Raw genomic sequence first — 57,671 nt, 5'->3', positions numbered from 1 at the left:
GATCCTTAACGCTCGCACCCGGATTCTGGAACTCCAGCTTCACGTAGATCTCTGCACTATCCTCCGGCACGATACGATTCAAGCGAACAAGCGGTGTTCCACCAATCAGTTCAGTTACGTTATTAACGACTTTCGGCATAATCATGGCCTCCTTGGCAATAAATATATAGCTGTGATATTAAGCTTGAATGAATGCTCCAACGCTTCTGTGTGTAAAGGATCAATTCCCGAGTAATCAGGTTGGTTTTGAGATAATCATAACAAAGTTATCGTTTTGTTGTCAACTGAGAGGAAGAAGAAAGTACGATATTATTTTCAAAATGAGAAAAAGCACACCAAATCGATCATCGACCTCTTCAGTGCGCTTTGTACCCATCATCTTCATCTGTATTTAGCCAGGCTTGAGGCAAACAAACTCATAAACTCATGCTCAGTACGATACTACAACGAAGGCTGATCTTCAATCAGACGAGCCCCGTATTTGGCACGCAGACTCTCCTCCAATTGATCGAGTGGCCCAGCCTGCTGGAGTGCTAGCTCTTCACGGACAGCTTCACGAATCTTGTTCGGGTTCGTCTCACCATCGGTTCGGATACCCTTAACGTACACAATGGCGAATCCTTCATCCAATGTGATGGGTCCTGCAATATCACCAGGACTTAGTGACTTGACAGCAGACATGACCTGTTCCGATATGAAGGGATCGCCTTCATCTAGCCAACCCAGCTCCCCGCCGACATCCTTGCTGAATTCATCAACGGAATACGTTCCTGCCAGCTCCTCGAAGGACTGCCCTTGCTCTAACTTCGTCATCACTTGCTCGGCATCGGAAGCCTTGGACAGCTTGATCCACGACAGGTTCATCTGCTTGTGCGGTTGAAAATCAGCTGCATGTTCCTCTAGATACCGATCAATCTCCCGGTCATCCACCCGAATGTCCAGCGTAGCAATCTTCTCCAGGCTAAGCCGGTAAACAGCCTCAATCCTGAGATCATCACGCGAAAGACCGAACTGGTTCTGCATCTCACCATAATAAGCCTCTGGGGACTCGTACCCTTGCATCTGCCGACTCAGCTTGTCATCTATTTCATCCTGCGTAACCTGGATACCCCGCTGCTTGGCTTCCAAGGTGATGGCTTTTCGGTTCAGCATTTCCAGCAGCGTATTGGTACCGTACCGCTTCTTGAGCTCTTTAACCCATTCCTGTTCCGAAATGGATTCCCCACCGATTATAGCGGCTATGCGAGACATATCGTCCGTATTGTCCATTCCGGTCGTATCTGCATCATTCCGGGCAGGCTGGAACCCTCTATAGACCATACTACCCAGCACCACAACACTGATGGTTAAGACAACGACAGCCGCTAACAACCCTTTTTCCTGTCTTGTCATCCCATTTGATCTCTCTTCCCGTAATTTATGCCTTGGCTTGAATCAATAGCTGTTGCAGCTCGTCTTTATCGAACTGGAAGGCTTCATTACAAAAATGGCACACGACCTCTACCTGCTCATCGTCCTCGATCATTTGCTCCAGTTCACTTTGTCCCAGACTGATCAGCGTAGCCTCTACACGTTCTCGCGTACATTGGCATCGGAAATGAATGTCCATCTCGTCCAGCACCTGAACATCTGGCAGCATCCGATGTAACATTTCTTCCAGCTCCAATCCCTCGTCCAGCAGGGAAGTGACTGGCGGGAGTGCTCCTACAGCATGTTCAATGGCCGTAATCTCAGCATCGTTCAACCCAGGGAGCAATTGAATGATAAAACCACCAGCGACAATCACCGAATTATCCTCGTTCACCAGCACACCCAGCCCCACTGCCGATGGCGTCTGCTCAGATTTGGCAAAGTAATACGTAAAGTCCTCCCCCAGCTCTCCCGAAACAATCGGAATGCTTCCACGGTAAGGCTCCTTCAGCCCCAGATCCTTGGTAATGTTAATGAATCCAGTAGTACCGACTGCACCTGCAACATCAAGCTTACCCAGCCGATTGCTAGGAAGATGCACATGTGGTTCATTGACATAGCCCCGGACCTCACCCTTGGCATTGGCATCCGCCACGACCTGACCAATGGGTCCGTCTCCCTTCACCTGAACAGTTAGCTTCTCCTCACCCTTGAGCATAGCGCCCATCATGGCAGCGGCCGTGACCGTACGCCCTAATGCAGCAGTAGCTGTAGGAAAGGTATCGTGTCTTCTCCGCAACTCCTCTACCAGCTCAGTAGTCCGGATGGCAAAAGCACGCACCCGTCCTTCCATCGCCGTGCCCCGGATCAACCGATCTTGCTTCTTCTCCATACCTGTACAGCTCCTTCTCTATGCACAAATGAAATTCATTGTATATGTCTCTAGTTTGTACTCATTATAGACGAAAAACACCACCAAGGCCAAACCAGGAAACACTAGTCAGGCGTGGCGGCTCGGTGCTTGAGATGCTGTTAGCATCTCAAGCAGTTCTTAGTCCCGATTGCGTTCAAATATAATACGCAGCCCATCCAGCGTCAGCAACGGAGCAATCTCCTGAATGCTGGTCGTTTCCCCTGCAATCAGCTCGGCAAGGCCACCCGTGGCAATCACGGTTGGCTCAGCTTGCATCTCTTGACGGATACGAGCTACGATACCATCGACCTGACCTGCATAGCCGTAGATAATACCGGACTGCATCGCACTGACAGTATTGCGCCCAATCACCTTCTTGGGCTTCTCCAGCTCAATACGCGGTAGCTTCGAGGCACGCTGATACAACGCCTCCGTCGAAATTCCAATGCCAGGCACAATGACACCGCCCAGATAATTGCGCTGATCATCAATGCAATCGAAGGTAGTCGCTGTACCGAAATCCACGACAACCAGCGGTCCACCATACTGCTCCACAGCCGCTACAGCATTTACAATCCGATCCGCACCAATCTCACGCGGGTTCTCATAGCGGAGGTTAAGTCCGGTACGAATGCCAGGCCCTACGATAAGTGGGGTTTTACCAATATATTTTGTACACATCTGCTCCAGGACCTTGACCAATGGAGGAACGACAGATGAGATAATTACACCTTCAATATCCTGAAAGGATATGCCCTTCATACCAAATAAATTATGGATCAGGACTCCGTATTCATCCTCGGTAGACTGTCTGGATGTCAGAATTCGATAGTGATGTAGAAGCTCACGATTATGATAAATACCCAGCACGATATTTGTATTGCCTATATCTACTACAAGAATCAATGGGGTACCTTCTTTCTTTCATGTTAATATCCAATTGCAACCATGCTGAATCAGCTTAAGCCTATCATGCCATGATGTCAATATGATACCACAACTCATATTTGGTACATCCTTTCCAATGTACACAACGTAACCGTGCGTGTCAATTTTTAAATCACAAAGGATTTTGCGTATACGAGCAACCTCTCGACGAAGTCGTACGTAAAAGCCACTAAGATAGAATGATGAAATTGCGTGATTTATATTATGGAGGCATAAGCAAGGGAGGATATTATGGATTCACGAGAGAGACTGAATCAAGAGCTGGATATCATCAAGAGATGGGAACAGGAGCAAAAGGATACTGCGTGGTGGGACAAGCTGGGGAGACTGCCTTTTGCCCTGCTTGACCGGGTTCTGCCGAAGGGCTTGAAGGACAAGCTTGCCACAGCCTTGAATGAGGTTGGAAAGTTCGTACAGGATGGTGGGAAATATCTCGTACAGCCCTCGCAAATCGTCAAGCTGCTGCAGGAAGAGGCTGCCAAGGCAGGCTACCTGGATTCTTCAACCGATTCTTCAGAAGATCAACCAGCGGGGCATTCGACAGAGCATTCAACAGAGCATCCAGTGGATTCTTCAGCAGTTCTTTCAGCAGACTACTCTTTCGCAACCGAACAGAGAGGGAAGAAGGTCAACAGCTCTCAGGAAATAGTACAGCAGCTCCCACTTGATGTGCTCGACCAAGCAGCTCAGCATATCACGGAACGCAGAGTAAAGTTCGCCGCAGCTCAAGGGGCCACTACAGGGATTGGCGGGGCCGTGACCATGATCGCGGATATTCCACTTGTCTTGGGATTGTCTCTGAAGGTTCTGCAAGAAATGGCCCTGTGCTACGGCTTTGACCCTGATGAACCACAGGAGCGTGTCTTTATCGTGAAGTGCCTCCAGTACTCTTCTGCAGACATCGTTGGCAAGCAGGCCATTCTTGAAGAACTAGTGGACTATGACAACCCTGAGCGACAGGTACAAATTATCTCGCAGATTCAAGGGTGGAGAGAGGTTGTGCTGTCCTATCAAGAATCCTTTGGTTGGAAAAAGCTGTTCCAGCTTGTCCCCATTGCAGGTATGTGGTTCGGCTCGGTCAGCAATCGAAATACGATCCGTGATGTTGCAGAGGCTGGACAGATGCTCTATAAGAAGCGTTTGATACTTCAGCGCTTGGATGAAGCTAATTCCTGATGTCGCATGACGATGATTGCATGGTGCTGAATAAATGAATATAGCCCCTGATGCTCTCACTCCGTGCATAGGGACCAATAATAAAAAACAAGGCAGCCTCATTACTGAGACTGCCTTGTACTATTTATTTCAACTTAAGCATTCGTTGGTGGTGTTCCGCCTGAGTTGTTGGAGTTGCCATCTTCGTCATCAGACTTCTTCAGCAGATCTCCAGAACTTTGCGTTCCTTGATTCTCTTCGTCCTTGCCCTGAATACGGACACGAACATCTCCGATGTTATCAATCGTAGGCTCTCCTTGCTCTGAGCCTGGATCGCTACTGGAGGACGGATCAAGGGAACCTGTCTCGATCAGCTGCTTGATCTGATCGAGCTCCAATGTCTCCTGCTCAAGCAGCGTCTGTGCAATGAGATGGACTTCCTTGGAACGCTCGGTCAAGAGGTTCTTCGCCCGCTCATAAGACTCAGTGATGAAGCGGTTCATCTCCTGATCAATCTCATAAGCGATCTGATCACTGTAGTTCTGCTCATGACCGATGTCACGGCCCAGGAATACCTGACCCTGTGAGCTTCCGAACTGCATTGGTCCAAGTCTCTCACTCATACCGTATTCCACGATCATGCTTCTTACAATACCTGTTGCTTGCTGGAAGTCGCTATAAGCGCCTGTTCCGATCTCACCGATGAACAGCTCCTCCGCAACACGTCCGCCTAGGAGTCCCGTTACTTTATCGAGGAGCTCTTGCTTCGTAGTCAGCATGCGGTCTTCCTTCGGCAGCATAATGACATATCCGCCAGCACGCCCACGAGGAATAATTGTTACCTTATGCACCATATCGGCATGCTCCAGGAAGTATCCCAGAATCGTATGACCCGCTTCATGGTAGGCCACAATGCGTTTCTCACGATCACTAATGACACGACTGCGCTTCTCGGTACCGACAATGACACGGTCAATGGCTTCGTCCACTTCCAGCATGGAAATGTCCTTGCGGTTACGGCGAGCAGCGAGCAACGCAGCTTCGTTCAGGAGGTTCTCAAGGTCCGCTCCTGTAAATCCTGTCGTACGCTTCGCAATTACATTCAGCTTGACGTCCTTGGTCAGCGGCTTGTTGCGGGCATGTACCTTCAGTACCGCTTCACGGCCTTTGACGTCTGGGCGGTCTACAGTAATCTGACGGTCAAAACGTCCTGGACGAAGCAAGGCTGGGTCCAGAATATCTGGACGGTTCGTCGCCGCAATGATGATAATGCCTTCATTCGGACCGAATCCATCCATTTCGACGAGCAACTGGTTCAGCGTCTGCTCACGCTCGTCATGGCCACCGCCAAGACCCGCGCCACGCTGACGACCAACCGCGTCAATCTCATCAATGAAGATGATGCAGGAGGAGTTTTTCTTCGCATTTTCGAACAGGTCCCGAACACGGGATGCACCGACACCGACGAACATTTCAACGAAGTCGGAACCAGAGATACTGAAGAACGGTACTCCAGCTTCACCAGCTACTGCTCTCGCCAGCAAAGTCTTACCTGTTCCCGGAGGGCCCACAAGGAGTACCCCTTTAGGAATGCGAGCGCCCACAGCTGCGAACTTGCGAGGGTCCTTGAGGAATTCCACGACTTCGACAAGCTCCTGCTTCTCTTCGTCAGCTCCTGCTACATCCTCAAAGGTAATGCGTTTCTTCTCTTCGTTATACAGACGGGCTTTGCTCTTGCCAAAGTTCATCACTTTGCCGCCGCCACCCTGGGCCTGATTGAACAAGAAGAAGAACAAGATAAACATAATAATCAACGGAACAATGGAGGTCAGGAACGTGAGCCAAATGCTCTGCCCTTCCATCTTCTTCTGCTGATAATCAAATCCATTATTCTCGCTGTATGCGACAAACTCATTAATCGCTGCATCCGTTGGTGGAATGTACAGTGAGAAGTCTTCCGATTTCGCCTCACTCGGCTTCTGCTTGTAAGTACCTGTTACTAGAAATGAGAAACCTTCGTACTGAACGGTAACACTCTTGATGTTGTTAGCCTTCAGTTCGCTGCGAATTTCGTTATAACTAGGGAGATCGGCAGTTTCATTACCTCGAATTACAAATTGAGAAATGCCCACCACGACTAAGAAAAGTATCAAATAAAAACCAGAATTCCGGATGAACCGATTCATCCCCTACCTCCTCTCAAAACACTCAAGTTATTTTACCATAGCCTGTAAGATGTTCTCAACACACATACTAGTACAGTCCTAGGACTGTAGTACGGGATGTTAGGTGGTGTAAATCTCTGGCTTCAATACCCCTATGTATGGAAGGTTGCGGTAGTGCTCACCGTAGTCCAGACCATATCCGACCACAAAGGCATCAGGCAGTGTAAATCCTGTGAAATCAGCCTCCAGATTGACCGTGCGGCGAGCAGGCTTGTCAAAAAGGGTTACAACCGTAACCGAGCTTGCATTCCGGCTCTTCAGGAGTTCGATTAGATGACTGAGCGTCAGGCCACTGTCAATAATATCTTCGACAATCAGCACCTCACGTCCTTCGACGGATTGATCCAGATCCTTAATGATTTTGACTACACCCGACGACTTTGTCGAAGCTCCATAGCTGGATACAGCCATGAAATCAAGCTCAAGAGGGACTGTAATATTCTTAACCAAATCAGCCATGAAGATAAAAGCACCTTTCAGCACACAGATCACCAGCGGATTCTTTCCCTCATAGCGTTCGCTAAGAATGCCGCCTAGTTCCTTGATTTTTGCCTGAATTTCTTCCTCGCTGATCAACACTTCCTGAATATCGTTATACAACTGAGTGAACCTCCTAAATATATACTATGAACGCAGCAACCGGGCGATTACCGATTCACTTTCCGCTCTTGCGGGCGCTCCCTGTACGCCATGACATATATATAACCGAAGATGTGCTTTCTTGCACCGGGGCATGAATCGAGCGCCGGATACCTGGAAGCCACACAATTGTACCCGAACCGTCGCATACTACAGGAATGGAGGATCTTACGGAAGGAGGAATTTTGGCATCTATAAAAATATCTTTAACCTTTTTTCTTCCTTTTAACCCCATAACCTGTATGGAATCTCCCGGTCTTCGTGTACGAATCGTCAACGGAAATATGAGCTGCTCCGCATCAAATACAGCATCATCGGCATTATAAGGTACTTGTATACCCTTCTCCTGCTCACGCAAAAACCATGATAAACTGCTCTTCTGCGGTAATTCCAGGGTTCCCTCAGCTTGATTGAGCTGAATCTTGTAATTATATTCGGTACAGGAGCTTAATGGTTCGCTGTAAAAGCTGGCTGTATCGTATTCCCGGATACATACTGCCATACCTCCCAAATCCAGACTCCATGTCGTAGGCTTATCTTGAATAAAGCCCCGCCGCACGGCTTCAATTTTGTGAAAATCTGCATTTTCATGATCTGAAGGCAGGTAGTTTAATATTAATTTAATCACTCTCCGTTGTAAAGCGAGGGTTAAGCGCCGAAAGGCCGGAAGATCAATGGTCATTTTGTCTGGCTCCCGCCTCACCAGGTCCGAGAATACACGTTCAGCCTCTTCCCCCATATGGTCGTCCTCAGCACGCAGTACCTCTGCAAGCCGATTCAGGGACTCTGTCAGTTGAATATTATATTGCCCCAAATAAGGAAGTACATCCATACGGATTGCATTTCGTCTGTATTTGTTATGCTCATTGCTGCTGTCCACTACATACGGGATATGCTTCTGCTCACAGGCACTGACCAATTCCGTCTTGTACATACGAAGCAGTGGACGAATCAGTTGCACATTCTTCTCCATGCGCACAGGACGCATTCCAGCAAGCCCTGTCGTACCACTCCCTCGTAGTAGATGCAGCATCACGGTCTCAGCCTGATCGTCACCGTGATGAGCCAGCGCAATGCTTTTGGCCCCGTACTGCATGGCAGTCTCATGGAGGAAACGATATCGTAGCACACGCGCTGCCTCCTGTGGTCCCTTGCCTGAGCTCTTCATGTAAGCCGGCACCTCCAGCCTAGACATGACGAAAGGGATATTCAGCTGATTCGCAAGCTTGCGCACAACTTCAGCCTCTTCATCTGACTCCTCTGGCCGGAAGCCATGATGAGCATGTGCACAGATGAGACGCAGTGGCGTATGCAGCCTTGAGACCTCTTCCAATGCATGCAAAAGAGCCACAGAATCCGGTCCCCCGGACACTGCGACTACTATACTGTCTCCAGGTGCCCACATAGCATGCTCAGCCGAGGACCTAAGCACATGCTCCACAATGCTTTCCCACATTCGTCCTTCCATAGATCGTCCTCTTTTCTATACCTGATCTAACATCAACCAGAAATACGTTGGAATTCGTTATGTATACTCCCACTGGCTGCCTTCATTTCTGACATGACAACAGACGTTACGCTATGCTGTCGATTTCCGATTGTCCACTCTTACTAGCGCAACGCCAGCCAGATCGCTCCTGCCAGCAGGGAAAGTGATACCGTAAATGCATAGCCCAGCCACCGTGCCTTATATCTCTTCCTGGTCCCGGGGCTCTTGGCGTGAGCAGCCGCCAGTTGCGACCAGGTTCTCGCTGCCTGTCGAGTGTCCTGGTGCTCACCACGTACTGCAGATATGAGCCACGCTGCATAGGGTCTCAGCACCTGACTATGCGCAACAATGGAGGTGAGATCAGATATGCTCCTTAACTGTGGCAGTTTGCCTGCCGCTACCTTAAGAGCATCCGCCTCCATAATATGAATGCCCAGCAGAGCGAATGAGAACAAATCATATTGCGGGTCAGCATTGCGCCCTCCTGCGTTCCAGAAGCCTCGATCATACCACTCGGTAAATTGTTTCACACTGCGGCCTGCACGAGTAACGCCTCCATAATCAATGAGCTCTGCTTGTCCATATGGACTCACCAGAATATTCTGAGGCTTCAGATCACCAAAGATCCATCCCTCATTATGAAGTTCGGCCAATTGCTTCAAGACACCAGCCGCTGCCACCCCATACCATGTAACTCCTCGCTGGGCCACAAAACGATGAAGCGGCTCGCCCTTTACATATTTCATCACATAAAAGGGAACATCACCGTTCATCCTTGGATAATCATCTACTTCAAATAAATAGGAAGGAACGCCGTTCGAATGCAGTGCTCCGCCCTCCGACTGGAGCGTGGTTAGCACATTGATCTCGGATTGGATATCCATGGGATCCCTCCCGAGCTTCAGAGCATAGTGCCGATTCCCCCCGGCTTCCTTCACCAAATACACAGTTCCATTGGCTCCACGTCCCAGCATGCGCTGGACGACATAGCTGCTTCGCTTCCACCTGCCTGTGATGGTAGTCCCCGGCGCAAGACCGGGATCAGACGACGTAGTCACCAAGCATCCCTTCTCCTTTGCCGTAAGTTTCTTCCAAATGCTGTTGTCCCTCTAGTGTATCATATCGGAAATAATCAATCACTTCTAAAATGGCCGGTCCGGTCGGTGTCGCCCCCTTCATCTGCAACTTGCCAAATATCGTCTTGAGAGCGGCGGGGTCTGAGGTCCAATCCACGGTTCGGACTACATCCTGCCCCGATCGCTGTCCAGGAAAATGAAATACGGAAATTCGGCTACTTCCCATTCTAGCCTGCAGGCTCAAATTCAGATCACGAATCGCCTCCTCCACCGCTGCCAGCTTCGGCTTCATACTCGCGCTGGCATCAATCAGCAAAGCCACCTCCAGATTGCTCGTCTCGGTCAGCTGATCCACCACCTCTACTACTTTGGCACGCTCTGGTGGTGGCAGCTCTTCTATACTGCCAGGTCCATTTTCACCGAGAATATGTCTAAGCTCTTTATTCACAGCATGCTGAATGGTCTGAACCACCGTCTTGCGAGTCATCATCTGGATAGTCTGCGCAAGCTGCCTGGTGCCCACAATTCGACTGAACCCACCTCCTGCCTTGGCAATCTCCTCAATCTCTACACTTCCCAGCTCACCAATAGTTCCATAGTCAATGACTCCTGCAACGTTGACCGTAATTCCTTGCTGTAGTGCATGAGCCGCTGCCATAACTGGACTTGCTCCTACGTTGGAGCATCCGTCTGTAATCAACAAAATTTGTCTCATACGCTTCACCTCCGCTATGATCTAGCATGAATCTATCTATCATCTAGCATTCCCGAATGATCGATAGTTCAAACTTGGTAGCTTAGTGAAGTTTCGTGTAGGCTTCATGACGAAGCCAAGGACTGGCATGAGGACGCAAAGGTAGTACAGAACGCGCAAGCTCTTCTAGTGCCACTCTAGCTCACCGTGCGTGGTCGCTCCATTCGGCTCAGACCAGGCATATGCAGGGTTGCCCATTCCGGTCGGTAATGATCTACTTGACTGACGACGACCGTCATATCATCTATGATCTGATTTTGTTGATAGCGAATAACCCTCTCTAATAGCAGGTCTGCCATACGCTGCGGATCATCGTCCTCCAGCTCCATAATGAGCCGTTTCATCCACAGCTCTTTATTGACCGCATAGCCTGGAGCATCGTAGATCCCATCGGTCATCATAATCAGAGTATCTCCTGCCTGGAGTTGAACCGAGATGAGATCGACCTCAATATCCTGAATAATCCCGATCGGCAGATTGCTAGCCGAAATAGGGATGACCTCATTGCCCCTCTTGATAAAGCTCGGCGTAGAGCCAATCTTCATAAAGGTGGTCTTGGCGGTATACTGATCGATCAATGCCATATCGACGGTTGCATACATTTCCTCAGGAGATCGCAGCAGCAGGACGGAATTGACCGACTTGATCGCAAGACGCTCGTCCATTCCTGATTGCAGCAATTGCTCCAGTATATTTAAGGCTGCGCTGCTCTCCTGTCTGGCTCGCTCACCATTCCCCATTCCATCACTAAGTGACACCGCATACGTGCCATTCCCTAGCTCAGAAGCATTGAAGCTGTCCCCGGACAGAATATCCCCTCCCTTGGCCGCAGAAGCAATGCCCGTAGTAATCTCGAACGTCTTGGCCGAGCCAAAGGTTACCGTAGCCAGCCCCTGCCTGGCGTCGGTCATGGATTCCCCCAGCACAGCTATATGCTCATCCAGAATATCGGACAGCAACGGTGCGATCATCTTCCTACATTCATCAAAGCCCTGTGTATAGGCATGAACAATCTCAATCTCTACCTGCCCCGCATCCAGATTAATAATCTCAATACTGCAAATGGAGAGTCCCAGCTTGTCCAGCGCATCCCGTATTTGCTCCTCCTGGCGGTACATGGCCTGTGTCTCCCGCTGAATCTCGCGTGCCAGATCATCCATCACCTGCGATACGCCTGACAGTTGCTCCGCCACGAGCTGACGACTATCGAATACCTGGCGCTTCCACTGCATATTATGCTGATATAGACCGTATTGCTGCTTCATCACCTGCAGCACAGCTTCTGTCTTGGCGCAGCTTCGGCTCCACTTGGCAGGCATATCTGCAGGTTGTATATCCGGTTGATCCTCAATGGTACCCATCATCTCTGTCATGAATTGATAGGTCTGCATGAACTTTCGGTCCCAGCACTGCTCCCGCTTGAAGCAGGAGGCACAGGTGCTGTCGGCTACAGCGCTCATGAAGTGCTCCATCTCATCCTCTCGCTGGGTTTGATCTGCCGCGGTAATCTGATGGAAGCTCCGTGCCAGCTGGCGGAACACCTCGGAGAAGCGACTGACGCGCTCCGCCGTCAGATCGCGGATTCGCTTGGCATATTCATGCTGCGAGCGGGCGTGATCCTGGGTACCGGGGACATATTTAGCGATGGCAGAGAATAGACTCTTTGGCGTCAGGAGGAAGCATAGGATGGCAATACCACTCTCCCATGTTGATGTAATGACATCACTAGTGCCGTCCAGGTAGACAGTCAATATAGAGGAGCCAAGTAAGAGTCCGACCGCCACCCCAATCTTGCGACCTTCACGGAGCATCCCTGCAAGCAGCCCCGATAATGCCAGTAGACTCATCTGGACGATCGCTGATATGTTGGCCAGACTCAGGATCAGACCCATTATGACCCCGACAGACGCTCCCAAGGGCGCTCCACCAACCAAGGCAAATACTAATATAAGATATCTGGACAGCACATGGTCCAGGGATACGGAGTATACGCTCCAGCCGACGGCTCCCGTCATGACGGAAGCTAGCAGAATAATCAGACATAGAATCTCTTCATTCTTCAGCTGTGCAACCTTCTTGCGATAGGTGAAGAGTGGAATCGCCTGAATGAACACCAATGTCAGCATGAAGCTGAGGATGGCGTCCGTCGTCATCATCATGAAGGCATACCATGACATGGACGGACCGATAACGACGTGGAACAGATTCACCATGAAGACAGATACGAAGACCATGATCGGAATATAGGACAGATCCGGCTTGCCGTAAGCGCTGATCCCTTTATTGAGGAGGAAGAAGATAAGCAGCTGGAGCGCCACTACCCACACGGCTGGATAAGGAGCGAACAGACTACCAAGTAGCAGAGACATGCCCACTGGTATCATCAAGTCACGCCGCATAAAGAGAATAACCCCGAAGTAAGCTGCTGCAAAAGGGGATAGCTCATCCAGAATTGTAGCCCTTCCGAGCAAGAAGCCCATAGCCGAGAGTAAGAGTGTCCATTTCTGCGCATCCAGTGCCTGTATGATCTTGAAGGAGTAGAGCCAATCTACCAAGCGGCTGGTTAGTTCAGTTCCGCTTTTTTTATTTTTGGCTTTGCTTGTTCTCAATCCTGGAAATTGAAGCACATTCCACTTGTTCATCATTTTCAGGCACCCCATTCAACAATTTGATGGTTCCTATCTTAACCGGGACAAGCTGTGAAAGTTTGTCAGAAACTCTCCATGATGCCAAAGAAATTTCCGACAAAAAAAAGACGCATGCGAAACAAGGAGAAAAGCCCGCTGATCCCCTACGCTTGCGTTCTCTTCCTTCCCCTGCCGATCATGATAAAGCAAGTGAATGGCGCTTTCTGCGACGTCGGCACAGGCGAGTCGACTGGATTTTGCCCAGACTTATCTGGATTACCGTTGTATGATGTCGGACATTTCTATAGACACGACAAAAAAACCGCAGTAGCCGATGGGCTCTGCGGTTCTTCTATATTGATCGGTTTGTGTGCTGTGATGAACGCCATACTTAACGCGGTTATACGCGCTTCGCTCCGCGTCCTCCACGTTTTCCTTCGGTGTTCTTTTTGAGCGAGGAAATACGTTCTTCACTATCCTTCAGGAAGCGTGACATTTTATCCTCAAATGAAGGTTTACCCGCTGCAGGCTTGAACGACCGTCCCCCACGATCACGGTTAAATCCGCCACCGCCACCGCTACGTCCTTGCCCTTGACCACCACCGCCAAAACGTTCTCCTGGACCGCGGTCCGGTCTTGGGGCTCGTGGTGGTGGAGATTCGGAAGCCGGTTTATCTACAGCCTGCTTGATGGAAAGTCCGATTTTCCCGTCCTTGTCAACATTAATGACCTTCACCGTCACGACATCATTAATCTTCAGGTGGTCGTTGACATCCTTAACATAGTTATCGGCGATTTCCGAGATGTGAACGAGACCCGTGACACCTCCAGACAAATCCACAAATGCTCCAAAATGCGTGATGCCTGTCACTTTGCCCTCTAACTTGGTGCCCACTTCAATTGCCATAGAATAAAATGATCCTCCCTTAAATATATGCAACCGATTTTTTCAAAATCACGCTGTGGTGATTTGATTATACAAAATGGCTTAACTTAGGTCAACTAAGCAATGCCTATAATGGCGCCTATTTCTGTTCATTTAGAATGGGTGTTTCCTCAGGCTTGTACAGTCCATATCTGCTTCTTGCAAGCTCGCCGATGAATTCAGGGTCCTGAAGTCGATTCACCTCATATTTCAGTTGATTCTCAGCAGCCTGTGCAGCCTGTTGTGCAGCAAGCTTCTGCTGCAGTGCACTATTCTGCTCCTGCATACTGAACGACTGAGAGAAAAAGGTGAATATCGTCCAACCAGCAAACAATACTACCGCCGTCAACCAGATCATGATTCGTCTGCGTGCACCAGTGTGCGACTTGGATGTTGATGAAGATGAAGTTGTGCCGACAGACGAATGTCTCATGGATTGTACCTCCTTCTGCGCAATAATAATATAATCATGTTCTTGTCCACCATCGCTGTAGCCAGTTCCATACCCGAAACAGCCAACGTGGCTTGGGGAATTTGGTCTGAATCAGTACGACCAGCGGACGAATGATCCACCACCCTAGCTTAATGAAAGGCCGAAGCAGCACAATCATAGCTCGACCGATCAGGATAACCAGTCGCCACAGTCCGATAACTAGCGCTCGCATCAGGCGGTATATCCCCAACAGTGGTTGTATAATCAATACATTAAATATTCTGCACAGTATATAAATAAACCTGTTGATGATCTCTATTAACATTACCACAAATCGTTGAGTCGTAACACTTAACAGCCAAAAATAGAAGCAAACTCCTAAAACTAGTCCTAAAAATACATAAAACCTCAATTGTCCCCTGTTACTCTCATACAGCATGTAGAAAATAAACAGCGCAGACAGTATCCAATACAGCAGATCCAGGATATGCACCGTCCACCTGGCGAAGCGGAAGCGACCAGACAGCACCCGGTAGCTGTCGAACACCGCTCCCATAGCTGCTCCAGATAGGGTCATCCAGATCAAGGTAATCCACTGTGTGTAAGGACTCATTTAAATAGCTTGCCGATCAGGCTTTTGTTGCTTTTAGGTCGAGAACCGGGATCCAGATAGACAATGGAGTTAATCGTGCCCTCGATCGACAAAAGCCCTTCCTCCAGGCTGAGGTTTTTGATATGTAAATTTTGCCCGCGAATAGTTAAGTGGCCAAGCTCGGTCTGGAGCAAAAATTCCTCGCTGTCAAAGCTCTCTACGTTGCTGACTCCCGTCAGGTCCAGTAGCTTGCGGTTCTGCATGTGCAGATCATGCTTTTTCGGCTTGCTGTGTTCCACCATGGCATGTACCCCTCCTTCTGTTGATAGCTTATGGAAGGGGAACTGCAAATAGAACCAATATTATATGTCGGTTATAATCTTGATGTTTTAAAGGGACTGGTAGAACCTAATTCAGCGAACAGCTTTTGCGTCAATGCGAAAAAGAAGCATTCCTCTTTGTGCAATGAACTTGCAACGAAGGAATGCTTCTCCTTACCAATCGATTCCGTTATCCTTGGCAATCGGTTCTTCTTTAATTAGCGTGTACATCCCTGCCGCCTCATCCTTGCGTGTCGTATCCGCAAGTCGTTCCACTCGCACCGTGACCAGCTTCTGTCCAAATTGGACCGTAAGCTCATCACCTACCTTGACGGAGCTGCTTGGCTTGGCTTCGCGACCATTCACCATCACTCGTCCCTGTTCAGAGACGTCCTTGGCAACGGTACGGCGCTTGATGAGCCGGGATACTTTCAGGAATTTATCAAGACGCATTAATTCACTGCTTCTTTAAGCTTGTTACCAGCTTTGAATGCAGGAACCGTGGATTCAGGAATTTCGATGGTGTTACCTGTTTGTGGGTTACGGCCTGTACGACCAGCACGTTTGCGAGTCTCGAATGTGCCAAAGCCAATCAATTGAACTTTGTCACCGCTTGCGAGCGCGTCTGTAATTTCTCCAAGAAAACCGTTCAGTACGGTTTCAACATCACGTTTAGTCAGTCCGCTTTTGCTGGAAATGTTGTTGATCAGATCTGTCTTGTTCATAGATTAAGAGCCTCCTAGAATTAAAAAGAAATAGATTCAGCCTGGTAGCAGGTTGTACGTCTTCCCTGTCGGGACGATTTCCAAACCAAGCCTGCTTGGAACCTTGTAAACTGAACAATCGGCAGCCTGGGATACGTCCAGGAGCACTGAATGTTTAGAATTACTAAGATCAAGTATTCTTGATGTCTTACCGAATTCCTGCAACACGATATTACTTTTTTTTACGAGACGGGTCAACAATAGCGTATTTTTTTAGGTATTTTTCAGTATATCCGTTCCCATCTTTTACATACATTGAGAGCTCACACCGCTAATTGTCAGATGACAGAGCCCGCTTTGCTTCCTCCCAATAACGGTCCATTTCCTCCAGTGTGCTTTGCTGAGGCGTCTTTCCCTGCTCCTGCAGACGGCGCTCAATATAGCGGAATCGTTGGGTGAATTTGAGGTTCGTACGCGCCAGTGCCTCCTCCGGATCGGCGTCTATGAATCTTGAAGCATTTACTGCAGCGAACAGCAGGTCGCCAAGCTCCAGCATCTGTTCTTCAGCAGTCTGCCCTTCCTGCACCGCCTCCTGCAGTTCTTCTAGCTCCTCGCGTATTTTGGAAAAAACATCCTCAATCTGCTCCCAATCAAAGCCGACCTTTGCTGCTTTCTTCTGCAGCTTATAGGACTTCATCAAGGCAGGAAGGTCCTTGGGAATGCCATCCAGCAGCGAGGCCTCCTGTACATCTGTTCCCTTCAGCCGCTTCTCCTCCGCCTTCATTTGCTCCCAGCTCTGCAAGGCCTCTTCAGCATTGTCTGCGGTCTGCTCGCCAAAAACATGCGGATGGCGGAAGATTAGCTTGTCGTGTAGACCTGCAATTACGTCATATACACTGAAGGTCCCCACTTCCTCCTCCATCTGGGCATGAAGAAGAATCTGCAGCAATAGATCGCCAAGCTCCTCCTTCATGTGCTCTGGATCATCCTCATCAATCGTCTCCAGTACCTCATAGGTCTCTTCGATCAGGTTCTTGCGAATGGAAGTGTGTGTCTGCTCACGATCCCAAGGGCACCCCTCAGGGCTTCGCAGGATGTCCACGATCTCGTGCAAACGCTCAAAGGAATGCCTCCGCAGGAAAGTATCCTCACTCCGTGGAATGAAGACAACCGACAGATTGCCATAGCCCTGCACCCGATCCAGCTCGTACAGCGGTATTCTATGGATCTGCTCCTCACCGCTTACACCAAGGGCATGTCCCACGATGATTGGATAATCATCTGGATAACGCTCCATAAGGCATAGTTTGACGTCAGAGGCGGTGAAGCTGTCATAGACCTGTCCAATCAGCGTATGTAGACGCGGCTGAAGCCAGCTGGCATCCATACTGCCTGCGTCCAGAAGCTGGAATCCTTCAATCGGGTCAAAGCCGAGTCGCACGAAGGCTTCGTCCAGGAAGCTCTCCCCACCCAGAATATGCAGCTCAATCCCTTGAGCCGGGCAACGCTCTCTCAATAGCTGTACAGCTGCCTCAGCCACCATCGGATGACCAGGAACGGCATAGACGATGCTGGTGCCCTCAGCCCCTTGTGAGGCTTGTGTAAGTAAGCGCTGTGCGATCTCCTCATATACCTCGGGGAAAGAGTCCTTGGCCTCATAGACGTCGTCAAAGGATTCAGACTTGATGTTGTAGTCTTCCAGAACGGCGGTCACCGGGTGCTCCTTGGTTCGGAGATACAAGGTATCCGCTTGTTTCAGTCGATTCAGAATGCCGATCGTAAGCTGGTCAGGGCCACCTGACCCAAGACCGACTATTGTCAGGGTACTGCTCATGGCCATCCTCCTATTCGTCTAAGCGATTCTTAGCTGAGCATGTTACATAAATCCAAAGAACGTAGTCAGCAGGATATTAATCGAAACGATTTTATTCATGCATATTTTGTATTGAAAATTGACTGAAATCGAATGAATCAAAAGGCTAAGCTAAATATTTCAGTTGTATAAAAGCTTTGCATATCATCTCAAGTATCACGTCTGAAACAGAACTCGTGTGACTATTATCTTACCACATGTGGCTTCAAGCTTGCCTTGCATTGCCTTCAAGCCTTTCATTAGCTGAGGCGGGTGACCAGCCTCAGCTCAGCATCCGCAGGCCGCGCAGCAGCTTCACCAGCGGAGAGCCGAGCTTCGGCAGCTGCAGAAGCTCAGCCTCGGTCAGTAGCCGCAATCGAACAGCGGCTAGCATGAACACAGCGGTGCCTGCGGCTACGCCCAGCAGGCTCTTCGCCATCGCGGCCGTTCGACTGTCGGCCGCATAGCCCAGGGCACCCAGCGCTGCGCCGGTGCCCCAGGAGACCGAGGCCGCCGCGAGCACCATGGCGGCCAGCATGATCGCCGGCTTCAGCACGCCGGCGGACCAAGACATGCGCAGCCCAGTCAGGCGGGCCAGCTGCGCAGTATTGAGCGCAGCCGCCAGCGTATAGGCGGCTGCGCCTGCAATGGCGGCGCCTGTCGTGCCCCAGATGGGCACGAGCAGCACATTCAGCGCCGCCTTCACCGCGGCGGCGGCCAGCAGGTGCAGCGCCGGCGCACGGACGGCACCCAGCCCTTGCAGCAGCGCCGCCGAGATGATGCTGGCTGTCCCGCCGGCTGCGGTCAGCGCGAGCCAGCTCATGACATCGCTGCCCGCGGCATCCTTGTACAGCATCTGGTTAATGGGCTCTGCCAGGATGGCCAGACCAGCCGCAGCAGCCAAGCCGAGCAGCCAGGACCAGCGCAGCGCCAGACCGCTCTGACGTCGGATCAGCCCATCATCGCCCCTGAATTTAGCCTCGGCCAAGGCCGGGATGAATAACGCCGTCAGGCTCGTCGCTAGCATCATGACCAGCTGTACCAGAGGCAGACCCCGATTATAGATTCCGAAGGCGACCATAACCTCGGCCTCTCCCAACCCCTCCTGCTTGAGCAGACGCGGGACCGTGAACGTATCAACCATCAAGATGAGCGGAATCGCAAGGCTGCCTAGGCATACAGGGAGCGCGTAGCGCATTAGAGACCGCAGAAGCTTGAAGGCCCCTGGCCGGGACAACTCCGATCCAGGCAGCTTCTCAATTTGTTTATACTCTGGCTGAGCATAACCGCGCTCTCCGAACCTCGATACGCGCCCTCTGAGCCCTGTATGCCCTCTGGTTCCCGATACGTTCTCCTGAGCAGTCTTCCAGTCCGAGGTCTGGTGAAGCGAGCTGCGCCCTTCATGGCTTGACGGCTCCTCTTGACCCCGTTGTTCGCCCAGCATGCCATCCAGTAATGCAGTCTTATCTATATCCCTATCAGAGTGGCCTGTACGCTCTGACTTATACCTATGCCTGTCAGCCAACCCCGCCTCTGAGGTAGCCGCCACCTCTGGCGAATAAGGTGGTCTTGTCGTACGAGAACGGCCATGACTGGCCCGCAACCAGTAGAACAGCATAATACAGAGGCCTGCAGCGCCGCCAGCCGCAGAGCCCAGCATGGCTCCAGCTGCAATCCAGTCCGGGGAGAAGCCTTGACCGATCATATACAGCAGCAGCACAATCATCACTGTCACGCGGATCAATTGCTCCGTCACCTGAGACACAGCAGTAGGGATCATATTCTGGAGTCCCTGAAAATATCCACGCATCGCGGCCATGATTGGGATAAACAGGCAGGCTGCCGAAGCCGCCCGAATGGAAGGAATGACGTGTGCATTATCAATCCATTTACCCAGGAGTGGAGCAGACACATACGTCAGCATTCCCAGGACCAGCCCGAATGTACCCAACACCATGTAAGCTAGTCTGGCTACCCTTTTCCCTCCTTGCTCGTCCCCGGCTGCTTCGTATTCTGCTACGAACTTGGAGATGGCTACGGGGAAGCCAGCAGCGCCTATGGTAATCAGCACGGTATAGAACGGATAGACCGTATTGTAAATGCCAAATACACCATCGCCGCCAATATTCTGCAAGGGAATCTTCTGCAGTGCACCGATGAGCTTGGTGACGATGGCAGCCACCGTCAAAATCAACGCTCCTTGCAGCAGCTTCCCTGCCTTATCGTTCTTGCCCATGACGGCCTCCTACTTGCAAGGTTATAACTGACTTTGCATGAATATACCCTGCTCATACTCTGGATTTTGCTTCCTACGCTTGTTGCACTTTTCTTAGCTATCCACTTCTATGCTTGTCCTACTATGTAAGAATCACAATCGCTACTGTCCCTAACTAGCGGCTACACCCCTCTTATTATAGCGGCTTCCGTAGACATACAAAACTCCCGAAAGACTAGAGGCCTCCGGGAGCGCTACAGTTGCTTCATTTTGTTATTGTTCCATCTGCTTGCCAAGGAATGCAGCAGCTGTCTCTGCCATTTTGGTCTCCATCTGTGCCATGGTCACATTCTCGTCCTTATTAAGCAGGATTACGGCTCCAATGGGGTCACCCCCGGAAATAATCGGCGCTGCCACAAATGACGAGATCTGCTCCGTGTTATCCTTCGCGATCTCATAGGTGCCAGCTGAGGTCTCCAGCAGCGTCTTGCGATTCTCCATGCATTCCTCAATTAGCGTACTTATGGACTTGTCCAGGTATTCCTTCTTGGATCCACCAGCAACGGCAATGAAGCTGTCACGGTCTGATATCATCGTAATATGACCTGTACTTTCGTACAATGATTCCGCATACTCCTTCGCAAAATCACCCAGTTCTCCAATTGGCGAATACTTCTTCAGAATTACTTCTCCATCCCGATCCACGAAAATCTCGAGCGGATCTCCTTCGCGGATACGCAGTGTTCTGCGAATCTCCTTCGGAATGACTACCCGACCCAAATCGTCTATGCGTCGAACAATGCCAGTAGCTTTCATGTACATGTTGCCCCACTTTCTAGGAAGATTAATTACTACGGCCCTGCCTCAAAACGGTAATTATTGAAGTCTAACCATAGTATTCATCCGCTCCCAATTCATTATACATGCGATTCAAGAACTGGCCCCGAATAGGAAAAGGCGCGGGTTTCCGCGCCTTTCTTGTCCAAATGATCACCAGGTGTGGTTGCTAGGTGTTGCGTAGACCTACCGAGTGGGTATTATTTCCCTTCTGTTGCATCCTTAGCACCATCATTGGCTGCATTGCTTCCATCCGTCGCGTTGCCGCCTGCACCTGCATCACCAGATTTATTCTCGGTGCTGCCTTCAGGAGTAGTAGCACCACTGTTCTCTGGCTGCCCCTCAGTTCCTTCTGCTGCCGGAGCCTTAGGAAGATCGATGCTCTTGATTTTTCCTTCCAGTTCGGTGCTCATGAAGTTCGTGATCGTGTCAGAAGCCAGCTTGTTCTTCAGACCATCCTTCTGCTCTGCAGTCAGCTTGTCGAAGCTCGCCTCATTCCGGGATTCCACCTTGATGATGTGGTAGCCGTACTCTGTCTCTACTGGCTCACCGATCTCGCCCACTTTTTGTGTCTTAGCTGCTTCCTTAAAGGCCTCTACCCATTGTCCCACTGGCGAATTTTCATACAATCCGCCGTTCTCGGCAGAGCCTGGGTCCTCAGAGTATTTCTTGGCAATTTCTGCAAAGTCTGCCCCATTATCGAGCTTGTCCTTCACTTCTTTTGCCAGCTTGAGCGCTTCTTCCTTCGGACGCTCTTTATTGGTCTTCGGATCTGTGAAATTAATCAGTACATGGCGCACAGATGCAGTTGTGAACTGGTCGATGTTAGTCTCGAATTCCTTTTTCACCTGCTCGTCCGTCACCTTGTTCGTCTCACTCTTGATTACAGTCATGATCCGTGTCATATAATTCTTCACATCTTGCTCGCTCAGCTTCTGATCCGTCAGCATCTTCTGGAATTGCTCCTCGCCGACCGAATTTTTGAAATTCGCGAACTGCTCTTCCGCGCTCTTGGCTCCATCCTGCTGCGCTTTTTCATCTGCTTGACCTGCAAGATACTTATACGCAATCTCTTGCTTCACGATGGTCTCGCGGAACTCATCCATAGCCAGCATTTGTTCATACTCTGGATACAGCATCTTCATCATGCCCAGCTCCAGATTGAATTCATTCTCGGTAATTTGACCACCGTCATAAGTGGCAACCACCTTGCTGTTATCCTGCTGCTCCTGCGTCTGATCACCCTTCTGTCCACAAGCAGCTAGCAGCGATACCGCCGCTACTACTGCAAGCGTCAGCAGCAACGTCCTCCAGGATTTCAGTCTATTTGACAACATCCAAAAGTTCCCCCTTTAAATTAAAAGCTTCCTTCATGGAGCTTAGGAATTCCTCAAGCAGTTCCATAAGCTGACGATCGCCTAGACCCGCGCCTTTTATAGCAACGGTCATAGGAACCCCTTGATCAAATTGTACACGTCTTTCAAAGCGATTGCCAATCTGGGCAATTCCGGAAGGCTGAATCGCCTTTTCCTGCCCTTCATAGAAGCGCAAAACCATCTGATCAGCACGCTGAGTAAGTGACTCGATTCCATAAGCTCTTCCGTACACCTTGATCCTTGCGACTGCCAGTAGATTCACCACCGCCTCCGGCAAGTCCCCGAAACGGTCCACCAGCTCCTCCTCCAGCTCTGTCGCCTCCTGGAAGCTACTGATTGCTGCCACCTTCTTATAGATCTCAATCTTCTGAATACTATCGTAGATATAATCGCCAGGGAGATACGCATCAATGCTCAGATCAATGCTGGTCTTCCAATGCTGTGTCTGCTCAGGCTCTTCCCCGAACATAGTGACCTTACGTTTATTAATCTCTTCAGCAAGCATCTGTGAATATAGATCAAAGCCGACAGAAGCAATAAATCCGTGCTGCTCTGCTCCAAGCAGATTACCCGCTCCACGTATAGAGAGGTCCCGCATCGCAATCTTGAAGCCTGAACCGAGCTCTGTGAACTCCTTGATCGACTGCAGACGCTTCTCTGCAACCTCTGTCAGTACCTTGTCCCGCTGGTAGGTGAAATACGCATATGCAATCCGATTCGATCTGCCCACGCGGCCACGAAGCTGATACAGCTGAGACAAGCCCATCTTGTCAGCATCATGCACGATAAGGGTATTCACATTAGGAATATCTACACCCGTCTCAATAATGCTGGTACTCACCAGCACATCATATTCACCATCCAGGAAGTCCAGAATGGTCTTCTCAAGCTCCGACTCCGACATCTGTCCATGACCGATTCCCACGCGGGCCTCAGGAACCAGAGCATTGATCTCGGCAGCCATCTCCTGAATGCCTTGAACACGGTTGTACAGGTAATACACCTGACCGCCGCGAGCCAGCTCTCGTTCAATAGCCTCACGTACTAGCGCCTGGCTGTGCTCGACAACATATGTCTGAACCGGGAAACGATTCTCTGGTGGTGTCTCAATGACCGACAAATCACGGACTCCCAGCATAGACATATGAAGCGTACGTGGAATCGGTGTAGCCGTCAGCGTCAGCACGTCCACATTGGTCTTGAGCCGTTTCAGCTTCTCCTTATGAGTTACACCGAAGCGTTGCTCCTCATCCACAATCAACAGACCTAGATCCTTGAAGATCAGGTCCTGCGACAGCAGGCGATGCGTACCGATAACAATATCAACGGTACCCTGCTTCACACCTTTGATCGTCTCATTCTGCTCCTTGCGTGAGCGGAAGCGGCTGAGTACCTGGATATTGAATGGATACCCAGCGAACCGCTCTACGAATGTCTCATGATGCTGCTGAGCCAGAATAGTAGTCGGTACAAGCACAGCGACCTGCTTGCCCTCGATAGCCGACTTGAAGGCTGCCCGAATGGCAACCTCTGTCTTGCCATAGCCTACATCACCGCACAGCAGACGATCCATGGGACGACTCATTTCCATATCCTTCTTGATCTCTTCAATTGCACGAATCTGATCACGAGTCTCATCATAAGGGAACATGGCCTCGAATTCTTGCTGCTCTGGTGTGTCCTTCTCGAAGCCATAGCCAGGGGAGGACTGTCGATCAGCATAGAGCTTGATAAGGTCATCAGCAATATCCTGAACCGAGCTGCGGACTTTATTCTTGACTCTCGTCCACTCATTGCCACCCAGCTTGTAGATCTTGGGCTCCTTCTCCTCTGAGCCCACATACTTCTGAATCAAATCAATCTGCTCAATTGGTACAGATAGCTTGTCACCGCCAGCGTACAGAATGTGCATGTAATCCTTGTGTATGCCTCCGACCTCAAGGGTGCCAATACCAAGATATTTACCAATCCCGTGATTCTGGTGAACGACATAGTCGCCGATCTTCAGCTCGCTATAGCTCTTGATCCGCTCTGCATTGTCTACATGGCGTCCTTGCTTACGTGCCTTGCGTTGCTTCTGCGAGAACATCTCGCCCTCGGTTATGACGGCTAGATGAATAGACGGCATTTCAAAGCCGCTCTGCAGATTGCCAATCAGCATCGTTGGCTCTGGAATATCATAATCCTGCAGCACACGGCGAATCCGATCAAGTCGATCCTCTCCGTTAGCCAGCATAATAACCTTGGTACCCGCCTTGATCCAGCGCTCCATTTCCGATTTCAGAACATTCATCTGTCCATGAAAATCCTGCATGGCACGGCTGATAAAGTTCAGAATATTCTGCGGCTGTGTATGTGGTACTTGGCGCAGGAACAGAGACATGAATAACGTCTGGAAGCGTCGTTGATACAATATGGTATCGCTAGATGCCCCTAATTCAAATTGGGGTAACGTCTTGCCGTTCTGCAATAGATGCAGATTCCATTCTGACTCATCACGTTCCAGCTGCTTGGCTGTCTCCAGCATCCGTGCTGGCTCGTCAATGATTAGAATCGTATCCTCCGGCATGTAATCCAGCAGTGTCTTGTGCTCTGGATAGAGGAGTGAGGCATATTTATATATTTCATCAAAGTATACCTGTTCCCGCAGCAGCTCAATCTCCTTCTGGATTTCCTCCTTCAGACGCTGCTTCGCCTGCCGATCTGTCGTCTTCTCGATCTGTTCTCCCAGCAGCATCGCAGCCTGGTCCGCTGCACGGCTCATTCGGGCCGGATCGGCAATGAGCTCTCTGCATGGAGTTACTATAATGGTCTGGACACGCTCTATGGATCGTTGGTCTCCTGGATCAAAGGTACGAATCGAATCAATCTCGTCATCGAACAGCTCGACCCGATAGGCTAACGAAGTCGTCATAGGATAGAAGTCAATAATTCCTCCACGCACACTCATCTCGCCTCGGGATTCCACCCGTTCTACCCGTTGATAGCCTAACTCCACCATACGTAGCAAGAACGAATCCAGTTGTACACTCTCTCCCTCTTTCAGCTCAATTCTAGCCCCCGCCATAACCTCTGGCACAGCAAGATAACGGCGAATGCCTGAATAAGGAGCGACAACTACGCCGCGAAAGCCCTGAGCACATTTGGTCAGCACATCGATCCGCTGGGACAACGTCTCAGGACTGGATACGGCAGCTTCAGCAGCTACCAGCTCATTGGCTGGGTATAACAGCACTTGATCGGATGAAAGCGCTTCCTGCAAATCATCCATGATTTTTTGTGCGGCGAACATATTATGCGTCATAATAAGTACTGGCCGCTTCGTCTCATAAGCTAGTGCTGCAATGAGCAGCTGACGAGCAGACCCGGATAGACCAGAAATAAGCTGCTCCTTCATCCCGGATGAAAGTCCGGCAGCAACTGATCCAAAATCGCTATCATTGGAAAAATCCTGAATAAGTGCTTGTAACAAAAAAGGCACCCCTTTTTACATTCATTTCATTCATACTCATCAATATCACTTGGAGGCATATGTATACGCCAGAACATATAAAACTCAAAAGAAGCCTCGGCAGCGCTGCCAAGGCTCCACAAGGCCAAGCTCATCTTGCCATGGTCAGGAAGACGGGGCCATCATTGTGCCATCTGGTTCTTATTGTAGCGGGTTGGCCAGGAGACTCAGCTCCGGATGATCTTCGAGATTCTCCCTACAGTAATCGCAAGTGATACGAACCGTAATCTCGCCGCTTGAATTATAGGCTATTATATCTCGCCGCTCGGACGGGGTCAAGAAATGGAAGCCGAGCCGTTCCTCTGATATATCGGGAGCATCAATTCGTCCAATGAACGTCCGGCAATGTCTGCATACATAATTAACTGCCATACATCTATATGCCTCCTGAAAGTCTTTTATACTGAACATGCCACATTCATGAATGATGTAGCCATGTCCATACTCTCAGTATGCCCGGAAAATGCCAATTTAGCCCTACCCGATCGTTGTGATGATCCTTCTCATTCTTACTCTCTGTTAATCGTCCTATTTGTTGAGCATTTACTTGTTGAATTTGGCCATCGTTCTTTCAAACGTCTCATTCAGACTGAATTCCAGTGCATCACAGGTCTCTTCAATCATGGAATCGAGCTGCTCCTTCTCCTTCTTGGGGAAGGTGGAGAGCACATAATCCACAATGGCATAGCCAGGCTCTGGGCGCGAGATTCCCATCCGAATGCGATTGAACTGCTGAGTACCTGTGTGCTGAATAATCGACTTGATTCCGTTATGTCCGCCTGCACTGCCTTGGTAGCGAAGACGAATCTTGCCGATTTCGGTGTCCAGATCATCGTATACGACGATTAAATCCTCAAGCGAAGCCTTATAATAATCCATATAGGCTCTAATGGACTCTCCAGACAGATTCATGTAGGTCATCGGCTTGATGATGACCGTCTTCACCCCGCCAATCATTCCTTCACCCACCAAGGCCTTGCATTTACTCTGATTAACAGCAATGCCGTGGCGTGCAGCCAGCCTGTCCAATGCCATGAAGCCGACATTGTGTCTAGTTTTCTCGTATTGTGGACCTGGGTTCCCTAATCCAACAATCCATTTCATTGCGGCTTCGCCTCTCTTTGCAGTTCTTATTTTTTTGATACAATAGTCTGTAATCTGTATATTGAATATATTGCATATTCCAGCTCTGAATAGGAAGGTGACAGCACATTCGAGACCCGTCAGATACACTATCATATGACAGCCATTTTCTGTATCATCTGAAGAACGCCGTTCCTGTCCAGGTATATGATGACACAGGTAAGCACATTGAACTTGGGCTCATAGCCCGGTTCAATGAATATTTCGTAGAGATTGGTGGTACTCTCTATCACCGCAAACGATTCACCTTTATCTCACGTCCTGGCTTTTGATCAAGCGGATAATCCAGCATCATATATTTACCATGCCAGCCGCACTATCCATGTATTCCCTGCAATCCTATGAGACACGCCGATAGGGGTTACTTTTTCCTGAATGGAAAAGTAACCCCTACGTCATACCCCGGTCTTCTTATTCGATTTCAAACAGCTTACTAATGGACAGTTCTTCATGAACACGGATAATGGCTTCACCCATTAACGGCGCCACGGAGAGGACCTTTAACTTACTCGTCGGATTCGGATGAATGATAGGAATCGTATCGGTTACCACCACTTCTTTGAGTGGAGCATTCTCAAGACGTTCCATAGCTGGACCCGATAGCACGGGATGGGTACAGCACGCGTAGACTTCCTTCACGCCGCCTTCCTTGAGTGCATTCGCACCAAGAACAATTGTACCAGCCGTATCAATAATGTCATCGATCAGGATGGCTGTCTTGCCCTCAATGTTACCGATGATATTCATCACTTCACTTACATTGGGCTCTGGACGACGTTTGTCGATGATCGCGAGCGGGGCATTCAGGAAATCAGCCAGCTTGCGCGCCCGGACTACGCCACCGTGGTCAGGAGATACGACAATGGGATTCTCAATCTGCTTAGAGCGGAAATATTGAGCCAGAATAGGTACCCCCAGCATATGGTCAACCGGAATATCGAAGAAGCCTTGAATCTGCATGGCATGCAAATCCATTGTTATGACACGGTGTGCACCGGCTTTCTCAATCAGGTTGGCCACCAGCTTGGCCGTAATCGGATCACGTGAACGTGCCTTACGGTCTTGTCGGGCATAACCATAGTAAGGAATAACAACGTTGATGCTCTTGGCAGAGGCACGCTTAAGCGCATCTACCATAACCAGCAATTCCATCAGGTTATCGTTGACTGGATTACAGGTGGATTGCACGATGTAGACGTGACATCCACGTACACTCTCGGACAATTTGACTTGAATCTCCCCATCACTAAATGAGGTGGTGTGGGACTCGCCCATTGGAATCCCGATATAATCTGCGATCTGATGGGCTAGCTTAGGATTAGAGTTACAGGTGAAAATCTTTAATTTGGAATCACAATAAGTCATTAATATAAACCCTCCGTGCTGGTTCATTCATTGGAATCTGATACACACTGTATTCATCTGCTGATTTTCAAATAACAACCGGGAAATGATGCCTACTATCACTGAATCAACTAGTGTATAACTGTCTATTTAGATGAATTGCCGCGTTCCTTTTTGGCTTTCGCCTGATTGCGAATTCTGTCCGCGTAGCCAGACTTGTTCTCTTGACGGCTGCGAGCAATCGCTAGGTCGTTGTCAGGAACGTCCGAGGTGATTGTGGAGCCTGCCACGACATATGCGCCCTTACCGATGTGGACTGGAGCGATCAGATTCACGTTGCTGCCAATGAATGCATCGTCTTCAATCTCTGTAATGGATTTATTATATCCATCGTAATTCACCGTTATTGCACCGCACCCTATATTTACATTCTTACCCACTTTCGCATCCCCTATATAGCTAAGATGCGACACTTTAGAGTTGTCATCAATTGTTGCATTTTTGACCTCTACGAAATCGCCAACCTTGACGTGCTCGCCCAAACGAGAGCCAGGACGCAAATATGCAAATGGACCGACAGATGTACGCTGTCCCACCTCTGCATCATCCAGAACGGAATAGCGAATTTCCACATGATCATGCACAATCGTATTTGTCAGATTCGCATTCGGTCCAACGACGCAGAACTCACCGATACGAGTGGTGCCTGTGAGAATCGTCCCTGGATGAAGTACGGTATCTGCTCCAATCTCCACCTCACTACCAATATACGTGGAAGCCGGATCAATGACTGTTACTCCGCCTAGCATATGGCGACGAACGATGCGCTCCTTCATGTAACGCTCAGCTTCTGAGAGGGCTACCCGGTCATTCACACCGATGGACTCGGCCGGATCATGAGCCAAATACCCCTCGACGGCTTCACCTTCACCGCGCAAAATGCCGATTACATCCGTCAGGTAGTACTCTTGCTGCGCATTTTGATTCGTGACCTGTTCGAGCGCCTTGAACAACTTGGCATTATCAAAGCAGTACGTACCCGTGTTGATTTCGCTAATAGCATTTTCTTCTGCCGAGCAATCCTTCTGCTCTACGATCTTGATGACAGAACCTGCCTTATCGCGTACGACACGCCCATAACCATGTGGATCTGGCAATTCAGCTGTCAGTACAGTAGCTGCAGCACCCTTGCTCTCGTGATGAGCAATAAGCCCCTCTACCGTCTCCGGTGTAACGAGTGGCGTATCTCCGCAGATAATGATGGTAGTGCCCTTTTCTTCACCCAAGAGGGCCTTAGCTTGCTTGACTGCATGACCAGTACCCAGTTGCTCCTGCTGCAGAGCATACTCCGCCTTGTCTCCCAAATATCCCTGTACGGCTTCTGCACCGTGACCTACAATCACGACTGTGCGTGTCACGCCAGCTTCACGAATTGTATCATGAACGTGGCCGACCATTGGCTTGCCGCATACGGGATGCAGCACTTTGTAGAGCTTGGACTTCATACGCTTTCCTTGCCCTGCGGCAAGAATCACAGCCATCCTTTTCAAGTGCTTATCCTCCAATCCTTTAGCTCAACCTTTTGCTGCATTCAGCTATATTTCACATTACAGGAATCCAATTCTTGATGGTTGCTTCATCGAATTTGCTCAAGATATGCTGCCTCAAGATTAGCCCTTCATGCTGTTGCCTATAGTCAATACCATAAAGATTATATTTTATATTAGCCAAAAAGAAAAGAGAGCCACAGTTCGTGGCTCTCTTTTCTTCAAAACCCCAATCGCGTCCAAGTTGTATCTTAGGCGCCTTCTTCGATTACTTCTTCTTCCTCCACAGCTGCCCGCTCGTACTCTGCCAGGACTGCAGCCTGGATTTTCTCACGGGTACCAGAGGAGATTGGGTGGGCAATATCGCGGAACTCCCCGTCCGGGGTGCGCTTGCTTGGCATAGCCACGAACATTCCATTGTTACCATCAATGACACGAATGTCATGCACGACAAACTCTCCATCGATCGTAATGGAAGCAATCGCCTTCATTCTCCCTTCCGAGTTCACGCGGCGAAGTCTTACATCCGTAATTTGCATGTGTTGTATTCACCACCTTTTTCCAATAAGGACTTGGTGTATAATTCCACACGCCGGAGCAAATTCCTTCTTTTTTTGTACAATTTGTATCCTGAAATCAGGAAAATTTTTCAATACCCTCAATTTTTGCCTGTTACAAGGGCATTTTTATGGAATATGACAATTTAATGTCAGCTGAAGTAATTACCAAGCTGCACGTTAATTTGCTTGCTACGTGCATCCACCGCCGTCAGACGGGCCAATGATACATAATCGTGCAACAGCCGTTCCTCACTATGCACCTCACCAGACTCGACCAGCACGCCAACACCTGCTACCGTAGCATTGAATTCTTGCAGCAGGTCAACCATACCCTGGATCGTGCCGCCTGCCTTCATGAAATCATCCACGATCAGTACACGCGATTTCTCGCGGAGGGCTCGACGGGATAGAGACATCGTATGTAGACTCTTCTGAGAGCCGGATACATAGTTGATACTTACCGCTGAACCTTCTGTCACCTGATGATCCCTTCTTACAAGGACTACCGGTAGATTCAGCTGCGCACCTGTAGCATATGCCAGTGGAATCCCCTTCGTCTCGACAGTCATGACTACATCAATACTCTTCTCTGCGAAGGCTGTGGCAAAGATCTTGCCAGCTTCATTCATCATCGCGGGCTGACCCAACAAGTCGGACATATACAGATAGCCCCCAGGCAGAATCCGGTCAGGCTGCTCCAATTGCTTACACAGCTCCTCTGCAAAGGTCAGGGCATGCTCCGTGGACAGCCTTGGAATCAGCTTCACTCCACCCGCAGCTCCAGCCAATGTCAGCAGCTCTCCCGTGCCATCATCCTCAAATACTTCCTTGATAATCGCCAAGTCCTCGCTAATCGATGACTTCGCAGCTCCATAACGATCCGCGAAATAAGTGAGGGGCACAAGTGTGTGCGGTCTAGCAAGCAGGAACTGGGTCATCTCAACTAAGCGTGCGCTTCTTTTTAATTTTTTCACGTGAGATTCCTCGCTATCTTATCATCCTTGCTGGGTCAGGGTCACATATCCCGTATGACGAACCCCTTCACAGGCATAAATGTTGCTGGTTTTCATTAAAATCCGAATATTTATATTAAAATATAACATTTTTGTACGTGTATACACAAGTTAATCTGCAAAATCTTGTACAAGCCTCTGCTGATCAATACACACTTCACTCTAATCAGGTCAACAATCTGACCGCATGAACCTCTTTACAGAAGCCGCGTAGCCCATTATAGATCCTCGGAATCTTCGCTTCCTTCGATACGAGACCAAATACGGTTGGTCCGCTGCCCGACATCAGCACCCCATCTGCTCCCAGGCGAACCATAGCTTCCTTCAGGTGCCTTACCTCCGGGTGCAGGTTCAGCGTTACATCCTCCAGTACATTGCCAAGCTCGTTACATATGTCATGAAATGAGCCTGTGCGCAGGGCAGCTTCCATCCGTGCTGCAGAAGGATGATGCTGTATCCGGTCCGCACGCACGCGTCCATATACCTCCGCAGTAGACACATTAATTGGTGGCTTGGCGAGGACAATCCAGCACTGAGGAGGGTTCGGCAGAGGCGTCAATAGCTCCCCGCGACCTGTCGCAAGGGCCGTGCCTCCCGTAATGCAGAACGGTACATCAGAGCCCAGCTGTGCTCCCAGCTCTCTCAGCTCCTGATCCGGTATGCCGAGCTTCCATAACCGATTCAGACCCCGCAACGTAGCTGCAGCATCACTGCTGCCACCTGCCAGGCCTGCTGCCACCGGAATCTTTTTATCCAAATGTATGTATACCCCAGTTTTCACATCATAACGTTCCTTGATTAACCTTGCTGCTTGGAATGCCAGGTTCTTCTCATCCAGCGGAATATAGCCAGCTTGGCTGGAGATCATGATCGTATCTCGTGGAAGCTCATGCATTTCCAATCGGTCTGCCAGATCAACCATTGTCATGATCATCTCAACTTCATGATATCCGTCATCCCTTTTACGCAGTACATCAAGCATCAAGTTAATTTTAGCTGGAGCTTTTTCGTATATTTTCAAGGCGTTCACCCGTCCTCACCTTTCCATCAAGACAACTTAACATATTATATCAGAACATAGCTGTCAAGCATAGAAGAGGCAGCATGGCATTAAGTAATCGCTTACATTATAATAAATACCTTTTCTTCTATCACACTTCAAGTTCTCAATCTAAGCCTCACTTATGCATGCATTACAACGGAAGAAGACTCCGGTCACTTCACCGGAGCCTTCCCAGCAACACTTTAAGGCTTACGGGCAGCAGCCTGCTCTGCCAGTTGAATCGCACGCTTGACCATATTGCCAGCATCCTTCGCCTTAATGCCACCCCAACCTTCTTGCTGTACTGTCTCATAGAAGCCCAGATCCTTCGCTAACTCATACTTTAGCTCCTCAGACATCACGCTGCGTCTTCTCCGGCTCATGAAGGCACCTCCCTCAGTAATATGAAAATCAAGAGTACGGGATCTTACCGACGTTAGTATGCCTGCTCATGAACGGAGCTATACAGACCAAAGCTGATTATGAAGTGCAGCGTAGGATACCTAAGAGGAGCAGCTGTGACAAATACAAAATACATGCTCATCCATAATCGAGGAAAGAAAAAACTGCACCCCTTAGGGATGCAGTTCTCTCTATACGATACACAACCAACAAAGGTTATGCTTGAGAATATTCAATGGCGATCTCGCCTTCAGGATCATAAATGCTTACTTCCACCGATTCCGTCAGGATATCGGCATAGCTGTAGGACACACGCTTGAAGGTCTGCTGCTCCTGATCCAGCTTTACAATAAATACAGAAGGGTACGTTTCTTCCAAGACACCAGTTCGTTCAACGGTCTTACGGCGTCCGCCGTTAGCCCGTAGCAAAATCTTTTGCCCAACATGTGCATCGAGACTGCGTTTGATATCCAATAGCGAGTTTTTTGCCATTGCTAACGACCACCTCTTTCCTTGTCCATTATAACAAAGAAGATAACCGATGTCAAATCAAAACAATAATTATAACAACTACAAAAATATATTGTCAATTGTTTTTTTTGCACAAAAAATAAAAGCCCCCATATGGAGCTTTTATCGTCACCATTTTGCCTATTATTCGATTAGACTTTCGTTTGAGTACAGAGCAAATAACAGGCTTAATCATTCGTTCTGTGCTGTCCTGATTCTCTAGTTGAACTCCATTTGCATGTATGGCAAAATGCTCAGATGGCTGACGGCGTAACCTTCAAGGTAGATAGATCCTCAAGCCTTGGCAGACCGACACGATAACTACCTCTTGTCTCGATTCCACCGACACCCTGGCTACCACTAATCGTATGATGGAAAATATCCGACATGCTGACCGTCTCCCGAATCGAGGTAAATGACGCCTTAGCTGCAATATAGACCGGGTCTAGCGCATGAATGAGCACCCGACCGGGGGAACTGGCAAAATTAGCTCCAGAGCGAATAAGCGCCTCAAAATGAGACTGACATGCCCCTGCTACGATCGTAAGCCCATCCAGATTCTTCTCATACTGCCGCGCTACCTGGATGGCAGCTACGAAATTCTGCGAATTTTTATAGCTGGACAGACTGCTAAGATCATAAGGAACTCTTTGCTTCAGCACGCCGTCGTGTCCGGTTATGACTACGATGCTGGGCCTTGAGCGTGGAAGCAGACGATACAGGGTATCGGCCATGGCCGACTCATGCACATGATATCCCTCTGCGGGCACACGCAGCTGCTTATACAGATTCAGGCTTTTATTCAGATAGTTCGCATCGCCATCTAGATGCAGCACCTTCCCCGGCAGCTCGAAGTAGGATATATGCGAATCTTGACTTTGCTCCGACAATATCGAACGACTTCTCTCCATCTGGTGCTGTCGATCCTGCTGCAGATGGGACAGTGATTGATTCGCCTTGATGTATGCCTTTCTCGTTTTGTCGCTCATAGATGCAGCCGGGACCTTGACCAGGTCGTTCACGGGGGAATCGGCAAGCAATCGAAATTCTGTCCCCTTGATAATGGCCTTATCTTGCCGGATACCCTCTACGCGAAATGTCACATCTCCGCCATACGATCTCCGAACGACCAAGTCTCCTAATGTCATCACACTGTATCACCCCTCCTTCATGGTATGGGGCAGTTGCCCGATTGGTTACCATCCGGAGGATTATTATTAGCGAATGCCTGCTTCCAGCAAGACATCGCTCAGACGGGCAAATTCTGCTACGCTGAGCGTCTCACCACGTCTTGTAGGGTCAATATCCGCCTTCCCAAGTAGCGGCTCAAGCTCGTCCCTGTTCTCCTTCGTGAAGAACTTGCTCTTCAGGTTGTTCGCAATCGTCTTGCGACGCTGGGCGAAGCAAGCATGAATAACCTCGAAGAAATGCTGCTCATCCATAACCTCAACTGGCGGCTTCTCACGCACACGTAGACGAATGACGGCAGACTCTACATTAGGCTGCGGGATGAATACCGTATGGGGCACAATACATACCATTTCCGGGATGCTGTAATATTGTACAGCTATGCTCAGGCTACCATAGTCCTTCGTCCCTGGTGAAGCGGCCATCCGCTGTGCCACTTCCTTCTGAATCATGACTACAATGTTCTCCAGTGGGAGCTTCTCCTCCAGCAGCTTCATCAGGATTGGCGTTGTTACGTAATAAGGCAAATTAGCGACAACACTAACCCGTTCTACCTCGGCAAAATCCTCAGCAAACACCGTCTTCAGATCAAGCTGTAGCACATCTCCATGACGAACCTTCACGTGGCTATAAGGCTCCAATACCTCAGACAGAATCGGTAGCAGTCGCTGGTCAATCTCAACAGCCGTGACACGCTTGGCGGTCTGTGCCAGCTTCTCGGTGAGCGCCCCAATGCCTGGACCAATCTCCAAGGCTCCCTTAGTATCATCCAGTTCGGCGGCCGCGACAATATTTCTCAGAATATTCTGGTCAATCAGAAAGTTCTGCCCTAGACTTTTCTTGAAGGAAAAGCCATGGCGCTGAATGATCTCCTTTGTACGCCGGGGTGTTGCGATATCTTCGAATCCTTTCATGCCATCACAGTCCTTCACCTTCAATTTTATTTAATGCGTCCAGGAACTCCTCCCGGCTAATCTGAAATACCGTTAGCCGCTTATGGAGCTGCTTTCCGTTACAATATCCGATCCCTAATTCGTTACCCAGCGCCATCCGTCTGGCTGAGGCCCGGGGATGGGTGATCAAGCCTGCCTCAATCAGATCACTCCAAGCGATCGTCGGCTCCGCCTCGTCCACCGTCGTGCGCACACGCTCCAGCGCGTGACGAATGGCTTCGGGAGAGGCATTCTCCACTCCGATATCTCCCTTGTGCGTCGCCTCGGACTCGGGGATGAACGCCTGCTTACAGCCAGGCACCTTGGAGGTAATAATCTTGCGGATACGTTCTCCCGCATGATCCGGGTCCGTCAGCACAATAACGCCTCTGCGTTGCTGGGCAAGGGCTATTTTTCGTATGGTCATCGCATTGATGGCAGAGCCTCCGGTCTCGATCGTATCCGCCTCTACAGCGCGTTTGATGGCTACTGTATCGTCCCGTCCCTCCACCACGATAACTTCCTTAATCATCTCGTGCCTTCCTTCCTGAATAGGGGCCACGACACGACATGCATTCGTATGGGCTCCAACGTACATATGAACAAACAAAAAATAAGAAGAGAGTATTCACCCTCTTCTTAAGTATACATAATCTTGATCTTATACTATCCTAATGGACACCTGTAATACAAGCTATGTCCAGAAGACACTAGTTCAGCTCTGGCTTCACGGGTCCGATGACATATACGGTAATCCCTGACTTACGCCCGAAGTTAAGCGCATGATTCAGATTATCGTAGTACACGTCAATTTTGTTGCCTTTAATGGCTCCGCCTGTATCCTCTGCACGACGGAAGCCTAATCCCTCAATATAGACCCACCAGCCGATCGGTACTACATTCGGGTCTACTGCAATCGTGCGGCCCTCGGTTACGCGTGTACCGGAAGCCGTACGTGTACCAATGCCAGGCTCCTGAGAGGAGTATGCTGTCATGGATACATTGTTGAGTACCTTTTTATATTTAAAATCAATTCCAGCTTTACTTACGACATTATTGCCCGTGCTTGCTACGCTAGCACTTACCGTCTTGGCATTAGCTGGTCCCGTGGAGGCTGCGAGCACCACTGGCTTCTTCGTGCCGACTGCAACCACTCTGTCGACCCGGTTCGTGGCTACCTCTTTGCTGACCATCCGTTTGGAGATGAGTACACCGTCATGGTACTCCTTCTCAATATTCTGAATCATAACTCCAGCCTTGCCGCTACGAAGGACGCGATTATCCCCCTTGAACAAGCTTGGGTCGGCTGTCTTAATGACCTGAAACGGAATCTCGGCTTCCTGCTCAAGCGATTGCGTCGTTACCCGAACGATTTTTATATCCATGTTAGACGAAACTTGGGTATCGAGTGCCGGAGTGACAATGTCCTTGGAGGACACTTTATACCCCAGAGACTTCACTGCGTCCCCAACTGTCTTCTCAGTGGTGTATAGTGTCTTGCTCTGATGATCAGCCGTGATTTGCACAGGTGCAGCACGCTTGATCACCACTTCGTCCCCATCCTGAATTGCCCCATTCAGTGGCATGGAGATCATGTCATGCGGTTCGAGAGTAATATTTTCTTTCTGCAGCAATTCATGCAGCAGCGCTTCGCGTGTCTCCAAGGTGACAGCCTCACCATCAATAACGAGAGACACCTGCTTCTTGTCTTGAATGTACACCAGAATAGAGATCATGGTAATTAATGCGACTAGAAAAAGTGCAACCAGCGTAGTCCGATTGATTTTTCCATACTTCCATCGCAACGCGTAAGACATGCTGGATGAGCGTGACTCATGGGTCTCCCCTTTTTGGAAAATGCCCACTTCTCCGTCCCTCCTTACATAGCCTCGCCGTCTGGAATGATGCAAACTTGAAATAGACGCGACTATACCAGATTTTCTACAGGACCACCTCGGAACTTCCCGATGTCCTGCATCATGTTCCCGTCTTCGCAGCATGCGCCATCTACATCAACTTCAAGACTGTAGATTGGACATCACTCCCGAACATAGGCCACAAGCAAAAAAAGCCAAAAAAAGAGCAAGAGAGCTCTTTCGTGGCTTCCACTGATGACTGATGCGGAAATTCATGCACGAGGTTGCTTCTCTCTTGTTACGCTTACGGGGTTAGCTGTCGGGTTCGGACGTAGAGATCGCCCTAGTTCCAGTTATCCGCTCAGGGCGGACACCTTCACATTCACCCCGAAGACCCAAAAAAGAAATCGATGCACAGCTGACAGACAGCGTGCGATTCGGTTCCCCCGTTCTCCAGGTTGGAGACTCAGCGAGACTGGTTCACGAAGTGAGTTGCTTCGATCACGACTTAGGACCTAAATCGTGAACAACAATTCACTGTTGAAATGATATCCTGTTTGTAACCATGTTGTAAAGCGGCTTTCAAGTGTGTTTTTCTAAATAATCGGTTAAAATATTGTAATATTCTCGATTTTACTGCAACAAATTCATGATTGTCTTCGTCTATCTCTTTTTTTCAGCTTGTTTTCTCTTCCTTGCTCACAATGCCAAATCGTTCCAGTCCGTTTTTAGTAGTAATTTCGGCCATTTCCTCCAGTGAAATCCCCTTAATGTCAGCTGCTGCTTCAGCCACATATTTTACATAGGCACTTTCGTTTCGCTTTCCTCGGAACGGATGTGGAGTCAGGTATGGAGCATCCGTCTCGATCAGTAAGCGATCCAGTGGTACCTTTTCTAACACTTCCTTTGGTTGACGTGCATTCTTGAATGTAATCGGTCCCCCGAAGGAGAGATGAAAGCCCATGTCGAGGCACAATTTCGCGGTCTCCCAGCTACCAGAGAAGGAGTGCATGATTCCGCCGACATCTCCTGCCTTCTCTTCGCGAAGAATTTTGACAATATCCTCATGTGCATCCCGATTATGAATGACAATCGGCATGCTGAGCTCACGAGCCAGTCCAATCTGCCGACGAAGTACCTGGTGCTGGATGTCCTTCGGAGATGTATCCCAGTAATAATCCAGCCCAATCTCTCCGATAGCCACTACTTTGTCATGTTTGCACAGCTCCGCAATCCATTCCAGATCGCCTTCCTTCATATCAATAGCATCGACAGGATGCCATCCAATAGCGGCGTAAATGAAATCGTACTTTTCGACAAGCTCCATAGTCGTTGGGATCGTCTCACGATTAAAACCGACATTAACCATTCGGGTGACACCAGCCTCGACAGCCCGTGCAATGACTTGCTCTTGATCCTCTTTGAATTGGGACGCATCTAAATGTGTATGTGTGTCGAATAATTGCATGACTGACTCCTTTCCATATTACAGCACAGACTTACAGCAAAGCGCTCAAATATTCAGACAAGACTCATCGTATTTTTTCTTTTTTTCAATAATTTGCAATAATCAGTTTTAGGCATGGCCGTTTACAATTTATAGACAAATGGGTGATCATTTAACAAATAGCTTTTGAATATCATGCGGTAACTGATCTTTGACGGCTTCCAGCTTCATATGCGGGTAATACAGATGGTACTTGCCGCGATGAATGCCGCTGATGGAGCGCACAATATCAGACACCTCCGATATTTCTCTTACGGTGTCTTTACTGCCCAGCAGCAGAATTTGATTCTCGGTCGAGCCATTCTTTCTGAACACATCATAAGGAAGATCGGTCGGAAAATCAATTTCCAAGTCATAATCGGGGTTCAGCCCCACATCGCGTAATGCTTCACGAATATGATCGACCTTATCCATATCCAGACATTCCAGCTGTATATATTTATACAGTCTGCGATCCAGAAACCGGCTGCACAGATCACTAAGAATCGGGTCATCCTCGAATCTCCATTGGTTAAAGGTCGTCTGGATCAACGCCTCATCGAGCATTAAATATTGCTGCACGGTCACATGACCATCAATGAGCTGCGGAATCGGCTCCAGCATGAACTTGAAGCCGTAATCCTGATAGCGTAGCTCCTTAAGTCTTCTGAAGATTTGACGCAATAGTATTTCAGAGCTACGGGTCACTGGATGAAAATAGATCTGCCAGTACATCTGGTATCTGGACATGAGATAATCCTCAACCGCATGCATTCCTGACTCTTTGACAACAATCCTGCCCTGATGAGGACGAAGAAGCCTCAGGATACGATCCAGATCAATCGTTCCATAATTGACACCTGTCATATGGGCGTCTCGCAGCAGATAATCCATCCGATCCGCATCCAGCGGACTCGTGACAAGGTTCACGACGATGGGCTTATCGTAATCCTTGGCAATGACGGCTGCTACCTTCTCGGGGAAATCAGGAGCTATATCCTTCAGAACTTTATTGATCTCTGTATCGCCGAGTACAATCCGACATGTCCAATCCTCATGATGCATCTGAAAAGCTTCTTCTATAGAATGCGAGAATGGACCATGTCCCACATCATGGAGCAATGCGGCACACAGAGCTACCAGCTTCTCTTCCTTGGGCCAGTCCGGATAATCACCGCGTTCAAATTGGGAGATAATCCGCCGTGTAATCTCATATACCCCTAAAGAGTGTGAGAATCGGCTATGCTCGGCACCGTGGAAGGTCAGGTAGGAGGTTCCTAGCTGTCTTACACGGCGAAGCCTTTGGAATTCAGGTGTGTTAATAAGCCTCCATATGGCCACTTCCTGAACGTAAATGTAATTATGTACAGGGTCCTTGAATACTTTTTCTTCTGTCAGAGGGTTTTGGAATCCACTCATGAGGTATCCACTCCTTTAACTCTATTTTATTCCAAAAACTTGATTACACAACATTCACCTGTTTTATCACTATTTTCTTGTCGGTTTCGACACAAAATGTCGAATAGTGTCGAATTATAGATTTTTCCAGTTTCCAAATCGACAAATTCAGCAAACTGCGATTTTAACTGTTTTTTCTGCGTATTCAGCGAATTTTCAGTTGTTTTATTAGAAATTTTAACCTTTGTCGTTATTTTATAGGTTGACTGTTTTGGGAATGGTTGGTATAGTGTATATCATAAAAGATAAAATAATGTCGAAACTTGACACTTATACTTTTGATACGGCGAGAGGAGCCTGATGATCTATGATGAAATCTACGGGTATTGTGAGAAAAGTTGATGAGCTTGGACGCGTTGTAATTCCAATCGAGTTGCGTCGTACGTTGGGTATTGGGGAGAAGGACGCTCTGGAAATCTATGTAGATGGAGAGCGCATTATGCTCAAAAAATACGAGCCTGCATGTATCTTCTGCGGCAATGCCGAGAACGTTACATATTTCAAGGGTAAAATCGTATGTAATGAATGTATTTCTGAAATTCCAACACCTGTGACAAAATAAGATTTATAGTATATAATTAAATTATACCTATTGTTAATTCTAACCTTTTCATATCTCCTTGTTGCCTTCCACGGGTAAGAACCCACTCGTGGAAGGCCTTTTTTTTGTCTAAGGAGCATTTAGGGGTTGGATAACTGCCCTGAATCATAGCAATCGTACAAATCCCCTCGTTCACGATAGAGTGCCCTCAGTGTAGACTCTTCATTTCGCACATTCCTGTCACAGAATTACAACAGTGCATTGTATACGTCTCGCTTAGAGATCGATCGGTCTGAAGCTGTACGCTTCATGGCCTCTTTCCGGTTCAGCCCTTGCTGCTCATATTGAGTCACATGTTCAGCCAAGCTCAGCTCCTGCCACCAGGCCTGACGCTCTTGCTCCTCGGCTTCCTCACTCTTCCCCTCCAGCACCAGGCAATATTCGCCCAGTGGTGGATGCTCTTTCAGCCACTGTAGACATTCCTCGGCTGTTCCGCGCAGCCATTCCTCATGTCTTTTCGTAAGTTCACGTGCTAATACGACTTTTCTTGCACCAAGCGTCTCCTGAATAACTCCAAGTGTCTTGGCAATTCGATGCGGGGATTCGTAAAAGAGGACCGTGCCATGGGAAGCTCCAAAGGATTGCAGCAGCTCCTGAAGCTCCTTGCGTTCGCGAGGGGGGAATCCAGCAAAAGTAAACCGATCGGTATCAAGCCCTGAGGCAATCAATGCAGACAATGCCGCATTCGCTCCGGGGATCGGTACGACCGAGATTCCAGCATCCAAGGCCAGCTTCACCAGATCCGCTCCTGGATCAGAAATCGCTGGTAGCCCGGCATCACTCACAAGGGCCAAATTTTTTCCTTCTATTATATATCTGATTAGTTCAGGCCCACTTGCTGCCTTATTATGCTCGTGATAGCTGAATAGCATCTCTGGTGATATGTCAAAATGTGTAAGCAGCTTTCGCGTCTGCCTCGTGTCCTCCGCCGCAATAATATGACATTCCTTCAACACCTTCACCGCTCGAAATGTCATATCATCCAGATTGCCGATCGGAGTGGCCACAAGATACAGTATGCCCTGTTCCTGTTCCCCATCCAAAAAGCTTTTTTGCACCGTAGCAGCCATGCTTATTCCTCCTTCTGCCCTGTATAGATCTCCAGCATCTCTGGTGTGTACTGATTTCTGCCCTCACCTTCATACGCAATGAGCGGCGGGAGCAGCCGCACATCTGGCTTGCCATCCCGTAGTGCCTCAATCAAGACGATATTCGCCTCTGCCTGAGGCCGTGGATGGACGAATCGAATTCGTTTGGGCTCCAGACGATACTCACGCATTAAGGAGATAATCTCCCCCAGCCGCTGTGGCCGATGCACCATCGTTACCTTTCCACCCGTACGAATAAGCCTTGTACAGGCCTGAATAACCTCCTCTAGGGTGCAGTGCAGCTCATGGCGTGCGATGGCTTCATGGATATTAACCTTGAGATCGCTACCATTCAAAGGCATATAAGGCGGATTCACCGTAATCGCATCATACACACCATGTCCGGTAACCTCGAATAGCTGACGCAGATCGCCTTCACGAATCGTAATTACATTCTCTAGTCCGTTCAGAGCTACACTCCGACGAGCCATATCTGCAAGTCGTGGTTGAATCTCGATGCCTTCAATCTGTGCCTGTGTCCGAGTCGTTAATAAGAGCGGCACAACCCCGTTGCCTGTACACAGGTCGAGAATCTTCCCTCTTTTCGGAATACCTGCAAATCTCGCTAGTAGTACAGCGTCCATAGAGAAGCTGAATACTTCCTCACTCTGTATGATTCGAAGATCGTGTGTCAGCAAATCATCAATTCGTTCAGAGTCGTTAAGCGGTTCATTTATCATCAAACGTTCCCTTCCTTTTCTGCAGCCCTCACGCGATATGTCTAGTGTAATTGTTCTGTTTCCTTACAAAAAAACCGTAGGCACGTGTCCTACGGCTTGATGTTATTTATTCAAAAATGACAGACAAAATAGGCAGTCGCCCTCGGTTCGTAAATGTCCGTAATAAACATTGCATATATGAAAGCCTTCATGATACAGTCTCGCCAGATTATCGTACCCCTCACCAACGACTTCTCCTTGCACTTCCTCTGTTTTGATCAGATGTGCCGGATGGTCTGATGTTGTTATACGTTCTGGTTCCTCTGCATGTGTATGGTCTCTCAGCATCTTACGCAGCTGTTCGTTTTCAATCGTCAGTCGCTGGTTCTCTTCAAGCAGCTCTTTTACAGCCAGCTTCAATTCACCAAGATCACCGTACATTTGCCCCATTTGCGTCTCCAACTCGAGAATACGCTCGAAAACATTTATTTTTTCCAAGATTCCACCCCGAAGCCACCTAATGGTTTACTTGATGACTACATCATCCATTGGAAGTTCCTTGACTTTACTAATCTCAAAAAGCTGTACGTGAACAGTTCGATGACCTGCATTAATACCTACTACTTTACCTTCTCCCATGGAAGTTACGACGAGCTTGCCGACTTGAGGAAGTTCTTCCTTCGCACTCTCATAATTATCATGCTCAAACTTGAGGCAACACATCAGCCTTCCACAAAGACCGGATATTTTGGTTGGATTCAAGGACAAGCTTTGATCCTTCGCCATCTTGATGGACACAGGCTCAAAGTCGCCAAGCCAGGAGGAGCAGCACAAAATACGTCCGCAAGGCCCAATCCCGCCCAGCATCTTAGCTTCATCCCGCACACCAATCTGTCTCAGCTCGATTCGTGTCCGGAAAATGCTAGCCAAGTCCTTGACCAGCTCCCGAAAGTCAACACGCCCCTCAGCCGTAAAGTAGAAAATAATCTTGTTGCGGTCAAAGGTGAATTCCACGTCCACGAGCTTCATTTTGAGTCCATGATCCTTGATCTTATGAAGACAAGTTCCGAAGGCTTCCTTGGCAGCCTGTCTATTCTCCTCTACAATCCGTGCATCCGCTTCGCCAGCTAGCCGAATGACCTTCTTCAGGGGAAGCACGACATCGGAATCATTCACTTCCTTCTTGCCTACAACAACCTTACCATATTCGATACCGCGCGCCGTCTCAACAATTACACAGTTATCTTTCTCCAGCGGAAGCTCGAGCGGATCGAAATAATACGTTTTGCCCGCTTTTTTGAAGCGAACACCCACTACACTGTACAAAAATAAACCCCCTTGTGTGCCACTAGAACCTTGCTTGGGGACATCTTAGCTGAACGTGCCACGGGCACAATCTCCCATATTCGGTATGCGAGGGACAGGCCTTGCTCATGCGTAACCTGTCCGTAGCGCAGTCTCGGACCATCGGCGCTGGATCTGTCTCATGATGGGGACAGACCGATCATCAGCTGCTCTACACAAAGCTGACCGTTTACATTGAAACGGAGCTTTCTTCTGCACTCCGCGGCCAAATCCATATAAGAGACCCATTGTTCGGTACTGCGGGTGATTGCCAATTTGGAGATCATCTCCAATTGATCTATGAACACAATGCTATCGTGCCTTCCATACTGGAAGTGCAGCATATCCTTGAACTGCAGGTGAAACAAATGAAACAGGATATCAAGATGCTCGCCGAGTCCGGCCTTGAACACCTTCTGTTGAGCCAAAATGACGGAGGAACTCCCTCTACTCAACGACTCCTTTACTAATTGTAACATTACATTTCTAATTTCTGCAAACCAATTCTGCTGGAGAATTTCTCTACTTGTTTCCAATCCAGAAGCAATATGAACCGCACATCTGACAAGACTTGCTGAATAGCCCTCTCCTGTCAGTATTTGCTGCATAAGCTCCGGATTCAGAGCAGAGAACGGTACATGCTGAGTCCGTGAATGTAGCGTAGGGAGTACGGCCTGTCCATTATCGGTCAGCAAAATCCCCACCGTAGGCAGCTGTGGCTCCTCCAGAAATTTCAGCAGACTGTTTGCTGCCTGTGTCGTTAACAGATCTGCCTGCTGAATGATATACACCTTCGGGTGCTTACTTTCCGAGCGATACGAAAACGAACGCTGAAGCTCCCGAACCTGATCGATCTTGATGCTGTTGCCATCTGGAGCAATGATGTGCAGGTCGGGGTGATTGCCATGCTCGACCTTTCTGCATTCCAGACACTCACCACAAGCATCATCGCTTAATCGCTCGCAGAACAACGCTTTGGCAAAGGCCATGGCCATCTGCAACTGTCCGCTGCCTGCTGGACCATGGAACAGATAAGCATGACTAACCGCTCCTTTGTGAAGCGCGTGCTGCAGCATACTCTTCGGCAACTCCTGACCTATTATATCCTGAAAAGACATATTGCCTCACTTTCCAAACCACGAGTCGTTATGATTTTTACCTGTGAAGACCTATAACTCAATTATCTTAAAAAACAATCTGCCGACTGTAAAGTCGACAGATTATATTATGGGTCGCTATTTGCTTAGGTTATTATGCACTTGAGGTCTGTTGCTTTACTCAAAAAGCCAGATTAATCAGCATACCACGAATTTCCCCAACACCATGAAGGAGCTCAATCTTCCCCTGCTCTGTATCTAGCAGCTCCTCTGCCATCCGTAGCAGAATAGAGTCTACTTCATCAATGAGCTTATAACGCTTGCTGCGACCGCGACGATCCCAGCCCTTGGTATCCTTCATAGATACCCCTCGGCGTACAGTCTCCTCCAGAAATCTCTTGACCAATACTTTGTAGGCCTTCAATTCACGCACAGTCATGGAGCGGGCAAGCCGATCTCCTTGCATCTGAATTTCCTTGAATTGGCGACTTAATTCTTCTTGTGAAGCTCGCTCTCCACTGTGCTTCATCATATCTGAGAAGCTCTTGCTTTGAACGGGCTTGGTATTCGTATCACTTGGAGCGATACCGCTTTGTAATGGGCGATAGCCCGGATTAATTTTCATAATGAACCTGCTTTCTCCTGCTCGGCTCATCGAGGTATCTGCAGGCTAGCCGGCATAGCCGAGCTGCAAGCTGTAACTATCTTGAGCACTAATCAGGCACGGCACCATAGCATCGCCGCAGAATGTATAGCTCCATACATCACCTTCAATACCTGACCTGTTCAGCAGGCCAGCCATTCCCAGTCATGGAAGAGCAGATACATATATTATCGTCATATCGTACTGAGAATTGTAGAAGTTCTAGAAGTGTTCAAAACGATCAACCGGAAGAACGAATACCGTGGCTCCACCAACCTGAACCTCTACTGGCAAAGGCAAATAAGAGTCTGTTGTTCCACTCATAGGAGTCACCGGCGTCACGAGCTGTTCTCTCACCTTACAGCTATTGCGGATTACGCTCATAACAGACTCGACCTGACTGTCGTCCACTCCGATCATGAATGTGGTGTTGCCGGCACGTAGAAATCCACCGGTACTTGCCAGCTTGGTTGCACGGAAATTAGCCTTTACCAGTCCGCTGGACAGTCTGTTGCTATCTTTATCCTGAACAATGGCAACAATCAGTTTCATCCTGAATTCCTCCCTTAATATGGGTTACTTCAATGAACAATTCCTATAATCTTCAGGTCAACGCCAGGGGCGTCCATCCCCGAACAAGAGAACGGCAAACCAACATGATACGCAAGGCCTCGGATGGTTATATCTATTGTTATGCCATACTTACTACCTGCTGCCACATGCTATGCCCTGTTATTTAATATTTTCTTTGTGCATATAGAAGTTATTCGAGAAAAGTCGGCAAAATCCTCTTTTTCAGGTGCTCATAGATATCATTTGTCACATCCTCTATGGACCGGGATGCATCAATCACACATATGCGCTCAGGATTCTGTTCTATGAGAAGACTATACCCTTCCTTCACCATATAATGGAACTCAAGACCTTCACGATCTAGACGGTCCCGATCACGCTGGTTGCTGGCAATTCGGGTAAGTCCCAGTTCGGGCTCAATGTCCAAATAATACGTTACATCTGGCTGCCGGGCGTTTGTTGCGAACTGATTGATCATACCTACCTCTGTCATACCTATTCCGCGTGCGTGTCCCTGATAGGCCATACTACTGTCAACAAAGCGGTCGCACAGGACCATCTTTCCTTCCTCAATGGCAGGCTCTACTCGTTCCACCAGATGCTGTCTACGAGCAGCAGCATACAGCAATGCCTCAGTCCTAGCATCCATTGTCGTGTTGGCTGTATCCAGAATAACGGATCGGATCTGTTCTGCGATCTCAATCCCTCCCGGTTCTCTTGTAGCGATGACCGGGTAGCCCTCCTCCTGCAGTCTCTGCGTAAGGCATCTGATGACCGTAGTCTTGCCCGAGCCTTCGCCTCCCTCGAATGTAATGAATCTGCCTTTGCCTTTCATATCATACCTGCTTTCCCTGGATTGCTAACTCTGTAGCTATAACATAATGCTATTTATAATTGTTCCTACGCTATTGTCTGCAAAACCTATATATTTTGAACCTAATATTTCTAGACAGGTTCACTAGCATCTTGATCAGACAAAATGTGGGTAAAGATCTGCTGCAAGCGGAGACTGGTAGCATTCGTTAAGCCGACCCGTCATTGAACACGCGGATCGTCCTCATACTCGGATCCGCAACTCCTTGACACTTAGCTCCTGCATTCTGAAGCTTCATTAACCGCTCTACCGTCTCGGCTTGTATAGTCTCTCCCGGATATAACAATGGAATCCCTGGCGGATAGGGGATGACCATCTCTGCAGCTACACGCCCACTGCACAGCTCCAATGACACGCTCTCCACCTGCTCCTTTCTTGGTGGCTGCAAATGAAATTGGATGGGTTGAGAATAATTCAATACACGCAAATTGTTCCACGTGGAAACTTCATGATCCTTTTTCGGTATGCCTTTACCCCCTACATTCACCTGTAAAGGTAGAGTAGACTCCGTCTCCAGAACCTCTAGCGCCTGCAGCAATCGTTCTGCATCCTCCTTTACAGATGCCAGTGTGAACAACAAGACCACATAACGTTCCGTACTCATTTCTGGAATACAGCCCTGCTGCTCTAACTTTTCTTGCAGTTGATAGCCACTCCATACGCCATGACGATCATAAATAACAACTTTGAACGGGTCCTGTGTAGAATAGCCTGGAATGCTTTCCAATAACGGCTCCAATCCCTGCACTTCTGTTTCAATAGCCCTCCCTGGAGGTACAGAAACGGTGCTATTCACGTTGACTGGCTCTAGCAGCCCAAAGCGCGTCAAGCCTGCCCACCCTTCATGGAACACACGTATAGCCTCCATGCCCTCTTGGAATGCTTGCTCACGATGTACATGAACATACCGCCTAGCCAAATCAAGTGAGGCCATGATTGGATAGGACGGACTAGAGCTCTGAAGCATGGCCAGACGTTGACGCAATAGCTCACGATCAATCCGTTCACCCTGAATATGTAACATGGCTCCCATTGTCATAGCAGACAGCATTTTATGAGTGGACTGTACTACCCCATCTGCACCCGAGGCCAGCGCAGAAGCAGGAAGCTGGGGATGAAGACCATAATGCGCTCCATGTGCTTCATCTACAAGCAAGGGTACCCCCATCTGATGGCATACCTCAGCAATCGCCGCAACATCAAGACCCATTCCATAATAGTTAGGGACGGTAATCAGCACGCCCTTGGCTTCAGGGTATGCTGCGAGAGCGCTCCTTATTGTAGAATCCACCGGCGCTGATGCCAGTTGGCTAATAGGATCGATATAGGGCTCCATAAATACGGCCCGGGCCCCTGCGAGCATAAGGCCATGCAGCACAGACTTATGCACATTTCGCTGGACCAATAAAATATCACCAGGCTGACTGCATACCGTCAAGATTAAGGCCAGATTGCCTGCTGTGCTCCCCCCTACCAGGAAGAAACTCTCCTCCGCACCAAAGCAATCTGCTGCAAGCTGCTGTGCCTCTAGTATCATTTCTTCCGGATGATGCAGATCATCCATCCCGGTAATCTCAGTGACATCAATGGACATCACATCCTGAAGCAAGCGAGCTCTCTCATCTTGTCTATACAGTTGACCATTCTTATGTCCTGGCACATGAAAGGAGGCTCGTCCAGCTTCTCTATAATGAAGCAAGGCATCCATAATCGGAGCCTGTGCCTCCTTCGCTTGATTCGTCATATTGTGGGTTCCTTCCAGACGCAGCAAATTCCTGTAGTCCCTGCAATCATACTGCGAATAGCACTAATAATATTATTATTCTATGAGACACCATACCTGAATTAGCTACTTATATTGTATCGCAAACACATCTTGAATCCTATCCTACATTGCAATCACAGGACAACAAAAAAAGGCCATTACAGGCCTGATTTTCCTCGATATAATCTATTTGCAGCTTATATAAATGTTCATCATTCACATGAATACAGCAATTTAATATCCTTCACAACAGATAATTCGTTCTATTATTCGTTAGTTTTATCATTAGTTCGTTTTCATTATTCGTTAGTAAATATTTCATTTGTATCTATAGTTAGTCAATCATTGCTCCAACATGATATCCCTTTTAGAAAGCTATTGTGTTGAACAAGTCAGTGTACTGAACAAGCCATTGTATTCAACTCTACATATTGCATTATGCAAAACGCCAGTTCTTCTAATCCAGAGAGCTAATTCTTCTAATCGCTACTCCTGATCACGCGTTCTTCTGTACCCAAATCTGCTTTAACTGATGAATAAAAAAATGATATTTGGCATCGGCAGCATCAGTGTGCACCATTTCAGATTCGCAGTCATCACAAATGAATTCCGACATAATAAAGATCCCTTCCGTCTTGGGTTCATTACAGATGATGCATCGGCATTCCAATTTATCATACATGATTTATCCCACCCTTACATCTTCTTTTACTATCAGTATGATACAGTTTCTATTATTTTAAACCTTTTCATAGCCATTTCAACATTTTTATACAGCCTATTCCTACTGGCGTCCCGAGGTGTCTGTACCTAAAAGCCTATTCAAAAAAATACCTGTTGTAGCCGATAATGTATAGGAAAGCACCTTTATTTCTCCTCACCCCTATTTTTTGCATGATTGATATTCCGTATGAATGAAAAGGACTGATTGAATGGCAGAGATTCAGGGTACCAAGGCCACCTATTATCACTATCAATTGATTAAGAAGATTAATATCCATCGTCAAATGTTGTGGAGCTATTACTCCCTGCCCATCATCATGCTTGCGTTCCTTCTGGTACTAACCTGGACGAGCTTATTCTTGTTCCTGTTAGCCCTGCCAGTCATGATGTGGATTCATTTTGTGGTGTCCAGCCTGGTCCTTTATGTAAGCGGCAACTCTTCACGCAAGCGCTGGAAGTACAGCTGGAAGTTCCCATGGCAGGGCTACATGCCAGAACAGTACATTAAGTATGTTTTGTTCAACCGCATGCAATTTCACATGCTCTGGGCAGGATTTTTTATCACCGCCGTATTTCTACTCTGGTCACCACCGGTATTCACAATCTCGCTGATTTTCTGGCATCTGTGGCTGCTGGTACCCCGACTCTATACATTGATTCAGCTGCGTCGGGAGCGGAAGGATGGCATGCTCAAATTCAATCCAGGCGATGTGTCGTACTATCAGCAGTAAGACTACCTCTGAAATACATAATTGTGCAAGACACGTACACACACTAAATGCACTACACGGAATGTACTACACTAAGAGCAGCTTCTATTTGGGCCAAACAGACTAGAGTTTATCTGGAGCCTAATGGAATGCAGCTAAGAGGGCTTAGAGCTACTGCAGTAGCGTGACCCGTAATCATCCTCCTGACAGAAGTACAAGAAGACTCCATACCACTATACGTGGCATTGGAGTCTTCTCCCTTCAATCTCTATTTTCAATTCCTTCTCTAATATTTTCTTGAGCCTCATCTTCAGCATCTTCTTTAGCATCCTATTGAGCCTATCTTCAGCCTATCTTCAACCTATCTTGAGCTCCTCTCGAGCCTCTTCATTCAATCCCTTACGCCATATCTTCTTGAGTACCTTCTTGAGTATCTTCCTGATTACGTTCTTGGGTTTCACCCTGCTAATAACTCTCACTGTGCCATCTCTGGCTAGCCCCCAGCCGTCTCTCCCTACACTTTACAGGGCCGACGTTACAAGACCTATCCTTTTTTATGCTGCCACTCCTGGCTATTACATCCCCAACTGCTGTAGATAAGGGATTATGCGCTCTCTTAATTGCTTCAACTCTTGCTTTTGCTCTGGTGACAGGCGATCTTCGTGAAGGCTCTTATCCTGATCTACTACAATAGCCTCATATTGCTTCATTTGTGTAAATAGAGACGTGAACTCAGCGTAATCCTCAGAGGAGAACTGTTGCTTGGCCTGCTCTAGCTTCTCTTGCCAAATACGCTCCTCATCTATAATGACTTGTTGAGCCTCAGCATTCGATAGCTTATCGAAGTAGGGCTCTAGCTGCTCAGCTAACTGGTTATACACCTGTTGCTCCTCAATACTCCAATCCTCTGGGTGCAGCTGTCCTCGAAGGTCGGCATGTGTCAGAGCGAACTTCCCGAAATCGAGCAGCACTTCCATAAATGCCGCGAACTCCTCAGAGCTTAGCTGCTCTTGTGCGACACGCAGTTTAGCCTCTAGTCGCTGGTAATCCGACGTTGTCCCTCCGATGGCTGTTATATTTTTCTCAGAGCCATAGATGTAATCAGCTAGATACGTATAGCCGGCATATGCCCCTGATGGAATGATAAGTACAACTGCTACGACCACAGCCACCAGCCAGTTCGCTCGTTTTCTGTTAAGTCGAGACTCTCGCTGTTGTTGAAGAGACTTGAGCATATTGTCTCTGGCTTCCGCCCTGATCGTCCACTGTCTAGTCTCCTCTTGGTAAGCATGCTGCAATTCATGTTCCAGCTTCATATCATATCCTCCACTCTTTTCTTTCTATAGATCTCCATTGTCTGATGCTTCTGGCGCAGCTTACGGAGTGCAGCATGAATACGTGACTTTACGGTTCCGAGTGGAATGTCCAGAATCGCTGCTATTTCCTCCTGAGTGTATTCATTTAGATAGTGCAGTGTAATCACCTGCTGCAGCTTATATGGTAATCTTTTTACCTGATCCATGAGTGGCTTGAAGGACAGCCTATGTACCAGATCTCCCGCGAAATCATACTCTGTAGCCTCATCACTTTTTCTTAGTCGCTGCATGAATCGGAACTGAATCAGCTCACGCCGCCGATAGTTCTGAACCTGTCGCATAGCGATTCCCATGAGCCATGGGCGAAAGTCGCAATCAGTATTAAATCTCTCCAGTGATCGGTAAGCTTGAATAAATATCTCCTGCACAAGATCCTCGGCCTCAGTAGCACTCTTAAGCAAAAATCGCACAGTACGATAGACATCTGCTACCGTAAGCTCATACAGCTCCCCATAAGATGAGTAGTCCCCGGCTCGCGTCAGGTATACCAGCTCGTTACATCTGGCTTTCTGTTCCTCTCTTCGCCTATCTCTGTGAATCCTAACCTCGATCTGCTTACTAACTTCTAAAACCTTGTTCACTTCTGACCGATTCTTAGTTTTTTTCTCCTTGTTAGCCTCTGTCTCGTTAATAATCTCTTTCCCTTCACTAATAGCTATCTCCTCGCTGCAACCATTCTCTCTGCCGTCTATCATCAACCCCTCCTTCCTTCACACTTTATATTGGTATTGCTCACGAATATCGTTCGATTTTTTTTCTTCATCATTCGCATAAACCAAAAAAGCCTATCTCCAGCAATTTGAACAGGACCATGTTCTACTGGAAATAAGCTTTCTCGTTCACGCACTGTATCACTGTATGTCATTAAAAAAATCCCTTCTGCCTATGCAGTAAGGGCTTGTTCCATGTGGCTCTATGAAGAGTTGTAGCAAGCATGTTAATGGAAAGGTGCTGCTCTAGTAAGAATCTATGTCCGAGTCGTCATCAGAACTTAAATCCTGTACATTAGCAGCCGACTTGGTGTCTTTAGGAACAAGTAGCGTGAAATAGTCGTCATGAACGGATAGATGCACAATTTGCTTATCCTTCAGAAATACTCGTTGGGAAGGTGCAGACTGCTCCTCCTCCTCTTTCCATCCCCAAGCTGCAATCTCCTGCAAATATGGAGTTGGAATATCATCAGCCTCTTTCATACCTGGCAGGGCGTAACGCACAAAGTCCATATCCGAATTTCCGTTTGCACGATCAGTCTTGTTAGCTTCCTTGGGTACAGGAAAGGTCTTCACATTGGCTGCTCCCTCAAAAGCCGTCCAGGAGGGTTCCTTTGCCCCACATCCGATAACAAGCATAGACGCGACGCTTATGATGAGTATAAGGACCAGCCATCTATATTTGCGCATGGTGTCTCCTCCTTATTACCTACTGCGAACTTCAATCCTCTATGATCAATAGGATAATCGTAGGAATACTTCATATACTTCTGTGCACTTTTACATTATAACCAACTCATATCTCTTTTCCGTAACAAAAATGTTACCTTCCTTTTGTTAGAAAATAGCTTTAATTAACTGTCAGTCTGTCCAATGTCATATTATCTGTATAATCTGCCCAAGTAGTCTGCTTCGGAGATACGCCTATACATTTATAAAGTCTAAGCTCTGCCTTATGTTAAATACTATCTCAATAAAGAGTTGGGCTATCTGGGGATGCTGACGACTCTCCTGAAATAATGCTTGGCAAGATATTTGGACTGCAACGATGAGCACATGGAGTATCTGGAGTATCACGCCGCTGTAAAATCATATTAGGGGGAGCATTAGCCTTGTAAACTCCAGCATCACTCTTTACTCTTCATGTATGCCTCCTAGTAGGACACGATCAGATAACAACTGCCTACTTCTTTTTCATGAGGAGCAATCCCCTCTGAACTAACAGTTGTAATCAACACAACATAAAAAAACCACCACCGAAGATCGGTAGTGGTTCTTGTGCTTGGCGGCGTCCTACTCTCCCAGGACCCTTCGGTCCAAGTACCATCGGCGCTGGAGGGCTTAACGGTCGTGTTCGGGATGGGTACGTGTGGAACCCCTCCGCTATCGCCACCAAACGAGTGTTTGTGAAACAAACACGGTATGCGAAACATTTGGTACAGCACATCTGTGCGTATAAATGTTGCAGCATATGATTCAAGGTGTTACACCCTGAAAACTGGAACCGAAACGAATCATTGCATTTTACTTTAGGATAAGCCCTCGACCGATTAGTACTGGTCAGCTCCATGCATTACTGCACTTCCACCCCCAGCCTATCTACCTCGTCGTCTTCAAGGGGTCTTACATACTGGGAAATCTCATCTTGAGGGGGGCTTCACGCTTAGATGCTTTCAGCGCTTATCCCGTCCGTACATAGCTACCCAGCGGTGCTCCTGGCGGAACAACTGGTACACCAGCGGTACGTCCATCCCGGTCCTCTCGTACTAAGGACAGCTCCTCTCAAATTTCCTACGCCCACGACAGATAGGGACCGAACTGTCTCACGACGTTCTGAACCCAGCTCGCGTACCGCTTTAATGGGCGAACAGCCCAACCCTTGGGACCTACTTCAGCCCCAGGATGCGATGAGCCGACATCGAGGTGCCAAACCTCCCCGTCGATGTGGACTCTTGGGGGAGATAAGCCTGTTATCCCCAGGGTAGCTTTTATCCGTTGAGCGATGGCCCTTCCATGCGGTACCACCGGATCACTAAGCCCGACTTTCGTCCCTGCTCGACTTGTAGGTCTCGCAGTCAAGCTCCCTTCTGCCTTTGCACTCTTCGAATGATTTCCAACCATTCTGAGGGAACCTTGGGGCGCCTCCGTTACTCTTTAGGAGGCGACCGCCCCAGTCAAACTGCCCACCTGACACTGTCCCCGCACCGGATTACGGTACCAGGTTAGAACCTAGATACGATCAGGGTGGTATCCCAAGGACGCCTCCACAGAAGCTTGCGCTCCTGCTTCTACGGCTCCCACCTATCCTGTACAGATCGTACCCAAATTCAATATCAAGCTGCAGTAAAGCTCCATGGGGTCTTTCCGTCTTGTCGCGGGTAACCTGCATCTTCACAGGTATTAAAATTTCACCGGATCTCTCGTTGAGACAGCGCCCAAGTCGTTACGCCATTCGTGCGGGTCAGAATTTACCTGACAAGGAATTTCGCTACCTTAGGACCGTTATAGTTACGGCCGCCGTTTACTGGGGCTTCGGTTCATAGCTTCGCCTTGCGGCTAACCACTCCCCTTAACCTTCCAGCACCGGGCAGGCGTCAGCCCGTATACTTCGCCTTGCGGCTTCGCACAGACCTGTGTTTTTGCTAAACAGTCGCTTGGGCCTTTTCACTGCGGCCCCCTCGGGCTATTCACCCTACCGAGGCACCCCTTCTCCCGAAGTTACGGGGTCATTTTGCCGAGTTCCTTAACGAGAGTTCTTCCGCGCGCCTTAGAATTCTCTTCTCGCCTACCTGTGTCGGTTTGCGGTACGGGCACCTTCACCTGACTAGAGGCTTTTCTTGGCAGTGTGAGATCATGACCTTCGCTACTGTAATTTTCACTCCCCATCACAGCCCAGCCTTACGATGTGCGGATTTGCCTACACATCAGCCTCACTGCTTGGACGGACATCCATCAGTCCGCGTCACTACCCTCCTGCGTCCCCCCATCGTTCATAACGGTTTACGGTGGTACAGGAATTTCGACCTGTTGTCCTTCGACTACGCCTTTCGGCCTCGCCTTAGGTCCCGACTTACCCTGAGCGGACGAGCCTTCCTCAGGAACCCTTAGGCTTTCGGCGGATCAGATTCTCACTGATCTTTTCGTTACTCATACCGGCATTCTCACTTGTATGCTGTCCAGCGCTCCTTACGGTACACCTTCAACCTGCATACAACGCTCCCCTACCCCTGATGCAAGCATCAAGCCATAGCTTCGGTGGTGTGTTTAGCCCCGTTACATTTTCGGCGCAGAGTCACTCGACCAGTGAGCTATTACGCACTCTTTCAATGGTGGCTGCTTCTAAGCCAACATCCTGGTTGTCTGTGCAACTCCACATCCTTTCCCACTTAACACACACTTGGGGACCTTAGCTGATGGTCTGGGCTGTTTCCCTTTTGACAATGGATCTTAGCACTCACTGTCTGACTCCCGGAACTAAGTCTATGGCATTCGGAGTTTGACTGAGCTTGGTAACCCTTGCGGGCCCCGCACCCAATCAGTGCTCTACCTCCACGACTCTCTTTTCCGAGGCTAGCCCTAAAGCTATTTCGGGGAGAACCAGCTATCTCCGGGTTCGATTGGAATTTCTCCGCTACCCCCACCTCATCCCCGCACTTTTCAACGTGCGTGGGTTCGGGCCTCCAGTGCGTGTTACCGCACCTTCACCCTGGACAGGGGTAGATCACCCGGTTTCGGGTCTACGTCCACGTACTAAATCGCCCTATTCAGACTCGCTTTCGCTGCGGCTCCGGCTCTTCACCTTAACCTTGCACGGGAACGTAACTCGCCGGTTCATTCTACAAAAGGCACGCCATCACCCATAGATCGGGCTCTGACTTCTTGTAAGCACACGGTTTCAGGTTCTATTTCACTCCCCTTCCGGGGTGCTTTTCACCTTTCCCTCACGGTACTGTTTCACTATCGGTCGCCAGGGAGTATTTAGCCTTGGCAGATGGTCCTGCCGGATTCATACGGGGTTTCACGTGCCCCGCACTACTCGGGATCCGTCTCGGAGGGTGTACCATTTCGATTACAGGGCTTTTACCTCTATCGCGGGCCTTTCCAGACCTCTTCATCTAGGGTACACCTTTGTAACTCCGTGTGAGACGTCCCACAACCCCAGGAAGCAAGCTTCCTGGTTTGGGCTAATCCGCGTTCGCTCGCCGCTACTGACGGAATCACTATTGTTTTCTCTTCCTCAGGGTACTTAGATGTTTCAGTTCCCCTGGTCTGCCTCTCCTTTGGCTATGTATTCACCAAAGAGTGACTACCTGTTACAGTAGCCGGGTTTCCCCATTCGGACATCCCCGGATCGAAGCTTGCTTACAGCTCCCCGAGGCATTTCGTCGTTCGCCACGTCCTTCGTCGGCTCCTGGCGCCTAGGCATCCTCCGTGTGCTCTTATTAGCTTAACCATGATTTTTGCCTGTGGCAAAATATCAGTTCACTAATAACTTTCACTTGCTTACACAAGTTCAGCTAAAAGATGTTCTAAAACGCAATGTTTTCGTTTCGGTATCCAGTTTTCAAGGTGCAATGCTGTTGTGAAACAACAGCCCCTGTGTGAAATCCGGTCCATCTCGCTTGAGCGGATGAATTTCATACAGATGAGTTTGAGAGTTGAACTCTCAAAACTGAGCAACGAGTGAGCTGTTAAGAGGATTTCATACGCGCAGAGCGCAGTACCGAATTCCTCTTCTTATGATCGATGGAACATCGATCTGATTTGAATGCTTCCGTTGCAGGAAGCGATTCTCCATAGAAAGGAGGTGATCCAGCCGCACCTTCCGATACGGCTACCTTGTTACGACTTCACCCCAATCATCTACCCCACCTTCGGCGGCTGGCTCCTTGCGGTTACCCCACCGACTTCGGGTGTTGTAAACTCTCGTGGTGTGACGGGCGGTGTGTACAAGACCCGGGAACGT

The 57,671-nt window shown here is 48.7% G+C and carries 52 protein-coding genes, 3 rRNA genes and 1 riboswitch (2 of these 56 only partly in view); of the genes, 3 read left to right on the top strand and 52 right to left on the bottom strand.

Annotated features, from left to right (window positions below):
* The 4 genes from cysK to MKX74_RS00310 all read right to left on the bottom strand — a co-directional run.
* Positions 1-139 carry the 5' end (the start) of a cysteine synthase A gene (gene cysK / locus MKX74_RS00325; RefSeq protein WP_018888022.1) on the bottom strand. Its footprint begins 800 nt before the window's first position, so 139 of the gene's 939 nt are visible here — the first part of the coding sequence; its start codon is at positions 137-139; its stop codon lies off the left edge, out of view.
* Between the two features lie 302 nt (positions 140-441).
* On the bottom strand, positions 442-1,392 hold the full coding sequence (locus MKX74_RS00320; protein WP_018888023.1) for a peptidylprolyl isomerase: 951 nt from the start codon (positions 1,390-1,392) through the stop codon (positions 442-444).
* A gap of 25 nt (positions 1,393-1,417) precedes the next feature.
* A complete protein-coding gene (gene hslO, locus MKX74_RS00315; RefSeq protein ID WP_018888024.1) occupies positions 1,418-2,302 on the bottom strand; it encodes an Hsp33 family molecular chaperone HslO in 885 nt (294 codons plus the stop codon).
* Positions 2,303-2,461: 159 nt separating this feature from the next.
* On the bottom strand, positions 2,462-3,229 hold the full coding sequence (locus MKX74_RS00310) for a type III pantothenate kinase (RefSeq protein WP_133570557.1): 768 nt from the start codon (positions 3,227-3,229) through the stop codon (positions 2,462-2,464).
* A gap of 273 nt (positions 3,230-3,502) precedes the next feature.
* On the opposite strand from MKX74_RS00310, the gene MKX74_RS00305 reads away from it, so the two are divergent.
* A complete protein-coding gene (locus MKX74_RS00305; protein WP_018888026.1) occupies positions 3,503-4,447 on the top strand; it encodes an EcsC family protein in 945 nt (314 codons plus the stop codon).
* A gap of 134 nt (positions 4,448-4,581) precedes the next feature.
* On the opposite strand, the gene ftsH is transcribed toward MKX74_RS00305, so the two are convergent.
* The 32 genes from ftsH to MKX74_RS00145 all read right to left on the bottom strand — a co-directional run bounded on the left by ftsH (position 4,582) and on the right by MKX74_RS00145 (position 40,443).
* Positions 4,582-6,612 carry an ATP-dependent zinc metalloprotease FtsH gene (ftsH, locus tag MKX74_RS00300; protein WP_018888027.1) on the bottom strand — a complete coding sequence of 677 codons (2,031 nt, stop codon included), beginning with the start codon at positions 6,610-6,612 and terminating at the stop codon, positions 4,582-4,584.
* A gap of 99 nt (positions 6,613-6,711) precedes the next feature.
* Positions 6,712-7,251, bottom strand: coding sequence for a hypoxanthine phosphoribosyltransferase (gene hpt / locus MKX74_RS00295; RefSeq protein WP_018888028.1), 540 nt, complete (start codon positions 7,249-7,251; stop codon positions 6,712-6,714).
* Positions 7,252-7,306: 55 nt separating this feature from the next.
* Positions 7,307-8,758 (bottom strand): tRNA lysidine(34) synthetase TilS, encoded by a 1,452-nt coding sequence (gene tilS / locus MKX74_RS00290; protein ID WP_341177163.1) that lies wholly within the window; start codon positions 8,756-8,758, stop codon positions 7,307-7,309.
* A 143-nt stretch (positions 8,759-8,901) separates the two neighbouring features.
* The gene (locus MKX74_RS00285) at positions 8,902-9,837 is read right to left on the bottom strand and encodes a protein kinase domain-containing protein (RefSeq protein WP_028591666.1); all 936 of its coding nucleotides are present in this window, start codon (positions 9,835-9,837) and stop codon (positions 8,902-8,904) included.
* Entirely contained in the window at positions 9,821-10,570 is a 750-nt protein-coding gene (locus MKX74_RS00280) for a vWA domain-containing protein (protein WP_018888031.1), read from the bottom strand. The genes MKX74_RS00285 and MKX74_RS00280 overlap by 17 nt, the downstream gene beginning before the upstream one ends.
* A 176-nt stretch (positions 10,571-10,746) precedes the next feature.
* A complete protein-coding gene (gene spoIIE, locus MKX74_RS00275) occupies positions 10,747-13,254 on the bottom strand; it encodes a stage II sporulation protein E (protein WP_018888032.1) in 2,508 nt (835 codons plus the stop codon).
* A 382-nt stretch (positions 13,255-13,636) separates the two neighbouring features.
* A complete protein-coding gene (locus MKX74_RS00270; protein ID WP_018888033.1) occupies positions 13,637-14,143 on the bottom strand; it encodes a S1 domain-containing RNA-binding protein in 507 nt (168 codons plus the stop codon).
* A 118-nt stretch (positions 14,144-14,261) separates the two neighbouring features.
* Positions 14,262-14,594: an FtsB family cell division protein gene (locus MKX74_RS00265; protein ID WP_018888034.1), complete on the bottom strand. Its 333-nt coding sequence runs from the start codon at positions 14,592-14,594 to the stop codon at positions 14,262-14,264.
* 34 nt (positions 14,595-14,628) lie between these two features.
* Positions 14,629-15,207: a spore cortex biosynthesis protein YabQ gene (yabQ, locus tag MKX74_RS00260; RefSeq protein ID WP_341177162.1), complete on the bottom strand. Its 579-nt coding sequence runs from the start codon at positions 15,205-15,207 to the stop codon at positions 14,629-14,631.
* On the bottom strand, positions 15,204-15,488 hold the full coding sequence (yabP, locus tag MKX74_RS00255) for a sporulation protein YabP (RefSeq protein WP_018888036.1): 285 nt from the start codon (positions 15,486-15,488) through the stop codon (positions 15,204-15,206). Before yabP ends, yabQ begins: the two co-directional genes overlap by 4 nt.
* Before the next feature lie 192 nt (positions 15,489-15,680).
* Positions 15,681-15,959 carry an RNA-binding S4 domain-containing protein gene (locus MKX74_RS00250; RefSeq protein ID WP_018888037.1) on the bottom strand — a complete coding sequence of 93 codons (279 nt, stop codon included), beginning with the start codon at positions 15,957-15,959 and terminating at the stop codon, positions 15,681-15,683.
* Positions 15,959-16,231 carry an HU family DNA-binding protein gene (locus MKX74_RS00245; RefSeq protein ID WP_018888038.1) on the bottom strand — a complete coding sequence of 91 codons (273 nt, stop codon included), beginning with the start codon at positions 16,229-16,231 and terminating at the stop codon, positions 15,959-15,961. The genes MKX74_RS00250 and MKX74_RS00245 overlap by 1 nt, the downstream gene beginning before the upstream one ends.
* Before the next feature lie 310 nt (positions 16,232-16,541).
* Positions 16,542-18,044 carry a nucleoside triphosphate pyrophosphohydrolase gene (gene mazG / locus MKX74_RS00240; protein ID WP_341177161.1) on the bottom strand — a complete coding sequence of 501 codons (1,503 nt, stop codon included), beginning with the start codon at positions 18,042-18,044 and terminating at the stop codon, positions 16,542-16,544.
* A 301-nt stretch (positions 18,045-18,345) separates the two neighbouring features.
* The gene (locus tag MKX74_RS00235) at positions 18,346-20,298 is read right to left on the bottom strand and encodes a putative polysaccharide biosynthesis protein (protein WP_341177160.1); all 1,953 of its coding nucleotides are present in this window, start codon (positions 20,296-20,298) and stop codon (positions 18,346-18,348) included.
* Between the two features lie 252 nt (positions 20,299-20,550).
* On the bottom strand, positions 20,551-21,093 hold the full coding sequence (gene spoVT, locus MKX74_RS00230) for a stage V sporulation protein T (RefSeq protein WP_341180491.1): 543 nt from the start codon (positions 21,091-21,093) through the stop codon (positions 20,551-20,553).
* 221 nt (positions 21,094-21,314) lie between these two features.
* Positions 21,315-22,451 carry a peptidylprolyl isomerase gene (locus MKX74_RS00225; protein ID WP_018888042.1) on the bottom strand — a complete coding sequence of 379 codons (1,137 nt, stop codon included), beginning with the start codon at positions 22,449-22,451 and terminating at the stop codon, positions 21,315-21,317.
* The gene (gene mfd / locus MKX74_RS00220) at positions 22,438-25,962 is read right to left on the bottom strand and encodes a transcription-repair coupling factor (protein WP_018888043.1); all 3,525 of its coding nucleotides are present in this window, start codon (positions 25,960-25,962) and stop codon (positions 22,438-22,440) included. The genes MKX74_RS00225 and mfd overlap by 14 nt, the downstream gene beginning before the upstream one ends.
* Before the next feature lie 180 nt (positions 25,963-26,142).
* The gene (locus tag MKX74_RS00215) at positions 26,143-26,373 is read right to left on the bottom strand and encodes an anti-sigma-F factor Fin family protein (RefSeq protein ID WP_018888044.1); all 231 of its coding nucleotides are present in this window, start codon (positions 26,371-26,373) and stop codon (positions 26,143-26,145) included.
* Positions 26,374-26,544: 171 nt separating this feature from the next.
* Positions 26,545-27,105 carry an aminoacyl-tRNA hydrolase gene (pth, locus tag MKX74_RS00210; protein ID WP_018888045.1) on the bottom strand — a complete coding sequence of 187 codons (561 nt, stop codon included), beginning with the start codon at positions 27,103-27,105 and terminating at the stop codon, positions 26,545-26,547.
* A 450-nt stretch (positions 27,106-27,555) separates the two neighbouring features.
* A complete protein-coding gene (locus MKX74_RS00205; protein WP_018888047.1) occupies positions 27,556-28,509 on the bottom strand; it encodes a ribose-phosphate diphosphokinase in 954 nt (317 codons plus the stop codon).
* Positions 28,510-28,634: 125 nt separating this feature from the next.
* The gene (gene glmU / locus MKX74_RS00200) at positions 28,635-30,038 is read right to left on the bottom strand and encodes a bifunctional UDP-N-acetylglucosamine diphosphorylase/glucosamine-1-phosphate N-acetyltransferase GlmU (protein ID WP_018888048.1); all 1,404 of its coding nucleotides are present in this window, start codon (positions 30,036-30,038) and stop codon (positions 28,635-28,637) included.
* 248 nt (positions 30,039-30,286) lie between these two features.
* Positions 30,287-30,574, bottom strand: a complete 288-nt coding sequence (spoVG, locus tag MKX74_RS00195) for a septation regulator SpoVG (RefSeq protein ID WP_018888049.1) — start codon at positions 30,572-30,574, stop codon at positions 30,287-30,289.
* A 170-nt stretch (positions 30,575-30,744) separates the two neighbouring features.
* Positions 30,745-31,569 (bottom strand): pur operon repressor, encoded by an 825-nt coding sequence (gene purR / locus MKX74_RS00190; protein ID WP_025680809.1) that lies wholly within the window; start codon positions 31,567-31,569, stop codon positions 30,745-30,747.
* A 205-nt stretch (positions 31,570-31,774) separates the two neighbouring features.
* Complete coding sequence (ispE, locus tag MKX74_RS00185) at positions 31,775-32,629, bottom strand: 4-(cytidine 5'-diphospho)-2-C-methyl-D-erythritol kinase (RefSeq protein WP_025680810.1); 855 nt, start codon at positions 32,627-32,629, stop codon at positions 31,775-31,777.
* A gap of 224 nt (positions 32,630-32,853) precedes the next feature.
* On the bottom strand, positions 32,854-33,033 hold the full coding sequence (locus MKX74_RS00180) for a small, acid-soluble spore protein, alpha/beta type (protein WP_018888052.1): 180 nt from the start codon (positions 33,031-33,033) through the stop codon (positions 32,854-32,856).
* 235 nt (positions 33,034-33,268) lie between these two features.
* Positions 33,269-33,544, bottom strand: a complete 276-nt coding sequence (gene veg, locus MKX74_RS00175; protein ID WP_018888053.1) for a biofilm formation stimulator Veg — start codon at positions 33,542-33,544, stop codon at positions 33,269-33,271.
* A gap of 272 nt (positions 33,545-33,816) precedes the next feature.
* The gene (gene yabG / locus MKX74_RS00170; RefSeq protein ID WP_026281393.1) at positions 33,817-34,710 is read right to left on the bottom strand and encodes a sporulation peptidase YabG; all 894 of its coding nucleotides are present in this window, start codon (positions 34,708-34,710) and stop codon (positions 33,817-33,819) included.
* A gap of 69 nt (positions 34,711-34,779) precedes the next feature.
* Positions 34,780-35,664, bottom strand: a complete 885-nt coding sequence (rsmA, locus tag MKX74_RS00165; protein WP_341177159.1) for a 16S rRNA (adenine(1518)-N(6)/adenine(1519)-N(6))-dimethyltransferase RsmA — start codon at positions 35,662-35,664, stop codon at positions 34,780-34,782.
* 4 nt (positions 35,665-35,668) lie between these two features.
* A complete protein-coding gene (gene rnmV, locus MKX74_RS00160; RefSeq protein ID WP_018888056.1) occupies positions 35,669-36,214 on the bottom strand; it encodes a ribonuclease M5 in 546 nt (181 codons plus the stop codon).
* Positions 36,215-36,392: 178 nt separating this feature from the next.
* Positions 36,393-37,547, bottom strand: a complete 1,155-nt coding sequence (locus MKX74_RS00155) for a 3D domain-containing protein (RefSeq protein WP_018888057.1) — start codon at positions 37,545-37,547, stop codon at positions 36,393-36,395.
* A 276-nt stretch (positions 37,548-37,823) separates the two neighbouring features.
* Positions 37,824-38,020, bottom strand: a riboswitch (cyclic di-AMP (ydaO/yuaA leader).
* 194 nt (positions 38,021-38,214) lie between these two features.
* Positions 38,215-39,006: a TatD family hydrolase gene (locus MKX74_RS00150; RefSeq protein ID WP_341177158.1), complete on the bottom strand. Its 792-nt coding sequence runs from the start codon at positions 39,004-39,006 to the stop codon at positions 38,215-38,217.
* Positions 39,007-39,153: 147 nt separating this feature from the next.
* The gene (locus tag MKX74_RS00145) at positions 39,154-40,443 is read right to left on the bottom strand and encodes an HD domain-containing protein (protein ID WP_341177157.1); all 1,290 of its coding nucleotides are present in this window, start codon (positions 40,441-40,443) and stop codon (positions 39,154-39,156) included.
* A 346-nt stretch (positions 40,444-40,789) separates the two neighbouring features.
* Between MKX74_RS00145 and MKX74_RS00140 the strand changes: the two genes are divergently transcribed.
* Positions 40,790-41,044: an AbrB/MazE/SpoVT family DNA-binding domain-containing protein gene (locus MKX74_RS00140; RefSeq protein ID WP_018888060.1), complete on the top strand. Its 255-nt coding sequence runs from the start codon at positions 40,790-40,792 to the stop codon at positions 41,042-41,044.
* Positions 41,045-41,271: 227 nt separating this feature from the next.
* On the opposite strand, the gene rsmI is transcribed toward MKX74_RS00140, so the two are convergent.
* The 10 genes from rsmI to MKX74_RS00090 form a co-directional block, all read right to left on the bottom strand.
* A complete protein-coding gene (rsmI, locus tag MKX74_RS00135) occupies positions 41,272-42,153 on the bottom strand; it encodes a 16S rRNA (cytidine(1402)-2'-O)-methyltransferase (RefSeq protein ID WP_341177156.1) in 882 nt (293 codons plus the stop codon).
* Between the two features lie 2 nt (positions 42,154-42,155).
* Positions 42,156-42,911, bottom strand: a complete 756-nt coding sequence (locus tag MKX74_RS00130; RefSeq protein WP_341180490.1) for a tRNA1(Val) (adenine(37)-N6)-methyltransferase — start codon at positions 42,909-42,911, stop codon at positions 42,156-42,158.
* 102 nt (positions 42,912-43,013) lie between these two features.
* Positions 43,014-43,388, bottom strand: a complete 375-nt coding sequence (gene yabA / locus MKX74_RS00125; RefSeq protein ID WP_341177155.1) for a DNA replication initiation control protein YabA — start codon at positions 43,386-43,388, stop codon at positions 43,014-43,016.
* Between the two features lie 27 nt (positions 43,389-43,415).
* Positions 43,416-44,216, bottom strand: coding sequence for a PSP1 domain-containing protein (locus tag MKX74_RS00120; protein WP_018888064.1), 801 nt, complete (start codon positions 44,214-44,216; stop codon positions 43,416-43,418).
* 158 nt (positions 44,217-44,374) lie between these two features.
* Positions 44,375-45,352 carry a DNA polymerase III subunit delta' gene (holB, locus tag MKX74_RS00115; protein ID WP_341177154.1) on the bottom strand — a complete coding sequence of 326 codons (978 nt, stop codon included), beginning with the start codon at positions 45,350-45,352 and terminating at the stop codon, positions 44,375-44,377.
* Positions 45,353-45,512: 160 nt separating this feature from the next.
* The gene (locus MKX74_RS00110) at positions 45,513-45,956 is read right to left on the bottom strand and encodes a YaaR family protein (RefSeq protein WP_341177153.1); all 444 of its coding nucleotides are present in this window, start codon (positions 45,954-45,956) and stop codon (positions 45,513-45,515) included.
* A gap of 240 nt (positions 45,957-46,196) precedes the next feature.
* The gene (locus MKX74_RS00105; protein ID WP_018888067.1) at positions 46,197-46,526 is read right to left on the bottom strand and encodes a cyclic-di-AMP receptor; all 330 of its coding nucleotides are present in this window, start codon (positions 46,524-46,526) and stop codon (positions 46,197-46,199) included.
* A gap of 211 nt (positions 46,527-46,737) precedes the next feature.
* A complete protein-coding gene (gene tmk, locus MKX74_RS00100) occupies positions 46,738-47,382 on the bottom strand; it encodes a dTMP kinase (RefSeq protein WP_341177152.1) in 645 nt (214 codons plus the stop codon).
* A 187-nt stretch (positions 47,383-47,569) separates the two neighbouring features.
* Positions 47,570-49,165 carry an aminotransferase class I/II-fold pyridoxal phosphate-dependent enzyme gene (locus MKX74_RS00095; protein WP_341177151.1) on the bottom strand — a complete coding sequence of 532 codons (1,596 nt, stop codon included), beginning with the start codon at positions 49,163-49,165 and terminating at the stop codon, positions 47,570-47,572.
* A 517-nt stretch (positions 49,166-49,682) separates the two neighbouring features.
* Positions 49,683-49,868 carry a sigma factor G inhibitor Gin gene (locus MKX74_RS00090; protein ID WP_018888070.1) on the bottom strand — a complete coding sequence of 62 codons (186 nt, stop codon included), beginning with the start codon at positions 49,866-49,868 and terminating at the stop codon, positions 49,683-49,685.
* Between the two features lie 250 nt (positions 49,869-50,118).
* On the opposite strand from MKX74_RS00090, the gene MKX74_RS00085 reads away from it, so the two are divergent.
* Positions 50,119-50,640, top strand: a complete 522-nt coding sequence (locus tag MKX74_RS00085) for a hypothetical protein (protein ID WP_018888071.1) — start codon at positions 50,119-50,121, stop codon at positions 50,638-50,640.
* Positions 50,641-51,194: 554 nt separating this feature from the next.
* On the opposite strand, the gene MKX74_RS00080 is transcribed toward MKX74_RS00085, so the two are convergent.
* From MKX74_RS00080 to MKX74_RS00055, 6 genes are all read right to left on the bottom strand, one after another.
* Entirely contained in the window at positions 51,195-51,935 is a 741-nt protein-coding gene (locus MKX74_RS00080) for a DUF3600 domain-containing protein (protein ID WP_341177150.1), read from the bottom strand.
* Positions 51,932-52,690 (bottom strand): sigma-70 family RNA polymerase sigma factor, encoded by a 759-nt coding sequence (locus tag MKX74_RS00075; protein WP_341177149.1) that lies wholly within the window; start codon positions 52,688-52,690, stop codon positions 51,932-51,934. Before MKX74_RS00075 ends, MKX74_RS00080 begins: the two co-directional genes overlap by 4 nt.
* Before the next feature lie 261 nt (positions 52,691-52,951).
* A complete protein-coding gene (locus MKX74_RS00070) occupies positions 52,952-53,395 on the bottom strand; it encodes a hypothetical protein (protein WP_018888074.1) in 444 nt (147 codons plus the stop codon).
* Between the two features lie 590 nt (positions 53,396-53,985).
* Positions 53,986-54,102: ribosomal RNA gene (rrf, locus tag MKX74_RS00065) — 5S ribosomal RNA — on the bottom strand.
* Positions 54,103-54,235: 133 nt separating this feature from the next.
* Positions 54,236-57,158, bottom strand: a 23S ribosomal RNA gene (locus tag MKX74_RS00060).
* Between the two features lie 347 nt (positions 57,159-57,505).
* Positions 57,506-57,671: ribosomal RNA gene (locus MKX74_RS00055) — 16S ribosomal RNA — on the bottom strand; it runs 1,386 nt beyond the window's last position.
* Together the 16S, 23S and 5S rRNA genes form the textbook arrangement of a ribosomal RNA operon.

The organism is Paenibacillus sp. FSL K6-1230, from assembly GCF_038002385.1.
GTDB lineage: Bacteria > Bacillota > Bacilli > Paenibacillales > Paenibacillaceae > Paenibacillus > Paenibacillus massiliensis.
Note: the sequence above shows the minus strand (reverse complement) of the source record. Positions and strands in the feature narration are given on the sequence as shown.

Coding starts and splice junctions, on each gene's coding strand:
- spoVT (WP_341180491.1), bottom strand. CDS start 21,093: ATGAAAGCTACTGGCATTGTTCGACGCATAGACGATTTGGGTCGGGTA.
- MKX74_RS00205 (WP_018888047.1), bottom strand. CDS start 28,509: ATGACTTATTGTGATTCCAAATTAAAGATTTTCACCTGTAACTCTAAT.
- spoIIE (WP_018888032.1), bottom strand. CDS start 13,254: ATGATGAACAAGTGGAATGTGCTTCAATTTCCAGGATTGAGAACAAGC.
- MKX74_RS00130 (WP_341180490.1), bottom strand. CDS start 42,911: ATGATAAATGAACCGCTTAACGACTCTGAACGAATTGATGATTTGCTG.
- MKX74_RS00215 (WP_018888044.1), bottom strand. CDS start 26,373: ATGGCAGTTAATTATGTATGCAGACATTGCCGGACGTTCATTGGACGA.
- rsmA (WP_341177159.1), bottom strand. CDS start 35,664: ATGAAAGGATTCGAAGATATCGCAACACCCCGGCGTACAAAGGAGATC.
- MKX74_RS00235 (WP_341177160.1), bottom strand. CDS start 20,298: ATGGGCAAGAACGATAAGGCAGGGAAGCTGCTGCAAGGAGCGTTGATT.
- hslO (WP_018888024.1), bottom strand. CDS start 2,302: ATGGAGAAGAAGCAAGATCGGTTGATCCGGGGCACGGCGATGGAAGGA.
- MKX74_RS00105 (WP_018888067.1), bottom strand. CDS start 46,526: ATGAAACTGATTGTTGCCATTGTTCAGGATAAAGATAGCAACAGACTG.
- veg (WP_018888053.1), bottom strand. CDS start 33,544: ATGGCAAAAAACTCGCTATTGGATATCAAACGCAGTCTCGATGCACAT.
- MKX74_RS00090 (WP_018888070.1), bottom strand. CDS start 49,868: ATGTATGATAAATTGGAATGCCGATGCATCATCTGTAATGAACCCAAG.
- MKX74_RS00305 (WP_018888026.1), top strand. CDS start 3,503: ATGGATTCACGAGAGAGACTGAATCAAGAGCTGGATATCATCAAGAGA.
- MKX74_RS00085 (WP_018888071.1), top strand. CDS start 50,119: ATGGCAGAGATTCAGGGTACCAAGGCCACCTATTATCACTATCAATTG.
- tmk (WP_341177152.1), bottom strand. CDS start 47,382: ATGAAAGGCAAAGGCAGATTCATTACATTCGAGGGAGGCGAAGGCTCG.
- MKX74_RS00245 (WP_018888038.1), bottom strand. CDS start 16,231: ATGAACAAGACAGATCTGATCAACAACATTTCCAGCAAAAGCGGACTG.
- yabQ (WP_341177162.1), bottom strand. CDS start 15,207: ATGAGTCCTTACACACAGTGGATTACCTTGATCTGGATGACCCTATCT.
- MKX74_RS00070 (WP_018888074.1), bottom strand. CDS start 53,395: ATGCGCAAATATAGATGGCTGGTCCTTATACTCATCATAAGCGTCGCG.
- mazG (WP_341177161.1), bottom strand. CDS start 18,044: ATGAGCAGTACCCTGACAATAGTCGGTCTTGGGTCAGGTGGCCCTGAC.
- MKX74_RS00280 (WP_018888031.1), bottom strand. CDS start 10,570: ATGAGACAAATTTTGTTGATTACAGACGGATGCTCCAACGTAGGAGCA.
- MKX74_RS00075 (WP_341177149.1), bottom strand. CDS start 52,690: ATGATAGACGGCAGAGAGAATGGTTGCAGCGAGGAGATAGCTATTAGT.
- pth (WP_018888045.1), bottom strand. CDS start 27,105: ATGAAATGGATTGTTGGATTAGGGAACCCAGGTCCACAATACGAGAAA.
- MKX74_RS00150 (WP_341177158.1), bottom strand. CDS start 39,006: ATGCAATTATTCGACACACATACACATTTAGATGCGTCCCAATTCAAA.
- MKX74_RS00225 (WP_018888042.1), bottom strand. CDS start 22,451: ATGTTGTCAAATAGACTGAAATCCTGGAGGACGTTGCTGCTGACGCTT.
- tilS (WP_341177163.1), bottom strand. CDS start 8,758: ATGGAAGGACGAATGTGGGAAAGCATTGTGGAGCATGTGCTTAGGTCC.
- spoVG (WP_018888049.1), bottom strand. CDS start 30,574: ATGCAAATTACGGATGTAAGACTTCGCCGCGTGAACTCGGAAGGGAGA.
- MKX74_RS00250 (WP_018888037.1), bottom strand. CDS start 15,959: ATGCGTCTTGATAAATTCCTGAAAGTATCCCGGCTCATCAAGCGCCGT.
- MKX74_RS00270 (WP_018888033.1), bottom strand. CDS start 14,143: ATGGCAATTGAAGTGGGCACCAAGTTAGAGGGCAAAGTGACAGGCATC.
- ftsH (WP_018888027.1), bottom strand. CDS start 6,612: ATGAATCGGTTCATCCGGAATTCTGGTTTTTATTTGATACTTTTCTTA.
- MKX74_RS00180 (WP_018888052.1), bottom strand. CDS start 33,033: ATGAGCCGGAGAAGACGCAGCGTGATGTCTGAGGAGCTAAAGTATGAG.
- MKX74_RS00265 (WP_018888034.1), bottom strand. CDS start 14,594: ATGAGACATTCGTCTGTCGGCACAACTTCATCTTCATCAACATCCAAG.
- MKX74_RS00320 (WP_018888023.1), bottom strand. CDS start 1,392: ATGACAAGACAGGAAAAAGGGTTGTTAGCGGCTGTCGTTGTCTTAACC.
- MKX74_RS00080 (WP_341177150.1), bottom strand. CDS start 51,935: ATGAAGCTGGAACATGAATTGCAGCATGCTTACCAAGAGGAGACTAGA.
- rnmV (WP_018888056.1), bottom strand. CDS start 36,214: ATGATTAAGGAAGTTATCGTGGTGGAGGGACGGGACGATACAGTAGCC.
- MKX74_RS00140 (WP_018888060.1), top strand. CDS start 40,790: ATGATGAAATCTACGGGTATTGTGAGAAAAGTTGATGAGCTTGGACGC.
- yabP (WP_018888036.1), bottom strand. CDS start 15,488: ATGGTGGAACACAGCAAGCCGAAAAAGCATGATCTGCACATGCAGAAC.
- holB (WP_341177154.1), bottom strand. CDS start 45,352: ATGTCTTTTCAGGATATAATAGGTCAGGAGTTGCCGAAGAGTATGCTG.
- MKX74_RS00145 (WP_341177157.1), bottom strand. CDS start 40,443: ATGAGTGGATTCCAAAACCCTCTGACAGAAGAAAAAGTATTCAAGGAC.
- MKX74_RS00095 (WP_341177151.1), bottom strand. CDS start 49,165: ATGACGAATCAAGCGAAGGAGGCACAGGCTCCGATTATGGATGCCTTG.
- rsmI (WP_341177156.1), bottom strand. CDS start 42,153: ATGGCTGCTACGGTGCAAAAAAGCTTTTTGGATGGGGAACAGGAACAG.
- MKX74_RS00110 (WP_341177153.1), bottom strand. CDS start 45,956: ATGAAAATTAATCCGGGCTATCGCCCATTACAAAGCGGTATCGCTCCA.
- yabG (WP_026281393.1), bottom strand. CDS start 34,710: ATGACATTAGGAGACTTGGTCGTTCGGAGATCGTATGGCGGAGATGTG.